The following is a 57,671-nucleotide window of genomic DNA, read 5'->3' on the forward strand; positions in this document are numbered from 1 at the left end:
AGCAGCCCGCCGTGCCCACGCCGCCCGCCGCGCTGGCCCCGCAGCCCGCCGCCCCCGCCAAGCCGGCGCCGGCCGTGGGCCCCGGCGCGGGCGCAGGAGCCGGTCCAGGCGCCGAACCGGCGCCCACGCCGCCGCAGGCGTTCGGGCCGCCGGAGGTCACCTCCTTCGACGCGACGCCCAACACGCCCAACACCCCCCACACACCCAACACCCCCGCCGCCCTGGGCTCCGTCGGCCTGGGCGGCCCCGGCGGGACCGGTGGCCCCGGCGGGCCGTTCGCGCCCGTGCCCTCCCCCACCCCCACGCCGCCGCCCGCGAAGCGGAGCAGGCGCAAGCCGGTCATCATCGCCTCCGCCATCGTCGCCACCCTGGTCATCGCGGGCGCGGCCGCCTTCGCCTACATGGCCTCCAACGACGACAAGGAGAAGCGCGACTACAGCAAGTTGACCAAAACGCCCCCCGCCGCCTCCACGGCCACCGACGGGCCGTCGCCGTCCACCGACGACACCGGCTCGCCCACTCCGTCCTCCACGTCGCTGGGCTCCAGCGGCGACGTGCCCGACGAGTACCTCGGCGCCTGGGAAGGCGAGATCATGGAGAGCGGTTCGGCCACCGGCAAGATCCGCCGCGTCGTCATCTCCCAGGGCCCGATCGGCTCCAAGACCATCGAGACCTTCACCGCGGCCTCCGACTCCTTCTGCCAGACCAAGGCCACCCTCAAGGACGTGAAGAGCCTTCTGGTCGTCGAGGACGAGGAGGTGGACACCAGCATCCCCACCGACAGTTGCAGCACCGTCGGAGAGCAGACCCTGAAGCTGGGCGACGACGGCTCCATCGCCTGGAACAACTCGGACGGCTCCGCCTCGGCCACGCTGCGCCCCTCGAAGTCCGGGAACAAGGCCATCCCCGACAAGTACCTGGGCACCTGGCTGGCCAAGGACGCGTTCGGGGAGTCCGGCGCCACCCTGAAGATCACCATCAAGCAGGGCGCGATCGGCACCGAGGTGACCGATGACCTCGGGGAGAGCCAGAGGTACGAGTGCAAGGGCAACCGGGTCCTGGTCTCGGTCGAGAAGGGCCTGGTCCTGAGCCCCGCCAACATCACCGAGGAGGCCCCCGAGGACTCCTGCCCGTCGAGCAGCATGCTCACCTTCACCGCCGCCGGGTCTGACAAACTCCGTGTCCAGTACGACGATCCGAACGACTACAGCGACGAGACCCAGACGCAGACGTTCACCCGGGTCGACTGATCGCACACGGACAGGAGCCGCACGGCAATGGAGAACCTCGGGGCCCAGGACCCGCGGTGGATAGGCGAGTACCGGCTGCTCGCCAGGCTGGGAGAGGGCGGAATGGGCCGGGTGTACCTGGCCCGCTCCGCCCGTGGCCGCACCGTCGCCGTAAAGCTCGTGAAGGCCGAACTCGCCCGCCAGCCGGACTTCCGCAGCCGCTTCCAGCGTGAGGTCGCGGCCGCGCGGCGGGTCGGCGGCCAGTGGACCGCGCCCGTCCTGGACGCCGACACCGAGGCCGAGGTGCCCTGGGTGGCCACCGGCTACATCGGCGGCCCCTCCCTGCACGACGTGGTCGCCGGGCAGTCCGGCGCGCTGCCCGAGCACTCCGTACGGACCCTCGCCCACGGACTCGCCCTCGCACTCCGCGACATCCACGGCGCCGGGCTGATCCACCGCGACCTGAAGCCCTCCAACATCCTCGTCACCATCGACGGCCCGCGCGTCATCGACTTCGGCATCGCGCGGGCGCTGGAGACCATCGCCGGCCTCGGCAGCGGTCTGACGGTGACGGGCGCGGTCGTCGGCTCACCCGGCTTCATGTCGCCCGAGCAGGTGCGCGGCGAGACCGTCACCACCGCGAGCGATGTCTTCTGCCTCGGGTCGGTGCTGGCCTTCGCCGCCACCGGCCGCCAGCCGTTCGGCAACGTGACCAGTGGGGTGCACGCCCTGCTGTACCGGATCGCCCAGGAGGAGCCCGACCTGGAAGGGCTGCCCGAAGGGCTGCGCGAACTGGTCACCGGCTGTCTGCACAAGGACCCGGCCGCCCGGCTGTCGGTGGAGGACGTGGTGGCCCGCACCGCGCCGCAGGCGGAACGGGCGGGCGCCGCGGCCGGCCCCTGGCTGCCGGGCGAGCTGCTGGCCAAGCTCGGGCGGGACGCGCTGCAACTGCTGGAGATGGAGGCGGACGCCGAGACCGACTCGGACACCGCCACCCTCCGGCGGACCCCCGTCCCGGCCGGCCCCGACGGCACCCCTGTCGGGGTCGCGGCGCCCGGCCACGCGACGCCGGGCGGGCCCGCGGTGCCCGGCGCGTACGCGCAGCCGACCGCGCCCGCCGCCTACCCGGCCGCCGCCCACCCCGGCTACCCGATGGCCGGCGGCGGGGCCGGACAGCCCTGGGCGGCCGCCCAGCACCACGTGCCGGGCCGCTTCCCCGCCCCGCCCGCCAGGACGCTGCGCCCCTCGCGCGGCCTGGGCAACACCATGATGTGGCTGTTCGGCGCCTTCGCGCTGCTGTCCGTCGCCCACCTGGGGCTGAACGGCACTCTGTACAGCGCCTACGTGGACAAACTCGGCGGCACCGGCGGCCAGAGCGCGATCGACGAAACCAGCGACGCCCTGGGCATCCTCGAGATCTTCACCGGGTTGCTGGGGCTCTCGCTCGTCGTGATGTACCCGGTGTGGTTCCGGCGCGCCTACCTCAACGCCACGTTCCTCGCGCCCGGCCGCCAGCGGTACGACAGCGGCCTCGCGGTCGGTTCGTGGTTCATCCCCGTCGCCCAGCTCTGGCTTCCCAAGCAGATGGCCAATGACATCTGGTCCTCCAGCGCGCCCCCGGGCACCCGGCCCGCCTCCCGCGCGCTGCTGCACTGGTGGTGGGCGCTGTACGTGACGATGTTCGTCGTCATAGCCGTCCAGGGACTGGTGGACGCCTTCGCCGACACGACCGATGAGAACCGGCAGGCCGTCGCCTGGGACATCCTCAACGACCTCGTCTCGATCCCCGCGGCCGTGCTCGCGCTGCTCGTGGTCTCCCGCGTCACCAGGATGCAGCAGCCCCAGCGCTGGCAGCCGGAAGCCGGGGCCTTCGGGCCTCCCGCCATGCGGTAGCGGGAGGCCCGGCCGCGGGTTTCCCCGTGCCTCGGAGGATCAGAGGAACGAGTTGATCTGGATCGTCTCGTCGCGGCCCGGCCCGACGCCGATCGCCGAGATGGGCGCGCCCGACATCTCCTCCAGCGCCTGCACGTACTTCTGCGCGTTCTTCGGCAGCTGGTCGAAGGACTTCGCCTGGGTGATGTCCTCCGACCACCCCGGCAGCGTCTCGTAGATCGGCTTCGCGTGGTGGAAGTCGGTCTGGCTGTAGGGCAGCTCGTCGACCCGCTTGCCGTCGATCTCGTACGCGACGCAGACCGGGATCCGCTCCCAGCCGGTCAGCACGTCCAGCTTGGTGAGGAAGAAGTCGGTCAGGCCGTTGACCCGGGTCGCGTAGCGCGCGATGACCGCGTCGAACCAGCCGCAGCGCCGGTCGCGGCCGGTGGTCACGCCCCGCTCGCCGCCGATCGTGCGCAGCTTGTCGCCGTCCTCGTCGAAGAGCTCGGTCGGGAACGGGCCCGCGCCGACCCGGGTGGTGTAGGCCTTGAGGATGCCGATCACCCGGTTGATCTTCGTCGGGCCGACGCCGGTGCCCGTGCAGGCACCGCCCGCGGTCGGGTTCGAGGAGGTCACGAAGGGGTACGTGCCGTGGTCGACGTCCAGCAGCGTGCCCTGGCCGCCCTCGAAGAGCACGACCTTGCCGTCGTCGATCGCGTCGTTGAGGATCAGGGTCGTGTCCGCGACGAAGCCCCGGAGCTGGTCCGCGTAGCCCAGCAGCTCCTCGACGACCTGCTCGACGGTGATCGCGCGCCGGTTGTAGAGCTTGGCGAGGACCTGGTTCTTGAAGTCGAGGGCCGCCTCGACCTTCTGCCGCAGGATCGACTCGTCGAAGATGTCCTGCACCCGGATCCCGACGCGGTTGATCTTGTCGGCGTAGGCCGGGCCGATGCCCCGGCCGGTGGTGCCGATCTTCCGCTTGCCGAGGAACCGTTCCGACACCTTGTCGAGGGTGGTGTGATACGGCGTGATCAGATGCGCGTTACCACTGATCAGCAGCTTGGACGTGTCGATGCCGCGCGCGTTCAGCCCGCTCAGCTCGGAGAGCAGGACCGCCGGGTCCACGACGACGCCGTTGCCGATGACCGGGGTGCATCCCGGGGAGAGGATTCCGGAAGGGAGGAGGTGCAGCGCGTACTTCTGGTCGCCGACGACGACCGTGTGGCCGGCGTTGTTGCCGCCCTGGTAGCGCACCACGTAGTCCACCGAGCCGCCGAGCAGGTCGGTGGCCTTTCCCTTGCCTTCATCACCCCACTGAGCACCGAGCAGCACAAGTGCGGGCACAGGCGTACACCCCTTCCGGGCGGGGCATGTCCAACGTGCGTGGTGGCTCGCGCAACCACAAGAGCCGTCGAACCGGTGCCCCGGATAGACGAAGCCCCTGGCGCAACAGCGACAGGGGCTCTTGCACCGAGAGATTACCTGAGGAAGGACCGAGGTGTCGGCTCCAGATCCCTGGCAGATTTCTCCGGACGCCGTCCGGGGGCGCCCCCTGCTCGTGCTCATCGACCCGGCGGCCCGCCGATCGGACGGGGAGTCGGTGCGGATCGCGAAAGATGTGCTGTGTGCGGGCGCGGCCGCGAAAATCTGCCTGCCGGAGGGGCCGGAGGAGGTCGAGCGGGCGCTGGCCCGGCGCGGCAGCCGCCGCCCGGTCGTGGTCGGCGACCACCGGGCCCTGCTGCGGACCGTGGAGCTGCTGCACCGCAAGCGGGAGCTGGCGGACGCGGCGCTGTCGGTGGTGCCGGTGGGCGGCGCGGCGACGGTGTCGCTGGCCCGCGCCCTCGGGCTGCCGACGGACGCGGTCAGCGCGGCCCGCACGGCGCTCGACGGCGCCGCCCACCGCCGTGACCTGCTGGTCGACGAGAGCGGCGGGGTGGTGCTCGGCGGCCTGCGGATCTCCGGCGGGGAGCAGATGGGGGCCGGGGCGGGTGCGTACGGCGCGGGGTACGGGGCCGAGGTCGGCGGGTGCGGCTTCACCCCGTACGAGGGCCCGCACGACGGCCCGTACGACAGCCCGCACGACGGCCCCTACGACGGCCCCTACGAGGAGGCTCAGGACGGCGGCCACGAGGCCCAGGACGGCCCGTACGAGGCTCGGGACCGCGCCCCGTACGAGACCCGCGACGGGGGCGCGGACGGCGCTCCGTACGGGGCTCCGGACGGCGCCGTGGGCAGCGCGGCGGGCGGTGGCGGGCGCGCCGGCGTCGGGCCCGCCCGGGGCCCCGGCGGCTTCTCCGCCACGGCCGGCCACCAGCCGTGGTGGACCCCGGCGGCCCGCACCGCGCGCAGCGCGCTGACGCTGCTGTCGCTGCCGGGCATCGGCCTGGGCGGCTCCCGGCGGCGGGTGCGGCCGCCCGCGCAGCGGCTGCGGGTGGAGGCGGACGGCGTGCTGCTGGCCGACCTGGACGAGCCGGTCGAGCGGGTCTCGGTGTCCACGGCGGCGGGCGGCGGCCTGGCCGAGGTCGTGGTGCACCCGCGCGCCGGGACCGGCCCGGTCCGGGTGCGCGCCGGTGCGATCACCGTCTCGGGGCCCGACTTCCACTACCGCGCGGACACCGTGACCCGGGGCCCGGTGCGCACCCGCACCTGGACGGTGCTGACCGGGGCCTGGCACCTGATGCTCCCGCGAGGGGGCTGAGCCGGGATGCCGACGGACTTACGGCGCTCCGGCGGGGTCGGCGCCCCGCTCCTCCGCGCGGGCGCTCTCCTCACGGGCCCGCCAGCGCGCCAGCATGTGGATCAGCTCCGCCTGCATGAACTCGTAGAACTCCGCGGTCTTGGCCACGCGTGCGCCCGCCGGGGTGTCGCTGCCGAGTATCTTCGCGCCTTCGCGCATCGTGTTCTGCCAGCGGGTGAGGAACTGGTCGCGGTGGGCCACGGCCTCGTACCAGACCTCGTTGTAGAGGCGGTACTGGTCGCGCCGGGAACCCGGCTCGCGCTCGCGGGTGATCAGGTTCAACTGGTTCAGGTAGCGGACCGCGCCCGAGACCGCGGCCGGGCTGATCCGCAGCCGCTCGGCGATCTCGGCGGCGGTGAGCCTGCCGGGGTCGGAGACGAGCAGGGCGGCGAACACCCGGGCGCCCATCCGCTGCATCCCGGCCTCGGTCATGTCCGCGGCGAACCGCTCGACGAACCGGGACACCTGCTCTTCGTCACGCGCCGCTTCCTGGCCCCCGCCGTCACGGGCGCTTCCCTTCTGCGTCACCTCCGTCACCGCCCTCACCATCTCCCCTCGTTGCTCGTTCAATATCAGTTTATACGCTTCCCTAACTTCACAAATTTGTGAAACTAGCGTAGCTTCAGAAGCATGACAACGGCAATCTCCACCTCCGGCCTCCACAAGTCATTCGGCCGTACCCACGCGTTGGACGGCCTCGACCTGGAGGTCGAGACGGGCGAAGTCCACGGCTTCCTCGGGCCGAACGGGGCCGGGAAGTCCACCACCATCCGCGTCCTGCTCGGTCTGCTGCGAGCCGACAGCGGAGCGGTCCAAGTGCTCGGCAAGGACCCCTGGCACGACGCGGTCGAGCTGCACCGCCGCATCGCGTACGTGCCCGGCGACGTGACCCTGTGGCGCAACCTCAGCGGCGGCGAGGTCATCGACCTCTACGGGCGGCTGCGCGGCGGCCTGGACAAGGACCGGCGCGCGGAGCTGCTCGAGCGGTTCGAGCTCGACCCCACCAAAAAGGGGCGCACCTACTCCAAGGGCAACCGGCAGAAGGTCGCGCTGGTCGCCGCCTTCGCCTCGGACGTCGACGTGCTGATCCTCGACGAGCCGACCTCCGGGCTCGACCCCCTCATGGAGGAGGTGTTCCGCGACTGCGTGATCGAGGAGCGGGACCGGGGCCGCACGGTGCTGCTGTCGAGCCACATCCTCAGCGAGGTCGAGGCGCTGTGCGACCGGGTCAGCATCATCCGCAAGGGCCGCACCGTCGAGACCGGCTCGCTCACCGAGCTCCGCCACCTCACCCGCACCTCCGTCACCGCCGAGCTGGCCGGCCCGCCCAACGGCCTGTCCGCCCTCCCCGGCATCCACGGCCTCGACATCCAGGGCAAGCGGGTCAAGCTCCAGGTCGACACCGACAAGCTGGACGCCGTGCTGCGGCAGCTCAGCGAGTCGGGCGTGCGCAGCCTGACCAGCACCCCGCCCACCCTGGAAGAGCTGTTCCTGCGCCACTACCAGGACGACATCCGCGACGAGGCAGAGGCGGTCGCCCGATGACCGCCGTGGCCGACACCCGCGCCGCCGCGCCCGAGCGCGCCGGCTCCCGCGACCTCGCCGGCACCGGCGTGCTGCTGCGGCTCGCGCTGCGCCGCGACCGGGTCATGCTCCCGGTGTGGGTGCTGGCCATCGCCGTGACCGGCAGCAGCACGCTCACCCGGATGAAGAGCATCTACGACACGGCCGCCGACCGTGCCCAGGTCGCCCGCGACATGAACAACAACGGGGCGATGCGGTCCATGCTCGGGGTGGCGTTCGGCGACTCGTACGGCGCCCTCACCGTCTGGCGCGTGGGTGTCTTCCTCGCCGCCTTCGCCGGGATCATGAGTGTGCTCCTGGTCATCCGGCACACCCGCGAGGAGGAGGAGTCGGGCCGCCAGGAAGCACTCTCCTCCGGCATGGTCGGCCGCCGCGCCGGCCTGACCTCCGCCCTGCTCACCGTGGTCATCGCCAACGCGGCCATCGCCGTGCTGATCACCGCCACCCTCGCGGGCGAGGGCGGCGGCGGCGCGCTCGCCCTGGGCCTGTCCGTCGGCCTCACCGGCCTGGTCTTCGGCGCCCTGGCCGCTGTCATCGCCCAGATCACCGACAACGCGCGGCTGGCGAGGGGCATCGCCGCCGGGGCCGTCGGCGTCGCGTACATGCTGCGCCTGCTGGGCGACGCGGCCAAGGACGCCTCCGAGGGCTCCAGCCATGTGCTGGTGTGGCTCTCGCCCATCGGCTGGGCGGAGAACACGCGGCCGTTCGCGAACGAGCGGTGGTGGGCACTGCTGCTGTCGGCCGCCTTCGCGGCCGGCTCGCTCGCCCTCGCCTACTCCCTCGCGGGCCGCCGTGACATCGGTGCCGGCTTCTTCTCCTCCCGCCCCGGTCCCGCCACCGCCGCTCCCTCCCTCCTGAGCCCGTACGGCCTGGCCTGGCGGCTCCAACGCGGCACCCTGCTCGGCTGGTTGATCGGCGTCACCCTCTCCGCCGCCGGCCTCGCCGGCGTCGCCAACGGGGCGGACGACATCGTCGGGGACAGTGAGAAGAACCGCGAAGTCATCGAGCGCATGGGAGGGTCGCACAACCTCACCGACGCCTTCCTCGCCGCCATGGTCGGCATCCTCGGCGTGATCATCACCGTCTACGCCGTCGGCGCGGCGCTGCGGCTGCGCAGCGAGGAGACCGACCAGCGCGCCGAACCGCTGCTGGCCAACGCCGTCAGCCGACTGCGCTGGGCCGCGAGCCATCTGGTGATCGCCTACCTCGGCCCGGCCGTGGTCCTCGTCGCCGGCGGCCTCGTGATGGGCCTCGTCCACGGATCCGCGACCGACGACCTGGGCGGTCAGGTGCCCCGCCTGCTGGGCGCCCTGCTCGCCCAGGTCCCGGCGGTGTGGGTCGTCGTCAGCGTGGTGGTCTTCCTCTTCGGCCTGCTGCCCGCGTACACATCGTCTCTCGGCTGGGGCGTGGTCGGGGTGGTCGTCGCGCTCGGGTGGCTCGGCCCGGCGCTCAACGTGTCCCAGTCCGTCCTGGACATCTCCCCCTTCGGCCACCTGCCGAAGCTCCCGGGCGAGAGCGTCTCGGCGACGCCCTTCGTCTGGCTCCTCCTGCTGTCGGCCGTGCTGACGGCCGCGGGGCTGTGGGGGCTGCGGCGCCGCGACATGGCCAACTGACGCGAACCGGCGCTCCGGGGCCGGAACCCCCGCCGTCGTCCACACCCTGTGGACGACGGCGGGGGTTCCGCCGTTCACGGATTCAGACCTCGACCAGCAGTTCCCGCAGCCCCCGGATCACGAACCCCGGGTTCCACCGCGGCTCCGCCACCAGCCGCAGCCCCGGCGCCCTCCGCAGCAGCGCACCGAAGGAGGCGGTCAGCTCCAGGCGGGCCAGCGGCGCGCCCAGGCAGTAGTGGATGCCCCCGCCGAAGCTGAAGTGCGGATTGTCCGCACGGGACAGGTCGAGCCGGTCGGGGTCGCGGAAGCGCTCCGGATCGCGGTTCGCTGAGCCGAAGAGCAGCGCCACCTCGCTGCCGCGCGGAATGACCGTCCCGCCGACCTCGATGTCGTCCAGCACCCACCGCTCGAACAGCTGCAACGGCGTGTCATAGCGCAGCAGCTCGTCCACGGCGGTGGGTAGCAGCCCGTCCGGATCGGACCGCAGCAGCGCCAGCTCGTCGGGGTTGCGGAAGAGAGCCAGCCAGCCGTTGCCGGTGGAGTTGACCGTGGCCTCGTGCCCGGCGTTCAGCAGCAGCACACAGGTGGAAATCATCTCCTGCTCGGTCAGCCGGTCCCCCTCGTCGTGCGCCGCCACGAGCCCACTGATCAGGTCCTCGCCCGGGGCCCGGCGGCGTGCGGCGATCAGCTCCCGAAGATACGCCGAGAACTCCACGGACGCCCGCACCGCGCGCCGCGCCGTCTCCTCCCCCGGGTTCAGCTCGTACATCCCGCAGATGTCCGCCGACCACGGCCGCAGCGCCGCCCGGTCCCCGGGCGGGATCCCCAGCATCTCCGCGATGACCGCGACCGGCAGCGGCTCGGCGACCGCCGCCACCAGATCGCCGCCGCCCTCGGCGACGAACGACTCGACCAGCTCGTTCGCCAGCCGCTCCACGGTCGGCGCGAGCCGCTCGACCATACGCGGTGTGAACGCCTTGGACACCAGGCGGCGCAGCCGGGTGTGGTCCGGCGGCTCCAGGTCCAGCATCCCGTGGTCGTTGAGCGTGTGGAACGGCTCGTGTTCGGGCGGCGGGGCGGTGCGGCCGAACTCCTCGTGGCTGAACCGGTGCAGATAGGTACGGCCCAGGCGGCGGTCCCGCAGCAGGGCGCGGACGTCCTCATAGCGCGGGATCAGCCACTGCCGGGAGGGCTCGAAATACTGCGCCCGGCCACGGTCGCGCAGCGCCGCGTACACCGGGTAGGGGTCGGCGACGAACGACGGCCGCCAGGGGTCGAAGGCCGCCGGGGCCTGCACTGCGCTGCTGCTCATGGCGGGACGCTACCTCACGCCTTTGGTCGGGCTGGGCGGGCTCGGTGCCCGGGGGGCTGGGCGGGCTGGGTGGACTGGGCGGGCTGGGTGGACTGGGCGGGCTGTGTGGGCTCGGTGGGCGATCTCGTCGGCGACCGTGCGGGCGGCGGGCGCCGTGGGGTCGATCAGCGGGAAGTGGCCGGCGCCGGCCACACGCACCATGCGGACCGGCTGTCCGGCGCGCCGCGCGGCCGCCGCGAACGCCTCCGCGACCGGCGGCGGGACGTCGATGTCGGTGGTGCCCTGCACGAGGGTGGTGGGGACGGCGGTGGGCAGCAGCGCGGCGGGATCGGCGAGCGGCAGCCGGTTCGGTGCCCGCTCCTCGCCGTCGAGGAGTTGGTCCACGGCGTCGGAGCAGACCCGCAGCTCCCGGGCCGTCGTGAAGTCCGCGATGGGAGCGAGGGCGACCACGCCGCACACCGGGGGAGGGGAGGCGAGGTGCCAGCGGCAGTCCGGCGGCAGGACATGGCGGGCCGCCGCCCACAGCGCGGCGTGCCCGCCCGCGGAGTGCCCGGCGAGCACGACGCGCGCAAGGTCTACGGGCAGCGCCAGCCCGCGCGCCAGCCCGGGCACGGTGTCCACGGCGGCCGCGATGTCGTCCAGCGTCTCCGGCCACCGCCCGGCCCGCGGTCCCGCCACGCTCCCGGCCCCGGCCGCGTCCGCCTCCCCCGCCTTTTCCGCCTGCTGCCCCTTCTCCGCCTCGTCACGGGCGCCCCGGCGGTACTCCACCGACGCCACCACGAAGCCGCGCCCCGCCAGATACGCGGCGAACGGCGAGAGGTGACGCCGGTCGTACGGGGCGCGCCAGGCGCCGCCGTGGAACAGCAGCACCAGCGGGACAAGCGCCGCCCGCTCCGCCTCGGGCAGATAGAAGTCGACCACCTGGTCGCGGTGGTCGCCGTACGCGGCGACCCGGTGGGGGGCCACGGGCGCCAGCCCGAAGAGCGACGCCGCCTGGGCCTCGACGGCCCGGCCCGCGTCCGCGCCTGTTTCCCGACCGGCGCCCACCGCTACGCCACCTCCCCCGGCGCCTCCGCGAGCACCGCGGCCAGGACCCGCGCCGCGCGCTCCACATCGGCGAAGCCCGTGTAGAGCGGGGTGAAGCCGAAACGCAGGATGTCTGGCCTGCGGAAGTCGCCCACGACCCCGCGCCGGATGAGCTCGGCCATCACCTCGCCCGCGTCGGCGCAGCGCAGCGCGACCTGGCTGCCGCGCTCCTGGTGGGCCGCGGGGGTGACGGACTCGACGCGCCCGGCCGGGACGTACGCCTCGACGCAGCGCAGGAAGAAGTCCGTCAGCGCCAGGCTCTTGGCCCGCACGGCATCCGGCGAGACCCCGTCCCAGACCTCCAGCGCGGCCTCCAGGGCCAGCATGGACAGGATGTCCGGGGTGCCGACCCGACCGCGGAGGGCGCCGTCGGCCGGGGCGTAAGCGGGCGCCATGCCGAAGGGGTCGGCGTGGGAGTTCCAGCCGGGCAGCGGGGAGTCGAAGCGGGGCTGGTGCTCGCGCGCCACGTACAGGTAGGCGGGCGAACCCGGCCCGCCGTTGAGGTACTTGTACGTGCAGCCGACCGCGAGATCGACCCCGTGCGCGTCGAGCCCCACCGGCAGCGCGCCCGCGCTGTGGCACAGGTCCCACACGACGAGGGCGCCCGCCGCGTGGACGGCGGCCGTGGTGCCGGGCAGGTCGTGGAGGCGGCCGGTGCGGTAGTCGACGTGGTTGACGAGCGCGACGGCGGTGCGCGGGCCGACGGCGGCGGCGATGTCGGGGGCCGGTACGGGGCGGAGCGTGCAGCCGGTCATCCGGGCGGCCGACTCGGCGATGTAGCCGTCGGTGGGGAAGGTGGACTCGTCGACGAGGATCTCGTCACGCGTCCCGCCCCGCGACTCCTCGGGCGAACCACCCCGCGTCCCGTCCCGCGGCTCCTCGCCCGCCGCCGCCCGCGCCTGGGCGATCCGTACCGCTCCGACGACCGCCTTGAAGACGTTGACGCTGGTCGAGTCGCCGACCACCACCTGGCCGGGCGCCGCGCCGACGAGCCGCCCGATGCGGTCGCCGATCCGCTCCGGCGCCGTCCACCAGCCGCTCTCCTCCCAGGAACGGATGCGCAGCCGCCCCCACTCCCGGCCGATCACGTCGGCCAGCCGGGCGGGGACGGCGGCCGGCAGGGCGCCGAGCGAGTTGCCGTCGAGGTAGACCGTGCCGTCGCTGTCGTCGCTGTCGCTGTCGTTGTCGCTGTCGTCGAGGACGAACTCGGCGCGCTTGGCGCGCAGCTCGTCGGCGGCGTCCAGCTTCGCCGCCTCTTCCGCCAGGGTCGCGTGGGGCTCAGACATGGCTGCGCGCCGTCCACAGCTCGGGGAAGACGTTCTTCGCCGCCCGCTTCTCCAGCCAGGCGACCCCCGCCGAACCCCCCGTGCCGGTCTTGGCCCCCATGGCCCGCCGGGTCGCGACGAGATGGTCGTTGCGCCAGCGCCACACCAGCTCGGCGACCTCCGTGAGCGCCTCGCCGAGCCGGGCCGGCCCGCTGTCCTCCGGGCCGGAGTAGATCTCCTGCCAGACCCGCTCGACCGCGGGGTCCGGCTCGTAACGCCGCGCGGGGTCGCGGTCCAGCACCGACTCGGGGATCGCGAAGCCGTGGCGGGCGAGATGGCGCAGCACCTCGTCGTAGAGGCTGGGCTCGGTCAGCGCCTTCTCCAGCTCCGCGTGGACGCGCGGCGCGCCCCGGTGCGGGACGAGCATGGACGCGGACTTCTCACCGAGCAGGAACTCCATCCGCCGGTACATGGCGGACTGGAAGCCGGAGCCCTCGCCGAGCGCGGAACGGTAGGCGTTGAACTGGGCGGGCGTGAGGTGGGCGAGCGGCTTCCACGACGCGTTGAGCGACTCCAGCTCGTACGTGGACCGCTTCAGGGCGGCCAGCGCGGTGGGCAGGTCGTCCTCGCGCAGCGCCTGCGCGGCGGTCTGCCACTCGTGGACGATGACGGTGAACCACAGCTCCATGACCTGGGTGGTGACCAGGAACGCCATCTCCCCGGGGTCGTCGGAGAGCGGGTGCTGGAGGTGGGTGAGCACGGACGCCTGGACGTAGTCCTCGTAAGGGGTCGTGCCTTGGAAGTCGAGATTCGGGGCGTCCGGCTCGGCTTCGTACGGGGCAGGCTGATGCGACATCGCCGTCTCCTGAGTCTGCTGCTACCGGGTAGCGGTCCGCCCCTTCCTCATCGGCATCGGAGCCCCGGTCCCCTCGGGGCCCGCCACGGGCGGGCCCCGAAGCGCATCATGCGTGCCGTGCGCACTTATCGCAAGTGCGCTGTGAGACCTAGGAGAGGGTGTCCGCCGCCGTGGGGGAGCTCTCCCGCAGGAACGTCGAGCAGCGCTCGTACTCCTCCTGCTCGCCGATGGCCTGCGCGGCCCGGCCCAGCGCGTGCAGCGCGCGCAGGAAGCCGCGGTTGGGCTCGTGCTCGAAGGGCACGGGGCCGTGCCCCTTCCAGCCGTTGCGCCGCAGCGCGTCCAGACCGCGGTGGTATCCGGTGCGCGCGTACGCGTACGACTCGACCACGCGCCCGGCCTCGAACGCCTCGTCGGCGAGCTGCGCCCAGGCGAGGGAGGAAGCCGGATACTTCGCCGCGACCTCGGCCGGAGCGGCGCCGGAGGCGAGCAGCTCACGCGGCTCGGGGTCGTCGGGCAGATGCGTCGGGGGCGGTCCCCCGAGGAGGTTCTCGTGAATGGCCATGAGATCCAGTCTGCCTGCTCCGGCGCCGGGTGGGTCACACTCCGCCCGCTGCCCGGCCCGTCAGAGGTGCGGGTGGCGTGGGCGGTGTGGATGGTCCCCGCCGTCCTGGCCGCACCGGCGGGCCGGGGCGCCCGGGGGGCGGTCGCCCGGGTCCAGGGGCGGGGCGCCCACGCCGCAGTGGTACGCGCACTCGGGCCGGCACGGCCGCCGCTCCCCGACCCGGGCCTCGGCCCCGCCCTCGCCCCCGGCCCCGCCTTCACCCTCGACTCCGACTCCGACCCCGGCCCCGGCCCCGGCCTCCCCCGGGGCGGCCGCCGCTTCCACCACACCGCCCCCTTCCGGGCTGGGCGCACCGCTGGGCACGGCAGGCGCGGCCTCCAGCACATCGGCCCGCACCGTGCACCAGGCCACGACGGCGCCCAGGACCAGCACCCCGGCACAGATCGGCATCGCCCGCCCGAACGTCGCGGCGAAGCGGTCCGCCGAGCGGTACGCCTCCGGCCCCATCCCCGCCAGCAGCGGCAGCGCCGCCACCGCGACCAGGCCCGCCGCCCGCGCGGCCGCGTTGTTGATGCCGCTGGCCAGGCCCGCGCGTTCGACCTCGACCGAGGCCAGCACGGTGGCGGTGAGCGGGGCGACCAGCGTCACCATGCCCAGCCCCAGCACCAGCAGCGCGGGCAGCACGTCCCGCCAATAGACCGCCCCCACCCCGGCCCGCGTCATCAGCAGCATCCCCGCCGCGCACAGCAGCGGGCCGACGGTCAGCGGGATGCGCGGCCCGATGCGCCGGCCCAGCTCGCCGGAGCGCGCCGACAGCAGCAGCATCAGCACGGTGGTCGGCAGCAGGGCGGTGCCCGCGGCGAGCGCGGAGTAGCCCAGGACCACCTGGAGCTGCAGCACGGACAGGAAGAAGAAGCCGCTGAAGGCCGCGTACACGCACAGGGTCACCGCGTTGACGGCGGTGAACTGGCGGGAGGCGAAGATGTCGGGCGGCAGCATCGGGTCCCGCCGGGCCCGCTCCACGTACACGAAGGCGATGCCCAGCAGAAGCCCCACGACGGCGGGGATGATCACGGCGGACGAAAGGCCCGCGCCGGGCGCGGCGATCAGCGCGTAGGTCACCGAGGCGAGCGCCAGGGCGCCCAGCGCGGCCCCCAGGACGTCGAACCGCCCGTGCGCGCGGGGGTCGCGGGACTCGGGGACATGGCGCAGGGCGACCGGCACGCAGACCGCCGCCAGCGGGACGTTGAGGAAGAACACCCAGCGCCAGCCCGGCCCGTCCACCAGCCAGCCGCCGACGAACGGCCCGATCGCCGCCCCGACCCCGCCGAACCCGGACCACAGGCCGACCGCCCGCCCCCGGTCGTCCGGGTGGAAGGTGGCCTGGATCAGCGCCAGGGACCCCGGCGTGAGCAGCGCCCCGCCGATCCCCTGGAGGGCGCGCGAGGCGATGAGCACCCCGGCGTTCGGCGCCAGTCCGCACAGCAGCGAGGCGACGGCGAACCACACCACGCCGATGACGAAGACCCGCCGCCGCCCGAAGCGGTCCCCGAGCGCACCGCCGAGCAGGATCAGCCCGGCGAGGGTGAGCATGTAGGCGTTGACGGTCCACTGGAGGACGGCGAGATCGGCGTTCAGGTCGAGGCCGATGTGGGGCAGCGCGACATTGACGACGGTGCTGTCGAGCAGCGCCATCGCCGACCCCAGCACGGTCGTGAGCAGGATCCAGCGCCCGGCCGCCGACGACACGCGAAACGACCCGGCCACGTCGCGCTCCACACCGCGCTCCGCGCCGCCGGATGGCGCCTGGGGCGCCGTCCCGTACTCACGACCTGGGCCGGCCCCCGACCCGGAATCACCCATACGTGGATCCTCCCCGCCCCCAGCCCCCACCGCCAGCCCAACCCCGGAACTCCCGCAACTCCCGCAACTCCCGCAACAGAAAGACGCCGGGCCCGGCACCCACTGGAGCTGGAGCTGGGGGCCGGGCCCGGCGGGGGCTGAGAGCGTTACTTCAGCTTGGTGCCCGTGGAGCGCAGGTCCGCGCACGCCTTCGTGACGCGCTCGGCCATGCTCTTCTCCGCGACCTTGCCCCAGCTGCGCGGGTCGTAGGTCTTCTTGTTGCCGACCTCGCCGTCGACCTTCAGCACACCGTCGTAGTTGCGGAACATGTGGTCCGCGATCGGCCGGGTGAAGGCGTACTGCGTGTCCGTGTCGAGGTTCATCTTCACCACGCCGTTCTCCAGCGCGGTGCGGATCTCCTGCTCCGTGGAGCCGGAGCCGCCGTGGAAGACGAAGTCGAACGGGTCGGACTTGCCGTGCTTCGCCGCGACGCCGTCCTGCAGCTCGCGCAGCAGCTCCGGGCGGAGCACGACGTTGCCCGGCTTGTAGACGCCGTGGACGTTGCCGAAGGACGCGGCCAGCAGGTAGCGGCCCTTCTCGCCCAGGCCGAGCGCCTCGGCGGTCCGCTCGGCGTCGGAGACGGTGGTGTACAGCTCGTCGTTGATCTCGTGCGAGACGCCGTCCTCCTCGCCGCCGGTCGGGGTGATCTCGACCTCAAGGATGATCTTGGCCTTGACGGTCTCGGCGAGCAGCTCCTGCGCGATACGGAGGTTCTCGTCGAGCTTCTCCGCGGAGCCGTCCCACATGTGGGACTGGAAGAGCGGGTTACGGCCGGCCGCGACACGCTCCTGGGAGATCGCGATCAGCGGACGGACGTATCCGTCGAGCTTGTCCTTGGGGCAGTGGTCGGTGTGCAGGGCGATGTTGACCGGGTACTTCTCGGCGACAACGTGCGCGAACTCGGCGAGGGCGACGGCACCGGACACCATGTCCTTGCTGTACTGACCGCCCAGGAACTCCGCACCACCGGTGGAGATCTGGACGATGCCGTCGCTCTCCGCCTCGGCGAAGCCGCGCAGCGCGGCGTGCAGAGTCTGCGTCGAGGTCACGTTGATCGCCGGGTAGGCGAACTTGCCTGCCTTCGCCCGGTCGAGCATCTCGTTGTAGATCTCGGGGGATGCGATGGGCATCTGTCCGCTCCTTGGGGTGTGCGGGATTGGTTCTTGGCCCTGACCTAGGGGAACTACGGGGGCGACGTCATCGTCGTGGCCATCTTCCCAGACTCCGCCCTTTGCTCCACACGGCGCACGGCGGGATGACTCGGACGGGGGGTGGTGGTTTCACGTGAAACCACCACCCCCCGTCACCACGTCTGCTCGCGTCAGCCCAGGCCGAGGTCGCTCAGTGAGTACGCCGTCACATACCGCAGCCCCGCCTGCTCGATCGCCGCCGCCGCCCCGCGATCGACGATCGTGGCGACCGCGACGACCTCCGCGCCCGCCTCGCGCGCCGCCTCGACGGCGGTCAGCGGCGAGCCGCCGGTGGTGGAGGTGTCCTCGACCACGAGCACCCGCCGGCCCTTGATGTCCGGGCCCTCGATGCGCCGCTGCATGCCATGGGTCTTCTGGGCCTTGCGCACCACGAACGCGTCGAGCCTGCGGCCGCGCGCTGCGGCGGCGTGCAGCATGGACGCGGCGACCGGGTCGGCTCCGAGCGTGAGCCCGCCCACCGCGTCGTAGTCGAGGTCGGCCGTGGCGTCGAGCATGACCTGACCGACGAGCGGCGCCGCCTCCGCGTCCAGGGTGATCCGGCGGAGGTCGATGTAGTAGTCGGCCTCCAGCCCGGAGGAGAGGGTCACCTTGCCGTGGACCACGGCCTTGTCCTTGATCTGCTGCAGCAGGGCGTCACGCGCATCGCTCATGGGCACGAGCTTAGGCGCTGTCTCCCCGGACCCCTCACGAGCGGTGTCACCCGAGGCGACGCCAGCTCCAGGTCATGGACAGCTCCAGCGGGTCGATGGGGGTGACCAGGCGGGACAGGGTGTTCAGGCCGTTGGGCGGGCCGGACTGCGGCTCGACGCAGACCGCCTCCGCCTGCTCGTCGTAGACGACGACCCACTCCGTACGGCTGGTGACCTTCAGCTCCAGCCGCCCCGGCCAGGTGAGCGTGACGTCCACGCCCCCCGGCATGCCGAAGCAGTCGTCCCAGGGGCCGGGGCGCGGCTCGATCCGGCGGCCGGTGGGCAGGTGGTTGTCGCCGCGCTCCTCCTGCCACTCGGCCTGGAAGGACAGCTCCACATCGGCGCCGCCGTCGCCGAGGTCCCGCAGGAACCACGGGTGCCAGCCCACCTGCGCCGGAAAGGAGTCGCCCTCGGTCTCCACGCTCATCGTGGTGGTCAGGGAGTCCGGGGACAGCTGGAAGGCCTGGGTGACCCGGCCGCTGTACGGCCAGGGCTCGGCGAGGTCGTAGGTGAAGGCCGCGGCGGCGGTGTCGATGTCGGCCGTGCGCCACGCGACGTCCCGGCCGGTGCCGTGGATCGCGTGCGGCGGGGCGTTCACGGGCAGTTGGTGGAGTCGGCCGCCGTTGCGGAACTGCCCGTGCTCCACCCGGCCGCACCAGGGCACCATCGGGAACGAGCCGAATCTCGGGCCCTGCCGCAGCAGCTCCGTACCGCCGATGCGCAGCGAGCCGACACGGCAGCCGTTGCCGGGCGCGACGGTCAGCTCCACATCCCCGGCGCTCAGCCGTACGCCGCGGGTATCCGTTGTCTCTTCGGTGGTCACGCCCCGACTTTATGCGCCCGCGCCCGCGCTCGCCTCGCTACGTTCCACAGCGCTCACTTTGCGCGGGCGCTCACTTCCGCGGGCGCTCACTTCCTGCGCCGCAGGACCCGGCTGACGACAACAGCGGACGCGAGCACCACCGCGGCGGCGGGCGCCGCCCAGCGCAGTGCCATGCCGGGGGACACGGTCTCGGGCGCGGGCACGGGGGCGTACCGGCCGCGCGGCGGGGCGTGGTCGACCTCCTCGGTACTGCGGCCGATCATCGTGCGGCGGGCGTGCGCGGCCTCGGCGGGGGGCTCTTCGCCGAGCTCCCCCAGCTCGTCGAGCTCGCTCAGCTCGCTGAGGTCCTCGACCTCGGCCACACCCTCCAGGTCCTCGATGTCCCCGATGTCCTCGATGCTCTCGACGCCCTCCAGGGCCTCTGCCCCGTCGATCCCGTCGATCTCTTCGATGTCGTCGAGGTCTCCGACCTCGTCGACGGCGACCTCGTCGAGGGCGTCCACCGCCTCCGCCTCGTCGAGCGAGACGACCGGGTCGCTCTCCAGTCCGCCGGCCAGCGCCGCGCCGAAGCGGTCCAGCAGCCGGCGGGCGACCGTGGCGGCCGTCTGCTCGTCGAACTCCGCCAGCCGCCCCTCGCTGCGCACGGTCCCGGAGCAGACCAGCGTGGTCCCCCCGGTCGCGGCCCGCACCCCCACGGTCAGCGCGAGCTTCACCGAGCCGCCGCCGCGCACCTCCGTGCCCTCGCCCTCCACCTCGAAGCCGTCGCCGCGCTCGGCGACCCGCAGCGCGCCGCGGTAGGTGATGGTCGAGCCGCCGATCCGCAGCCGCAGCCGCCCGGCGAGCGGACCCGCCGCCTCGTCGGCGTCCTGCTGGAGCCCGGGGACGCAACGGGCGACGCGGTCGGACTCCGTGAGCGCCAGCCGGACGGTGTCGACGGGGAACGGAACGAACACCTCATGCTCCATAGCTCAAGACACTACCCACCGCGCCTCCCGTGAGACCCGTTCCGGCGCGACTTTCGCCGCTTACGCCATGTTTTCCCGCGTGATGCGGGTGCCAGCGGATATCGGGGCACCAGGCAGGAGCCGGCGGGCCCGGCGGCTCACGGCACGTGCCCGGCGTACCCAGCGCCCGGCGGCTCAGGGCGCGTACCGGGGGTGGGTCAGCGTCGAGGCGGGCAGCCCGGGCTCCCGCCGCCGCGCCGCCTCGCGCGCGCCCGCGCGCAGCGCGCCCGTGGTGAGCGACTGCGGGCGCGGGCCGTGTCCGGGCAGACGCAGCCGGACCGGGGCGCGCCCGGCCAGGACGAACCCCCAGTCGTGCGAGGTCGCGCCCCCGCCGACCGCGTACGGCACGGTCCTCAGGCCGACGGAGCGCAGGGTCGACTCGACCGTCCAGTAGGCCTTCGGGTCCGCGCCCAGCGATCCCGCGTGCACCACGAGCCGCCCGCCGGGCGCCAGCGCGCGCTGCACCAGCCCGTAGAACTCCTGCGAGTAGAGCTTGGCGCCGGCCGTGACGCCGGGGTCGGGCAGATCGCACACCACGACGTCGTAGCCGCCGGGCGGGAAGCGCTCGACGGGCGGGCTCCGCGTGCCCGACAACCGGTGCGGGCCCGCCGAGCCGCCCGCCCGGTCGCCGCCCCCGCCCCCCGCCCGGCGCAGCCAGCCGAACGCGTCGGCGGTGACCACCCGCACCCTCGGGTCCCGGTAGGCGTCCGCGTTCAGGGCGGTCAGCCCGGGGTCCGTACGGGCCAACCGCACCACCCCCGGGTCGAGTTCGACCACGGTCACCGAGCGGACCCCGCCGTACCGCAGCACCTCGCGCGCCGCGAGCCCGTCGCCCCCGCCCAGCACCAGCACGCGCCGGTGCGGCCCGGTCATCGCGGGGTGGACCAGCGCCTCGTGGTAGCGCAGCTCGTCGCGCCCGCTGACCCGCAGCCGGCCGTCGAGGAAGAGGGACAGCGGCCGGCCGTCCGCCCCGCCGCCGGTCAGCACGATCTCCTGGACGCCGGTGCGTACGGCGACGCGGATGTCCGGCCCGTACACGGCGCGCCGGGCGGCCCGCTCGAAGGCGGGGGTCAGGACCGCGCCGGCGGCCAGCAGGGCGAGCACCACCACATTGGCCACCACCAGCGTCCACCGCGCGCGGCGGCTCAGGTCGCGGCGGAACAGCCACAGCACCAGCGCCCCGCCGGCGACCGCGTTGACCGTGCCGGTCAGCAGCGCGCCGGTCAGCTGCCCGAGCGCGGGCAGCAGCAGGAACGGGAACGCGAGCCCGCCGACCAGCGCGCCCACGTAGTCCGCCGCGAACACGTCGGCGACCGCGCCGCCCGCGTCCTGCCGCCGCACCCGCTGGATGAGGGTCATCAGCAGCGGCACCTCGGCGCCCATCAGCACCCCGATCGCCAGCGAGAACCCGACGAGCGCGGCGTGCGACTGCCCGGACCACACGAAGGACGCGTACAGCGCCATCGCCGAGCAGCCGCCGACCAGCGCGAGCACCGCCTCGACCACGCCGAAGCCGACGGCGGCCCGGCAGCGCAGCCACTTGGCCAGCAGCGAGCCGAGGCCCATGGCGAAGACCATGACCGACAGCACGACGGACGCCTGGGTGACCGAGTCGCCCGTCAAGTAGGAGGCGAGGGCGACCAGTTCCAGCTCGTAGACGAGCCCGCAGGCGGCGCAGACGAAGACGGTGCCGAGCACGAGGAAGCGGCCGAGCCCGGCCGGGACGGGCAGCCGCGCCGGGCTCTCCGCCTCGGGCCCGGACGGCTCACACGGAGACGCCTCGGGCCCGGACGGCTCACACGGAGACGCCTCGGGCCCGGACGGCTCGCGCGGGGACGGCTCGAGCGGGGGTGTCACACCAGGTGTGGTGGGCACCGGCACTCAGAGGGCCGCCGCGACCCGCGCCCCCACCCATGTGCGGGTCGTCACCAGCCGCCCCTCCTGCGGGTAGGCGTGCCAGGTCCGCCAGCTCACCAGGCTCCCGCGCCGCTGCGCGACCATCGCCGTGAACGCGTGCGGGCTGCCGGGGAAGGTGCCGGCCAGGCCGTGGGGGTGGTCCGCCACCAGCGCGAGCAACTCCTGCGCGCGCCCCGCGAACGCATCGCCCGACAACTCCTCGACGCGCGCCGCGAATTCGTACTCACGGCCGTCGACCAGGGTGGAGACGCCCATCGGCAGCGGGGTGCTGTGGCCCGACATGCAGGCCACGGTCTCGGAGCAGGAGCCCCCCGCACCCTCCAGGAGGACTTGGTGAGAGGCCCCGAGCAGCCTCAACTGTACGGAGAACTCACGCAGTCGCAGATCGAGGACGGCCAGGGCCGGAAGCGGCTCCCGGCCCAGGCACCAGGCGAGGTCGGCGGCGCGGGTGTCGGTGTAAGCAGTTTTGAGGGTGGTGAGCATGGGTCGGCTCCGCAAGCAGCGCAGGGGAAGAGATGGGCCGGCCCGCCCCGCCGTGAGCCGGGCGCGCTCGAATGCGCCGACGTGTGCCCAACGCGGGGTCCGTAGGGTCGGTGGTATACGGAATCATGAACTGAGCAGGCAGCACATCGTTTTTACCCACCTTCGCCAGGTTTCCACCCCTGCGAGGGTCTACCAGTTCACGTGTTCAATGAGCACTGACGCCCAACAGGCGTGCGCCCGGCGTGCCTTTGGCACACCGGGCGCACCCGGGACGGAAGAAGCCGACCACCCGTGAGTCAGCTCCCTCCTCCGCAGCCACCACCGCCTCCGCCACCGCCGCAGGACGAGCCGCCCCCACACGACGACCCGCCGCCACCGCACGAGTGGTGATGGCCCCCGCTGTGTCCCCCGTGTCCGTGTCCGTGCCCGTGTCCGCTGCTTCCGCCGCCGTCGGCCCCCGCGGCCCACCAGCTGCTGTCGGAGCCCCCGCCGTACGCCGAGGTGCCCCATGCCCTGGCCCGCCGGGTCCGCGCGGTGCCGAGCGCGGCCAGGACCGCGATCGCGAACGTGCCCAGGATCAGCACGACCATGAAGGTCATCGGACCTCACTCTCCCTTCGTTCCCCCGTGTCCCCCGTGCTCCCCCCGTGCCCCCGTAGCCCCCTCAGTCCCCCGTATCGTCTTTGTTCCCTCTGTCATGAACGATGCCCGGGCGGCGGGACGGTCAAAGCGGAGTTGAGGAACTCCAGAGGTTGGGCGCAGGATGGCCCCCATGGGACGACCGCTGCTCAACCGCCGCCTGGCCGCATTCGGCACCACGATCTTCGCCGAGATGTCCGCGCTCGCCGTGCGCACCGGCTCCATCAACCTCGGCCAGGGCTTCCCCGACAGCGACGGCCCCGAGGAGGTGCGCGAGGCGGCGGTCCGCGCCCTGCGCGACGGCCGCGGCAACCAGTACCCGCCGGGCCCCGGCATCCCCGAGCTGCGCACCGCCGTCGCCGAGCACCAGCAGCGCTGGTACGGGCTGTCGTACGACCCGGACCGCGAGGTGCTGGTCACCGCGGGCGCGACCGAGGCCATCGCCGCCTCGCTGCTCGCGCTGCTGGAGCCGGGCGACGAGGTGATCGCCCTGGAGCCGTACTACGACTCGTACGCCGCGTGCATCGCGATGGCCGGCGGCACCCGCGTCCCGGTCACCCTCCGGCCCGACACCACCGGGCCCCACCCCGCCTTCCGGCTGGACCTGGACGAGCTGCGGGCCGCGGTCACCGACCGCACCCGGCTGATCCTCCTCAACACCCCGCACAACCCCACCGGCACCGTCCTCACCCGCGAGGAGCTGGCCGCCGTCGCCGAGCTGGCGGCCGAGCGGGATCTGCTGGTGGTGACGGACGAGGTCTACGAGCACCTGGTCTTCGGCACCGCGCACACCCCGCTCGCCTCCTTCCCCGGCATGCGCGAGCGCACCGTCACCATCGGCTCGGCGGGCAAGACCTTCTCCTTCACCGGCTGGAAGGTCGGCTGGGTCACCGGCTCCCCGGCCCTGGTCTCGGCCGTCCGCTCCGCCAAGCAGTTCCTCACCTACGTCTCCTCCGGCCCCTTCCAGTACGCGGTCGCCGAGGCGCTGCGCCTGCCCGACAGCTACTTCCACTCGCTCCGCGAGGACCTGCTGGCCAAGCGCGAGCTGCTGGCCGCCGGGCTCGCCGAGGCGGGCTTCGCGGTCTTCCGCCCCTCGGGCACGTACTTCATCACCACCGACATCCGGCCGCTCGGCGAGACCGACGGGTTCGCCTTCTGCCGCGCCCTCCCGGAGCGCTGCGGCGTCGTGGCGATCCCCAACGCCGTCTTCTACGACCACCAGGACCAGGGCGCCCCCTTCGTACGCTTCGCCTTCTGCAAGCGCGAGAGCGTCCTGGAGGAGGCCGCGACGCGCCTCAAGGGCCTCAAGGTCTCATGACGGGCTGAGCCCCCGGCCCCCGGTAGCCGAGCCCCCCGCCCCCGGCCCCCGGCCCCCGTATGGGTCACCCCGGTCGCGGCCGGGCGCGCGGGGGCGCATGGTCGTTGTGTGCCGAGCCCCGCCGCATTCCCGGGGCTCGGCACGCGACCGCCGCGCCTACCCCTCCGGAGGTGGCCCGTGTCCGCCGATACCAGCGCACCCATACGGGCCCCGGAGCCGCCGGCACCGTCCCCGGCCCACCGCCGCGCCGCGCCCCGTCTGCGCGCGTCGCTGCGGCGGGCCGCGCCCGCGCTCGGGCTGTACGCCGCGAGCCGGCTGATCGGGCTGGTGTGCATGGCGGCCTGGGCCGGACGGATCGGCAAGCACCCGCGCACGCTGCTCGGCTACTGCTGGGACAGCGTCTGGTACGTGGGCGTGGCCCGCCACGGATACAACGGCAACACCCTCCTGCCGGACCCCGCCAAGCACGGGGTGACCTTCAGCGACATGGCGTTCTTCCCGCTGTTCCCGATGCTGATGCGGACCCTCACCACCCTCCTGCCGATCTCCGCGGTGACCGCCGGCCTGGTGGTCGCCTGGGCGGCGGCGGGGGTGGCGGCCTGGGGGATCCACGCCGTCGGGGAGCTGCTGTACGGGCGGCGGGTGGCCATGGTGCTGGTGGTGCTGTGGGGGCTGCTGCCGCACGCGATCGTGCAGTCCATGGCGTACACCGAGCCGCTGCTGACCGCGCTGGCCGCCTGGTCGCTGTACGCGGTGCTGACCCGGCGCTGGCTGTCGGCGGGGGCGCTGGCCCTGCTGGCCGGGGCCTCCCGGCCCAACGGGATCGCCGTCGCGGCGGCCGTCTGCTGCTGCGCGGCGGCCGAAGGGGCGCGCCGCTGTCGAAAGGGAGAGCGCGCGCAGGCCGCGAGGCGGCGGGCGTCCTGGCGGGTGTGGGCGGGGGCGGCGCTCTCGCCGCTGGGCTGGCTCGGCTATCTGGCCTGGGTCGGCTGCCGGCGGGGCAGCTGGCGCGGCTACTTCGCCGTCCAGGACGAGTGGGGCTCCCGCTTCGACTTCGGGGCGAGCGCCCTGCGGTTCGTCCGGTACCTGCTCATCCAGAAGGCGTCGTTCGCCTACTTCGTGGCGCTGGTGATCCTCGGCGTCGCGGTGGTGCTGCTCGCGCTGCTGGTGGCGGACCGGCCGCCGCTCGCGCTGCTCGTCTACACCCTCGTCCTGGTCGCCATCACGCTCGGCGGCTCCAACTACTTCGCCTCCAAGCCGCGCTTCCTGCTGCCCGCCTTCCCGCTGCTGCTGCCGGTGGCGCTGGCGATGACGAGAGCCCGGCCGCGCACCGCCGTACTGACCGGCGGCGCGTTGGCCGGGTTCTCCTTCGTCTACGGGACGTATCTGCTGACCGTGGCCCGCATCGCGATGTGATCCGGCGCGGGCCGGGCGGTCCGGCCGTCAGACCTCGCCGTCAGACCTCGCCGTCGTCCGGCTTCTCGTCGCCGTCGGACTCGATGTCGGCCTCAAGGCCCAGCTGCTCGACCAGCCACCGGTCGAATTCGATCGAGGCCCGCACCCAGCTGACCGTGCTGGACACGAAGTGCTCCAGGCTGACGCCGGTGCCGATCAGCATCTGCGCCTCACCGATCAGCCGGACGGTGCCGTCGTCGTTGGTGTGGCTGTAGACCTTCGGCCACAGCGTGCGACGGTTCCAGTCGTCGATCGCCTCGAGCAGTCGCGGCTTCTCGTCGATCTCGTGCGGCCGGTCGTAGAACGTCCGGACCGAGAAGACCTGCTGCTCCTCCTCACCACGGAACATGAAGTAGGTGCGGAACTGCTCCCACGGCGCCGCGAGGTCTCCCTCCTCGTCGACGACGTACTTCAGCTCCATCTGCTCCAGCAGCTGCTTGACCAGGTCCTGGTCGGGCAGCACGGGGCCCGTCGGACCCGTCGGTTGCGGCTCGGGCTGGCCCCCGAAATTCGGAATCGAGGACGGGTCGATGCTCACCGTGGATTTCCCTTCGTCTGGATACCGCCATCCTCCCTCACACCCGCCCCCACCGTGCAAGCCCGGGCCAACTGTTGCCGGATCGGCGGATCCGATCACGCACACCCGACGGCGAAAAGGCGGGTGGCCCGCGGCGCGCGCCGCGGGCCACCCGCCCGGTGCCGGGGCCGCCTGCCACGGCCGGGCCTCTTGCCGTGCTGCTTACTGCGCCGGGCCCACCAGCAGGTCGTCGCCGACCCGGTCCACCCGGACCGTGTCCCCGTCCCTGACCTCGCCCGCCAGGATCTCCTTGGCCAGCCGGTCGCCGATCGCCGTCTGGACGAGGCGGCGCAGCGGCCGGGCCCCGTACGCCGGGTCCATGCCCTCCTCCGCCAGCCAGGCCAGCGCGGCCGGGGTGACGTCGAGCTTCAGCTGCCGCTCGGCCAGGCGCTCGGCGAGCCGCTCGATCTGGAGCCCGGCGATGCGGGCCAGCTCGCTCTGGCTGAGCGCGGTGAAGACGACCAGGTCGTCCAGCCGGTTCAGGAACTCCGGCTTGAAGGAGGCCCGCACGGTCTCCAGCACGCTCTGCTTCTTCTCCTCCTCGCTGAGCAGCGGGTCCACCAGGTACTGGCTGCCGAGGTTGGAGGTGAGGACCAGGATGGTGTTGCGGAAGTCCACGGTCCGGCCCTGGCCGTCCGTGAGCCGTCCGTCGTCCAGCACCTGGAGCAGGATGTCGAAGACCTCGGGGTGGGCCTTCTCGACCTCGTCCAGCAGCACCACGCTGTACGGTCGGCGGCGGACCGCCTCGGTGAGCTGGCCGCCCTCCTCGTAGCCGACGTAGCCGGGGGGCGCGCCGACCAGGCGGGCGACGCTGTGCTTCTCGCTGTACTCGCTCATGTCGATGCGGACCATGGCCCGCTCGTCGTCGAAGAGGAAGTCCGCGAGCGCCTTGGCCAGCTCGGTCTTGCCGACGCCGGTCGGGCCGAGGAAGAGGAACGACCCGGTCGGCCGGTCGGGGTCGGCGATGCCGGCCCGGCTGCGGCGCACGGCGTCGGACACGGCCCGTACGGCCTCGGTCTGGCCGATCAGCCGCTTGCCGAGTTCGTCCTCCATGCGCAGCAGCTTCTGGGTCTCGCCCTCCAGCAGCCGCCCGGCGGGGATGCCGGTCCAGGAGGCGACCACATCGGCCACGTCGTCCGGGCCGACCTCCTCCTTGACCATCGTGCCGCGGCCCCCCTGGACCTCGGCCTCGGCCGCGGAGGCCTCCTTCAGCTCGCGCTCGACCGCCGGGATCTCCCCGTACAGCAGCTTGGACGCGGTGTCGAAGTCCCCGTCGCGCTGGGCCCGCTCGGCCTGCCCGCGCAGCTCGTCGAGTTTCTCCTTCAGCTCACCGACCCGGTTGAGGCCCTGCTTCTCCTTCTCCCAGCGCGCGGTCAGCCCGCGCAGCTCCTCCTCCTTGTCGGCGAGGTCGCGGCGCAGCTTCTCCAGCCGCTGCCGACTGGCGTCGTCGGTCTCCTTGGCGAGCGCCATCTCCTCCATCTTCATCCGGTCCACCGAGCGCTGGAGCTCGTCGATCTCGACGGGCGAGGAGTCGATCTCCATGCGCAGCCGGGAGGCGGCCTCGTCGACCAGGTCGATGGCCTTGTCGGGGAGGAAGCGGGAGGTGATGTAGCGGTCGGACAGGGTCGCGGCGGCGACCAGGGCGCCGTCCGCGATCTGCACCTTGTGGTGCGCCTCGTAGCGGCCCTTGAGGCCGCGCAGGATCGCCACCGTGTCCTCGACGGTCGGCTCGGCGACCAGCACCTGCTGGAAGCGGCGCTCCAGGGCGGCGTCCTTCTCGATCCGCTCGCGGTACTCGTCCAGCGTGGTGGCGCCCACCATGCGCAGCTCGCCGCGGGCCAGCATCGGCTTGAGCATGTTGCCCGCGTCCATCGCGGAGTCGCCGCCGGCGCCCGCGCCGACCACGGTGTGCAGCTCGTCGATGAAGGTGATGATCTGGCCGTCGCTGGACTTGATCTCGGCCAGGACGGTCTTCAGCCGCTCCTCGAACTCACCGCGGTACTTGGCGCCCGCGACCATCGCGCCCAGGTCGAGCGCCACCAGCCGCTTGTTCCGCAGGCTCTCGGGCACGTCGCCCTTGACGATGCGCTGCGCCAGGCCCTCGACGACGGCCGTCTTGCCGACGCCGGGCTCGCCGATCAGCACCGGGTTGTTCTTGGTGCGCCGCGAGAGCACCTGGACGACGCGGCGGATCTCCTGGTCCCGGCCGATGACCGGGTCGAGCTTGCCGTCGCGCGCGGCCGCGGTGAAGTCGGTGCCGAACTTCTCCAGCGCCTTGTACGTGCCCTCCGGGTCCGGGTTGGTCACCCGCTGCCCGCCCCGCGCCTTCTCGAAGGCGGCGAGCAGCTTCTTGGCGCTCGCGCCCTGCGCGGCCAGCAGCTCCCCGGCCCGGCCGCCCTTGGCGGCGATGCCGATCAGCAGGTGCTCGGTGGACACGTAGTCGTCCCCCAGCTCCTTGGCGCGCTGGGCGGCGTCCGCGAGCACCGCCAGCAGGTCGCGGTCGGGCTGCGGCGGGGCGACGGTCGAGCCGCGCACGCTGGCCAGCCCGGCCAGCAGCCGCTCCGTGCCGTCGCGCACCACGGCCACGTCCGCGTCCACGGCCGCCAGCAGATCCATCAGGTTCTCGTTGTCCTGCCCCTGCAGCAGGCCCAGGAGCAGATGCGCCGGTGTCAGGTCCGCGTGCCCCGCGGAGACCGCGCGGTCATTGGCGGCGCTCACCGCCGCCCGGCTCTTGTTGGTCAGCTCGGCGTCCACGTCCCCGTACTCCTCCTCGTCGCGCTCTTGGCGGCACTCAGTCCCTGCGACCCAGTTCCAGCCACTCAGTCCTGCCGTACCCAACATCCGTAAAGTTGAGTCTATTCCACTCAAGGGCGTGGGTCGATAGATTGTGGCCATGGCCTTGGACCCACGCGACCCCGGCCCCGACTACCTCGCCTTCTGGCGCGAGCGCCATGTGTGCACCCTGACCACCCCGCGCCCGGACGGCACCCCCCATGTGGTCCCCGTCGGTGTCACCTACGACCCGGCGGCCGGCCTCGCCCGCGTCATCAGCAACAAGCACAGCCGCAAGGTCGCCCACATCCGGTCCGCCGGCCCCTCCGGCGCGCCCGTCGCGGTCTGTCAGTTCGCCGGAAGGCGCTGGGCGACGCTCGAGGGCCGGGCGGTCATCCGCACCGAACCCGAGCTGATCGAGGACGCGGTGCGCCGCTACGCCGAGCGCTACGAGCGCACCCCGTCCCCCAACCCGGACCGGGTCCTGATCGAGATCACGCTGACGAGGGCGCTGGGCCGAGTGTGACGATCACTCCCGGTAAAGTCCGGGCCAACGCCGGCACAGCGCGGCGTCACGCACCGGCTCGGGAGGGCTTTCATGTTCCAGTCGCTGTCCACCAGCACGTGGATACTGATCGCCGCGGGCGCCACCCTCTTCAACCTCGCCGCCATGCAGTGGATCATCGAGATCCCGCAGTACCGCACGAAGCAGCTCTGGATGCCGGTCATCGGCATCATCGCGGTGGGAGGGAACAGCCTCGCCCAGGGCGACGGGCCGGCCGGCACCTGCTACCAGTACACGGTCCTCATGATCATGATGCCGGTCGCGCTCGCCCCGGTACGCCGCCAGATCACCCGCGACTACTACCGGTGGGTCCAGAACCCCGCGACGAAGCCGAGCAAGGGGGCGATGGTCTGGGTGACCACCTCCATCCTGGTCATGGTGATCGCGGCCGTGCTCCTCTGGCAGGCGGGGAACTGATGGAACGCGGGTGGAACGCGGGGAACTGACCACGACCGCCCGCCGCGGGCCCACCCCCGGCCCAGCTCACCGGATCACCGTCCCCCGTCCCCGCCGTGATCCCGGTACCGCTGCGCCGCCCACGGGTGGCGCAGCCTGATCCACACGTCCCGCGCCCGCCGCCCGGCCCGGGTGCGGCTCCTGGCCACCAGCCTGTGCGCCTCCTCGGCCGTCTCCACCATGGGCCCCGAGCCGCGCAGCGGCTTGCCCGCCGTCTCGTGCAGGAAGATCGTGGAGACCAGCCCGACGAGGCCCGCACCCATCAGGTAGTACGCCGGCACCAGCTTGTCGCCCGTCGTGGCGACCAGCCAGGAGGCGACCAGCGGGGTGGTGCCGCCGAACAGCGACACCGAGATGTTGAACGCGATCGACAGGGCCCCGTAGCGCAGCCGGGTCGGGAACAGGGCGGGCAGGGTGGCCGCGCTGGTCCCCGCGAAGATCACCAGCAGCAGCCCGAGGATCACACAGCCCACCGCGGGCATCAGGAACCCGCCCGCCTGGATCAGCAGCAGCGCCGGGATCGCGAGGGCGATCAGCGCCACGCTGCCGGCCATGAACATCGGCCGCCGCCCCCAGCGGTCGGAGGAGCGGCCCACCACGGTGATCGTCAGCGCGACGAGGATCATCGTGCCGAGCACCAGCACCTGGGCCGTGGTGGGGTCCTGGCCCAGGGTGGAGGTCATGTACGTGGGCAGGTAGGACGTCACCATGTAGTTGGTGACGTTGTACAGCAGCACCAGCCCCATGCAGATCAGCACGGCCTGCCAGTGCCGGGTGAAGATCTCCTTCAGCCGGCCCTTGCCGGACTGGCGCGCCTCCTCGACCGGATCCACGCCGTCCTGCCCGGCGCCCACCGCCTCCGCGGCCCGCTCCGCCTCCTGCTGGAACGCCGGGGTCTCCTCCAGCCGCAGCCGCATGTAGAGCCCGATCAGCCCGAGCGGCCCCGCGATCAGGAACGGCACCCGCCAGCCCCAGTCCACCATCCCCTGCTCGCCGAGCGCCGCGGTCAGCACCGTGACCACCCCGGACCCCAGCGAATAGCCGACGAACGTCCCGAAGTCCAGCCAGCTCCCCAGGAAGCCGCGGCGCCGGTCCGGGGCGAACTCGGCGATGTACGTGGTGGCCCCCGCGTACTCGCCGCCGGTCGAGAACCCCTGCACCACCCGGCACGCCAGCAACAGCAGCGGGGCCGCGATGCCGATGGAGTCGTAACCGGGCAGCAGCCCCACCGCGAAGGTGCCGATCGCCATCATGATCATGGTGGTCGAGAGCACCCGCCGCCGCCCGATGCGGTCCCCCAGCGGCCCGAAGACCAGCCCGCCCAGCGGCCGGACCAGGAACGCGACCGCGAAGGTGGCGAAGGTGGAGACCACCTGCGTCGCCGCCGAGTCCGAGGGGAAGAAGACCTTGCCGAGCGTGACCGCGACATAGGCGTAGACGCCGAAGTCGAACCACTCCATGGTGTTGCCGACCGCCGTCGCCGCGACCGCGCGGCGCAGCCCCGGCCGGTCGACGACCGTCACGTCCGAGATGGTCAGCGGCTCCTTGCGGCGGCGCAACAGCGTCCGCAGCATCCGGTCGGTGCGCTCGCTCCGGCCGCCGGGCGCCACCCTGCGGGGGCGGCGGCCGGGATGACGGGGTGGGGTGCGATCGGTACTCATCCTCTTCCCTGCCGACGGGTCACGGGCTGTTACGTCTCACCGTTGTCGGCGCCCGCTAACCCTCTCCCCATCGTGCGCCCCGGCCGCCCCGCCCGCACCAGGCGGAACTTATCGTCATATACACGGGCAGAGCGGGCGGAAAATTCTCCGAAGATTTTTTCCGGGAGCTGTCGATCCGGCCGTCTCCCGTTCGACGCAAGGGTGAGAGGCGGGGAGAGGCCCCGCCCTCCGTACCGAGGAGTCACCATGCCGCGCTTCATGACGTTGATCCGCATCGACGAGCAGAACGCCCCCGCCGAGGGCCCCAGCCCCGAGCTCCAGGAGCGCATGGGCGCGCTGCTGGAGGAGATCACGAAGGCCGGGGTGATGCTGGACACCGCCGGCCTCACCCCCACCTCCGAGGGCACCCGGGTCACCTGGTCCGGCGGCAAGCTCAGCTACACCGACGGGCCCTTCACCGAGAGCAAGGAGGTCATCGGCGGCTACTCCATCATCCAGGCCAAGGACAAGGCGGAGGCGCTGGAGTGGACCAAGCGGTTCCTGCAGACCCACGAGGACTACTGGACCGTCACCGCCGAGGTCCGGGAGATCGCCGAAGGCTGACCGACCGCGCTTGCCCGGCTCCCGCGCGGCTGCTCTGATGGGTGACCGTGACGGGAGCAGCAGGCCCTGAGGCGGTCCAGGCCACCGAAACGGTCTTCAGAATCGAATCCGCGCGGATCATCGCGGGGGTCACCCGCATCGTGCGGGACATAGGGCTGGCCGAGGAGCTGGCGCAGGACGCTCTGGTCGCCGCGCTGGAGCAGTGGCCGGAGTCGGGCGTCCCGGACAACCCGGGCGCCTGGCTCATGGCCACCGCCAGGCACCGCGCGATCGACCTCGTACGCCGCAAGGAGACGTACGCGCGCAAGCTCGCCGAGGTCGGCCGTACCCTCACGGACGCGGCCCCGCCCGACTACGCCGAGGACCCCGCCGAGGACATCGACGACGACCTGCTGCGGCTGATCTTCACCGCCTGCCACCCCGTGCTGTCCACCGAGGCCCGGGTCGCTCTCACCCTGCGCCTGCTGGGCGGGCTGACCACGCAGGAGATCGCCCGCGCCTTCCTGGCCCCGGAGCCCACCGTCGCCCAGCGCATCGTCCGCGCCAAACGGACCCTCGCCAAAGCCGACGTCCCCTTCGAGGTCCCCTACGGCGCCGACCGGGCCGCCCGCCTCGCCTCCGTCCTCGAAGTCATCTACCTCATCTTCAACGAGGGCTACTCCGCCACCGCCGGCGACGACCTGCTCCGCCCCGCCCTCTGCGAGGACGCCCTCCGCCTGGCCCGCGTCCTGGCCGCCCTCATGCCCCGCGAACCCGAAGCCCACGGCCTCGCCGCCCTCCTGGAATTCCAGGCCTCCCGCACCCCGGCCCGCACCGGCCCCGACGGCGAACCCGTCCTCCTCGCCGACCAGAACCGCGCCAGATGGAACCGCCTCCTCATCCACCGCGGCGTCGAAGCCCTCCACCGCGCCGGCCACGGCCCCTACTCCCTCCAGGCCGCCATCGCCGCCTGCCACGCCCAGGCGGCCCGCTACGAGGACACCGACTGGGCCACCATCGCCATCCTCTACGGCCGGCTCATGGCCCTGACCCCCTCCCCCGTCATCGAACTCAACCGCGCCGTCGCCGTCTCCATGTCCCAGGGCCCCGCCGCCGCCCTCCCCCTCGTCGACGCCCTCACCGACGAACCGGCCCTGAAGGACTACCACCTCCTCCCCAGCGTCCGCGCCGACCTGCTGAAGCGGCTGGGCCGCGAGGCGGAGGCCCGCACCGAATACGAACGCGCCGCCTCCCTGACCCGCAACACCCGCGAACGCCGGCTCCTCCTGGACCGCGCCGCCCACTGCGGCTCCTGAAGGACACGGCCGGACACCCGCTCAACCGTGGCGCCAGGGCGCCAACAGCCGCATTGTCAGAGGCAGATGACACAGTTCTGGCAACGCACACCGATGAGTTCTCACGCCCCCGGGCGTCTGCACATCAGACAGCTCCACCGGGCGAGACGAGGAGACGAGACATGACCACCGAGCAGACCACCGCGGCCAACGGCTTCGCCTACACCCTGACCCGCACGCTGAACGCCCCTGCGGTGGCGGTGTGGCAGGCGTGGACCACCCCCGAGCAGTACACCCAGTGGGCGGGCGCCGCCGCCGGCTCCGTCGAGATGGACGTACGGCCGGGCGGAGTGTGGAAGGCCACCATGGTCACCCCGGACGGCGGGCAGTTCCCCCTGACCGGCTCCTATCTCGAGGTCGCCGAGCATCGCCGCCTGGTCACCGGCATGGACGTGCCCGGCAAGCCCGAGCCCGCCGCCATGACCATGGAACTCGACGAGCAGGACGACCACCACACGCGGATCGTGCTCAGCCAGACCTGTGACACCGCCGAGGAACGCGACATGGCCGAACAGGGCAGCACCATGCTCCTCGACAGCCTGACCACCTTCCTGGCCGCCGGCTGACGCCTCGGTTTGCGGTGAGTATGGGACAGCGACACGCCGTGCCGACGGCGTGTCGCTGTCCCATACTCACCGCAAGTTGTCGGACCGCTCGCCCCGCTACGAAGCGGTCTGGACGCCTGACAGGTGTGCCAAAACGCCCCGGATGTCGCGGATCACCGCCCCGGGGCGCCGGTACACATCGCTCGCCGTGAACCTCATGATGCGGCGCACTTCCGCGCACGACATCAGGTCGTTGTAGCGGACCGTGTCCCGCTGGTGCTGGGCCCGGCTGCCGTGCCACAGGTAGCCCTCGATCTCCACCGCCAGCCCCTGCTTCCGGAACAGAAAGTCAGGAAAGGCCCGCCGCCCTGACGGGGTGATGAGCGGCACCTGTGACTCCGGGTAGAGCCCGGCGTCGTTCATCCGCAGCCGAGCGATCGTCTCCGCAGGCGACCCGGCCTTGGGGTCCGCCAGCGCCAGCCACTCGCGCGCCGCCCTCGTGCCCTGAAACCCGGCCCCCCTCTCCACCGCACGCGCGATCTCCCCGAGCGTGGTGCACGGCTCCCGCCGCCCCGCCTCAGGGCCCCGGCCGGGACGCCGACTCACGGCGGACTCCACCGCCACCAACGCCTCGTCCCGCTCCCAGGCCCGCAGCAGATCCGCCATCGTGCGCGCGGCCGTCGTGACCCTCAGCCCGGCCACGGTGGTGACCTCATCAGCGCTCAGCGGCAGCCGATGCAGCTCGCCACCGTGGATGGTGGGTCTACGCCCGCAGGGCCCGATGAACTCCACGCGCTGGGCTAGCGTCTCGACATCGTGCAGCACTGCGGCCGCCGTGTGGCTCACCACGAGCTGCGGGTGCGCGAGCTGGTTCGCCCACAGCAGCGTCACCCCATCCACCGCCCGCCCCGGCTCGACCCAGGCCCCCCGGCCGATCCGCGTCCATCCGCCGCCCACCAGGCATCGGTTCAGCCGACGCCGATCCCATCCGCCCGCCAGGGCCTGAGCCGTCAGCACCACGCCGCCCTGGGCGCCGGCCAGCCCGGTCAGCGAGACCGGGTCCCCCGTCCTCGTCACCCCCTCAGGGTGCCGTCTGTCTCCGGCTGCCGCTTGGGCCTGTGGACAACCCGGTTTGCGGTGAGTATGGGACAGCGACACGCCGACGGCACGGCGTGTCGCTGTCCCATACTCACCGCAAGTTGTCGAACACCCCTGCCTTGGCCGCCCGGATGAAGGCCGCGAGCGGGCGGGGGTTCGTGCGTATGACTGTGCCAGGGTCGTCGCTCTCGCGGAGGTGTATGGCGCCGTCGGTGGCGGCGAGTTCTACGCAGTTGTTGTCCGGGCCGGTCCCCGAGAAGGAGGACTTTCGCCAGTGGACCTGATGCATGTCCTGATTCCTTACAACTCTCGTGCGATGCGGTGGATGAAGTCCCGCGACTTCTCGGGGCTGATCGCTGACGCCTCGACCCTACTCAGGAGGGCGCGGTAGTAGCCGAGTTGCGCCTCGGCGTGCAGGAAGTCGATGCCGTGAACGTGGTCGATCTGCACGGTGTCAAGCGGGGGAACCGGGCCCGCCGCGTACGTCATCGCGTAGCCCATGCCCGCGAATCCCTCTGCGGAGAAGGGCACGACCCGTACGGTGACGTTCGGGAGTTCGGATGTCTCCAGAATGAAGTCCAGCTGCTCACGGGACGCCTTACGGTCGCCGACCTTCATCAGCAGCGCGGCCTCGTGGATGATCGCCGTAAAGGCGGGTGGGTCTTCACGTTCAAGCACCTCACGGCGCCGCAGACGGAAGTCGATGACCGCCTCAAGGTGTTCCGAGGCGTGGGTGGGGCGTGCGTACGTGAACAGGGCCCGCATATACGGCTCCACTTGGAGCAGACCAGGGATGTGCACCACTTGCAGGCTCCGCATGTGGGTGGAGTGCCATTCCAGAGCGGCGAGATCCAGCGAGGTCGAGGCGAGGGTGCCGCGATACTCCTCCCACCAGCCGCGCACCCGCTCTGTCGCCATCGCGACCAGCGCGTTCACCAACGCGGCGTCCCCACAGTGGTACTGGTCGGCGAGCGCGCGCAGCCGTTCCTCGCTGACGCCGAGGCGACCGACCTCCATGTGACTCATCTGCATGGGGCTCACCCCCAAGCGCTTGGCGGCCTCGCGGGCGGTCAGACCGGCGCGCTCCCGCATCTTCCGCAGCTCAGCGCCCAGCCGCTCCTGACGGGCGGTCGGATTACTCCTCGGCGGCATGTGCCCACTCCCTGCTACTCAGCGGCTGCGGCGCCACCCTGCCATGAGCCGCCTCCTTTGGGCGAACTTGGCGTACTACGTTGCGCCGGTGCTATGTAGCACCCTACGTTGAGTATCGCACCGCTCACCAAGCGAAACATCCGGCCAGCCGGAAGCGCACCGCCATGCCCGCATGGCGGCAATGACACCGGCCCGCCCTCGCAACCCCACCGCGCCACAGGAGGCCCCCATGCCCCTCATCACCCCTGCCGTCGCGCCGTTCGAGTACTCGCTGCACATCCCCCACGACCCCCGCGCCGTCCGTGTCGCCCGGGCCTCCCTCCGTACCGCCCTCACCGCGCACGAGCTGCCCGAACTCGTCGACCGGGCCGAGCTGCTGGCCAGCGAGATGCTCACCAACGCGATCGTGCACACCGGAGGCGAGGCCTACCTGCGGCTGAAGTGGTACGCCGAGCGGCTGCGCATGACGGTGTGGGACACCAGCCCCACGCCGCCCGGCCTGCGGAAGGTCGGCGCGGACAGCGAGGGTGGGCGGGGGCTTCATCTGCTGGAGCTGCTCGCCGACAGCTGGAATCACTTCCCACTGAACGGCGAGCTGTGGGGCCCCGCGTCCAAGGTGGTGTGGTGCGAGATCAGCCGGACGCCTCGTCCTGGCTGGTAGCGACGGCCACGCGGCGGAACTCGACGGACTCGATGGTGACGCCGGGCGCGGTCCAGTCGAGGGCGGGCGGGGTGGCCGCGCGGGCCTGGTCCTCGGTCTCGAAGACGGTCATCGAGAGGCCACGACCGTCCACGGGCTCCAGCCAGTATCCGGTGAGAAAGCCGGGCGCCGAGCGGATCCTCGGCAGGACGTCCTCCATCAGCGCGGCGGCGGCAGCGGGTGCCTGGGCCGGGTCGATGGTCAGGGTCACAAGGGCTGCGTGCACGGGGTCCTCCCCACTGCGGATGATCCGGTCAGCAGTTAGGACGTCGCGAGGACCCGGAAATCATCGGTCGTCATCGGTCGTCACGGAGTCTTCGAGTAGCCCAGCGCCTCGGTGATCCGGCCGGCCCTCACCCGCATGACATTCACGCCGAGCACCGACGTCGTATGCCCCTCGCCGAACGTGGCCTCGCTGTCGGTGAAGGTGGCCCGCCACTGGATGACCCCACGCTCACCCGCGACGAAGACGTCGTACGGGGTGAAGTCGGTGTGGGGGTCGGCGGCGAGCGCGGCCCAGAATTTCAGGCACTCCTCACGGCCTTCGTAGCGCGTGCCGTCCGGGGCGGGCTGGACGGACACCATCACGCAGTCGTCGGCCACCAGGTCCGTCAGTCCGCTGGGGTCATGGCTGGTGAACGCCTCGTTGAAGCGACGGATCACCTCGGCGGTGTCGAGCTCTGACATGGATGCGGTCCCTTTCTCGTGGTGAGGGGACCGATCCTGCGGACACCGCGCCCAGCCGGCAGTTCCCCGCAGGGAATGCGGCCTCGCCGACTACGCCCCGATAAGGGCTTCGTAGTCGCGCAGCTTGATGTTCTCGGCGGTCTTGCGGGCGATCTTGGCGGCCATGTTCTTTCCCGGCAGGTACGGGATGAGCTTGTAGTAGCCGTTGAGGAACGTGGCGAGGGCGCGGGTGCGGGGGACCATGAGCTTGGCGACGCCGTCGCCCATCTTCTGGCAGCCCGTCGCGTACTCGCGCATCTCCTCCTCGTAGCGGGCGAAGGCCACACCGTGGTCGCCGTGCGCGGCGGCCAGTTCGCCGGCGAGGACGTACGCGCCGACCAGGGCGAGGCCGGAGCCCATGCCCGAGAGGGAGGAGGGGCAGTAGGCGGCGTCGCCGATGAGGGCGACCCGGCCGCGGGTCCAGCTGTCCATGTGGACCTGGCCGACCGAGTCGAAGTAGAAGTCCGGGGCGTGGCGCATGTCGTCCAGCAGCCGCTCGCTCTGCCAGCCGTTGCCGGTGAAGCACTCGGTGAGGGCGGCCTGTTGCCGGGCCACGTCGCGGCGGTCGAGGTCCTGCTTCGGTGAGGCGAAGTAGAAGACCGCCTTGGCCTCGGTGTTGTGGCGGGCGCTGTACATCGCGACCAGCCTGCCCGCGGTGCGGTAGGCGTGTCCGGTGTGGTCGAGGCCGAGGTGGTTGGCGGTGGTGAAGATCGCGCAGTGCACGCCGAGGTGCTTGACGAACCGCTCCTCGGGTCCGAAGGCCAGGCGGCGGGTGTTGGAGTGCAGCCCGTCGGCCCCGATCACCAGGTCGAACCGGCGCGGCGCGGAGCGTTCGAAGGTGACGGTCACGCCGTCGGGGTCCTCGGTGAGCGAGGTGATGGAGTCACCGAAGACGTATTCGGTGTGCTCCTTGGTGGCGTCGTAGAGGATGCGGGCCAGGTCGCCGCGGAGGACTTCGAGGTCCCCGGCGAACAGGTCGGCGGGCATGTCGGCCACCGGCTTCCCCGCGCTGTTGACGTACGACATGGAGCCCATGCCGGTGCGGGCCCGCTCCAGGTCGTCCAGGATGCCCATGCGGCGGAGGATCGACAGATGGGCTTCACCGCGGAAGTCGACGGCGTAGCCGCCCTCGCGCAGGGCCGGGGCGCGCTCCACGATGGTGGGGTTGAAGCCGTGGCGGTGGAGCCAGTACGCGAGCGCGGGGCCGGCGATGGAGGCGCCCGAGATCAGTACGTTGCGGTTGGTGAGTGCGTCACGGTTGGTTTGTGCGTCGTGGTTCGTCATGGCGGAGAGACTGCCGGGGAGGGCTCACCGCACGCTCACCGCCGGCTCACCGCCTCCAGGACCGACTCGACGACCGACGCCGGGAGGCCCATCAGATGGAGCCTGTCCGGGCCTCCCGCCGCCTCGGCCGCCTCCCGGTAGCGCTTCCGGGCCGCCGGCCCGGCGCCCCGCGCCTCGGCGACGCGGCCGAGGCCGGCGAGGGTGCGCACCCGGTTGCCGAGGCTCTTGACCCAGTGCGGGTCGATCCGCTCCAGGGCCTCCCCGTAGAGCCGTTCCGCCTCGTCCAGGTCTCCCTCCAGCGCGGCGATGTCCCCGAGCCCGCGCAGGGCCGCTCCCAGGCAGGTCGAGCTGCCGGCCCGGCGGGCCAGGTCGGCCGCGCTCGCGTAGTCGGCGCGGGCCGCCGCCCGGTCGTCGGGTTGGTCGCCCCGGTCGTCGAGGTGGCCGCCCCGGTCGTCGAGGTGGCCGTCCCGGCCGGACAGCAGGTCGCCCCGGTTGACCAGCAGGTCGGCGCTGTCCTCCAGGGCGCCGAGCTCCCCGGTGAGGGCGAGGGCCTCGTCGGTCAGCGCGATGGCCCGCGCGCAGTCGCCGCGCCCGCCCGCGAGGCCGGCCAGCACGTCCAGGGCCAGCGCGGTGCCCCAGCGGTCACCGAGCGCGCGGAACCCCTCGGCGGCCGTGGCCAGTGCGCGCTCGCCCGCCTCGGCGTCCCCCTCGCCGAGCGACCCGAACCCGGACACGTACCAGGCGACCGCCCGTGCCCACGGCTCCGGGCAGTCGCGTTGGGAGGACACGAGGGCGAACGCGCCGCGCGGGTCGGACTCGCTCGCGCTGCGCATCAGCCACAGGAGCAGGGCGGCCGGATACCGGCCCGCGCGGTCGCCCGGCCAGGCGGCCGCGAGCGCCTGCTCGGCCGCCGCGCGGTGCCGCCGCCAGACCGGTCGCCCGGGGGCGCTGCCGGACGCCGCGAGCAGTACGCAGACCGCGTACTCCTCGCCGATGCCGTCCGGGGCCGTGTCACTGGCCGTGTCACCGGCCGTGTCACCGGCCGTGTCACCGGCCGTCTCGCCGGCCGTGTCGCCGAGGGCGTCGAGCAGCGTGATCGCGTACGGGGCGACGGAGGCGGCGGCACCGCGGATCCACAGGTAGGTGGAGGCCGCGGCAAGCAGTTCCAGGGCCGTGGCGGGGTCCGGCGCCTCGATCGCCCAGCGCAGGGCCGCCAGGAGGTTGTCGTGCTCGGCGGCGAGGACCCGCAGCCACTCCAGTTGTCCGGCCCCGCGCAGATGGGGGTCGGCGGTCCGCGCCAGCTCCAGGAAGTACCGGGCGTGGGCGCCGCGCGCCGAGTCGCGTTCGCCCGCCTCGTCCAACCGCTCGGCGCCGTACGCCCGGATCGTCTCCAGCATCCGGTAACGCCCGCCGCCCGCGGGCTCGAGCAGCGACTTGTCGGCCAGCGACTCCAGCGTCTCGCCGTCCGTGCCGCACACCCGCAGCGCGGCCTCGGCGCTCGCGCCGCCGGCGAAGACCGTGAAACGGCGCGCGGCCCGCTGCTCGGACTCCGAGAGCAGATCCCAGCTCCAGGCGACCACCGAACGCAGCGTGCGATGGCGCCCGTCGGCCGTACGGCTGCCGCGGGCCGCGACCCCGAGCCGGTCGTCCAGCCGGCCCACGAGGTCGTCGAGGTCCAGCGTGCGCAGCCGCGCCGCCACCAGCTCGATGGCCAGCGGCAGATCGTCCAGGGCGGCGCAGACGCGCCGTACGAGCCCGGGATCGGCGGTGAAGCCGCGCCGCGCCGCGGCGGCCCGGTCGGTGAACAGCCGTGCCGCCGCCTCGTCGTCGAGCGGCCGCACCTGCCGGACGTGCTCGCCGATGATGCCGAGCGGCTCCCGGCTGGTCGCCAGGACGCGCAGCCGCGGGCAGGTCGCCAGCAGCCGCGCCGCCAGCGCGGCGGCCTCCTCGACGACGTGCTCGCAGTTGTCGAGGACGAGCAGGAGCATCCGGCCCGACAGCGCGGCGATCAGACGGTCGACCGGCGTGGTGGGGCCGCCTTGCGGCTGGAGCCCGTTCCCGCGCAGGCCGAGCGCGCCCAGCAGCGCCTGGGGCAGGTCCGCGCCGTCGCGCAGCGGAGCCAGCTCCACGAAGCACACCTCGTCCCGCGCGGCCCCCGCCCCCGCGACCTCCACCGACAGCCGGGTCTTGCCGACGCCGCCCGGCCCGATCAGCGTGACCAGCCGGGCCACCCGCAACAGCTCGGCGACCTCGGCCACTTCCTCGTCGCGGCCCACGAACGACGTCAGCTGCGCGGGCGGCGCGGCGGGCGAGGGCGACGGGTCGACGCTCAGCAGCTCCCGGTGCAGCGCGGCGAGTTCGGCTGAGGGGTCGGCGCCCAGCTCCTCGGCCAGGTGGCTCCTGGTCTCCTCGAACACCACCAGCGCCTCGGCCTGCCCGCCCTCCGCGAACAGCGCGCGCATCAGCAGCCCCGCCAGCCGCTCCCTGAGCGGATGGCGGCCGACCAGCTCACGCAGCTCCGGTACGGCAGCGCGGTGCTCACCGAGCCGCAGCTCGGCCTCGATCCGGTCCTCCAGCGCCCCGAGCCGCAGTTCCTCCAGCCGCACGGCGGCGGCCCGGGCCGTCTCGCTCCCGTCCAGCCCGTCCCACGCGGGCCCCCGCCACAGGCCCAGCGCCTCGCGCAGCAGCGCGACCGCCCGCCCGGGGTCGCCGTCGCCCAGCGCGGCCCGGCCCTCCCGGGCCAGCCGCTCGAACCGGCAGGCGTCCACGTCCTCGGGCGCCACCACGATCCGGTAGCCCGCCCCGGCCCGTTCGATCGCCGCCGCCGGGCCGAGGGCGGTGCGCAGCCGGGAGACCTGGGACTGCAGGGCGTGCGCCGACACCGCCCCGCCCGGGTCCAGCTCCTCGGCCAGCCGGTCGGCGGACACCACCTCCCCGGGACGGACCAGCAGCAGCGCCAGCAGCGCCCGCCGGGCCGGCCCGCCCAGCGGGACCTCCGCCCCGTCGTCGTACCACGCCCGGGTCTCGCCGAGGATTCCGAACCGCATGCCGGCGATTATCCACCGGCGAAGATCACGCGGGGGCGATCGGACCGAGATAGGTCCCACCTGAGACATCGATGGTCTGGCCGGTCACCCACCGGCCCCGCGGCCCCGCCAGGAATCCCACGACATCGGCGACGTCCTCCGGCTCGCCCAGCCGCCCCAGCGCCGTGATCGCCTCCAGCCCCGCGACCACCTCCGGCACGCAGGTGTATCCCGCGGTCATGTCGGTCCGCACCGCGCCCGGCGCGACCGTGTTCACCGTGATGCCGCGCCGGCCCAGCTCGTTGGCCAGCGACGGGGCCATCGACTCCAGCGCCGCCTTGCTGATGGTGTAGCCGATCTGCGTGGACACGGCAAACCGGCTGGCCGTCGAGCCCATGTTGACGATGCGGCCGCCGTCGTTCAGCAGCGGCAGCGCCCGCTGGATCACGAAGAACGGCGTGGCGACGTTGATCGCCAGCAGCCTGCCGAACTCCTCCTCGGTGACCCGGGCGATCGGATTGCCGGAGCTGATACCCGCGTTGTTGACCAGGATGTCAAGACCGCGTCCCGCCAGACCGGTGGCCAGCTGCTCGAACAGCCGGTCCACCGCGCCGTCCTCGCCGAACCGCGCCCGCACGGCGAACGCCCGGCCGCCGCCCTCTTCGATGCGCGCCACGGTCTCCTTGGCCGCGTCCTCGTTGCCCCCGTAGTGAACGGCGACCACAGCGCCCTCGGCCGCCAGCCGCAGCGCCACAGCCTGCCCGATACCCCGCGATCCACCCGTCACCAGCGCCGTCTTGCCGGTCAGCATGCCCATCACTGTGCTCCGCGTTTCCATGGCCGGTCCTTGGTGGACCGGGCGATGGCCCCACAGTGGCGGCGGTGGCTCACCGCGCGCTCACCGCCGGCTCACCGGCCGCGGAGCGCACCGCGCCGCCATGACGGTCCTGCGTGTGGTCAGGTCAATCGCGGACCCGTGATGGCCTCGGTGAGAGCGAACCCCTTCACCGGGCCCTCCGGGATCTGCACCTCGGTGCCGTAGGGGACGCGGATGGCGGCGGCGTACGTCTCCTCGCCCGGGGACGGCGAGGTCAGCACGGTCACCGCGCCGTGGTTGTCGTAGTCGTCGATCAGGACGTAGACGGGGATGCCGGCACGCGCGTAGGCGCGGCGCTTGCGGGCCCGGTCGCGCTGCTGGTTCTCGTGGCCGGGGGGGGGGACGACTTCGACGACGAGCTTCACGGCGGAGGCGGTGAAGCCGAGGCCGTCTTCGGTGAGGAACTCCTCGTCGTCTTCGGGCGCTACGAACAGGTCGGGGACCCACGCCTTGCGCTCGTGGATGACATTCCAGTCGTGGTGCACCGCATACTCACTGCTCTCCAGGTGCCTTTCCAAGGCCCGCCGCAGACGGTTGATGACACGAGCGTGGCTGGCACGTCCGGTGGGCGACACCTCGATGAACCCCTCGACAATCTCCGCGTGAAAGCCCTCGGGGAGTTCCAGGGACTTCCACGCCTGCCACAGGGCCTCGTCCAGTCCAAGCGAGGGCATGTCTTCGGGCATGGCCTCAGGCACCTCCATTGTCGTAGGCGCCTCGTGGGCGAGAGCGGTCATGGCGCAGCACCTCCTCCTCAAGTGTGGGCCAGGAGCGTCCGTGCGGCACGGACAACGCCCTCACGCCGGCAGAAAAGAAGCCCGGTGACCGAAGGATCGGTCACCGGGCCACCCGATGGGGTGGGACCGGGGGCTCCCCGCCCCGCTACTCCGAGCGCTTGGACTTCGGCCGCCACACCACCAGCGCGCTGGCCTGCCGGACCTGGTCGTAGGGGACCAGGTCGCGGCGGTAGGAGGCGTGGACCGCGGCCTCGCGCTGCTGCATCGCCGCGGCCGCGCCCTCGACCGCGGCCTGGAGTTCGGCGACGCGCTCCTGGAGGGCGGCGACCTGGTTCTCCAGTTCGATGATGCGCTTGATACCGGCGAGGTTGATGCCCTCGTCCTGGGAGAGCTGCTGCACCTGGCGGAGCAGCTGGATGTCGCGGGCCGAGTAGCGGCGCCCGCGGCCGGCCGTGCGGTCGGGGGAGACCAGGCCCAGCCGGTCGTACTGGCGCAGGGTCTGCGGGTGCAGCCCGGAGAGCTGGGCGGCGACCGAGATGACGTACACCGGCGACTCGTCCGTCAGCTCGTACGGATTGCGGCTCCTGGGCGCGCCCGTACCGCTCCTGCCTCCGACCCCTCGGCCATCCATGTCATGCTCCCTTCGCGGACTGGAACAGCTCCGCCCGCGGGTCCTCCCCCGCGGTCGCCTCCCGATACGACTCCAGCGCCTCGCGCGCCTTGTCGCTGAGGTCCTTGGGGACGGTGACCTCAACGGTGACCAGCAGGTCGCCGCGGGTGCCGTCCTTGCGCACCGCGCCCTTGCCGCGGGCGCGCATCGTGCGGCCGTTGGGCGTGCCGGCCGGCAGCTTGAGGGTGACCGGGGGGCCGCCGAGGGTGGGGACCTTGATCTCGCCGCCGAGGGCCGCCTCCGGGAGGGTGACGGGCACGGTGACGGTGAGGTTGTCGCCCTTGCGGCCGAAGACCGGGTGGGGGTCGACGTGGACCACCACGTACAGATCGCCGGCGGGGCCGCCGGTCTCGCCCGGGGCGCCCTTGCCGCGCAGCCGGATCCGCTGGCCGTCGCTGACGCCGGCGGGGATGCGGACCTGCATGGTGCGGGCGCTGCGGGCGCGGCCGCTGCCCTTGCAGGCCTCGCACGGGTTCTGCGCGATCAGGCCGCGGCCGCGGCAGTCCACGCACGGGTCGGTGAGCGAGAAGCCGCCCCCGCCGCCCCGGCTGACCTGGCCGGTGCCGACGCAGGTCGGGCACACGCGGGGCGTGCCGTTCTTGTCGCCGGTGCCCGAGCACGCCTTGCACGGGGCCTGACTGGACATCCGCAGCGGGACCGTGGCCCCCTCCACCGCCTCGGTGAAGCTCAGCGTCACCTCGGACTCGATGTCCTGGCCGCGGCGCGGCTGGGCCCGGGTGGAGGTGCCACGGTTGAAGAGGCCGCCGAAGACGTCCCCGAGGCCGCCGCCGAAGCCGCCGCCCGCGCCGCCGCCCTGGGCGCCGCCGAAGAGGTCGCCCAGGTCGAAGTTGAAGGTGCCGCCGGGGCCGCCCGCGCCCGGCCCCGGGCGGAATCCGCCGTTGCCGAACAGGGCGCGGGCCTCGTCGTACTCCTTGCGCCGCTTGGGGTCGCCGAGGACGTCGTTCGCCTCGGAGATCTCCTTGAAGCGCTCCTCGGCCTTGGCGTCGCCCTTGTTGGCGTCCGGGTGGAACTCGCGGGCGAGCTTCCGGTACGCCTTCTTGATCTCCGCCTCGGTGGCGTCCTTGGGGACGCCGAGGACTTTGTAATAGTCCTTCTCGACGAAGTCCTTGGTGCTCATCCCCGACGTCCCTCCTCTCCTGCCATCGCTGTCACATCAGCCACGTCAGCCCTCTTCCGGGCCACCGCTCTCCTCATCCGGCGTCTCGTCCCCCTTGGGCTGTGCGCCCGGCTGGGGCTCGGCGACGGCGACCCGCGCCGGGCGGATCGTTCGCTCGCCGATTCGATACCCCGGCTGCAGAATCTGCACGCACGTGGTTTCGGTGACGTCCGGCGCGTACGAGTGCATGAGCGCCTCGTGCACCAGCGGGTCGAAGGGCTCGCCCTCCTTGCCGAACTGCTGCAGGCCCATCTTCGCCGCGACCGTCTCCAGCGACTCGGCGACGGACTTGAAGCCGCCGACGAGCTCGCCGTGCTCACGGGCGCGGCCGATGTCGTCGAGCACGGGCAGCAGCTCGGACAGGAGGTTCGCCACGGCGATCTCCTTGACCGTGACCCGGTCCCGCTCGACCCGGCGCCGGTAGTTCTGGTACTCCGCCTGGAGCCGCTGGAGGTCGGCCGTCCGCTCGTTGAGGGCGGTACGGACCTGGTCCAGCTGGGCCTGGACGGCCACCTGCTCGAGGTCCCCTGCCGGGGCCTCCGGGCCCGCCTTGTCGGCGGACCCGGCGGCACCCTTGGCCGCATCCTCAGGGGTCTGTGCGGCCTCGGAGGGGACGTCGGGCTGCTCCTCGAAGCCCGGGGTCTCCTCCGTCACGCGGCACCACCCTGTCCCTTGTCAGCCTTCTCGTCGTCCACGATCTCGGCGTCCACGACGTCGTCGTCGGCCTTGGCCTGGCCGTCACCGGCCGCGCCCGCCGCACCCGCCGCGCCCGCGCCGTCCTGGGCGTTGGCGTACAGCGCCTGGCCCAGCTTCTGGCTGACGGCCGCGACCTTCTCGGTGGCGGTGCGGATCTCGGCGGTGTCGTCGCCCTTGAGCTTCTCCTTCAGCTCGCCGACCGCGGTCTCGACCTCGGTCTTGACGTCGCCGGGGACCTTGTCCTCGTTGTCCTTGAGGAACTTCTCGGTCTGGTAGACCAGCTGCTCGGCCTGGTTGCGGGTCTCGGCGGCCTCGCGGCGCTTGTGGTCCTCCTCCGCGTACTGCTCGGCCTCGCGCATCATGCGGTCGATGTCGTCCTTCGGCAGCGCGGAGCCGCCGGTGACGGTCATCTTCTGCTCCTTGCCGGTGCCGAGGTCCTTGGCGCCGACGTGCATGATCCCGTTGGCGTCGATGTCGAAGGTGACCTCGATCTGCGGCACGCCGCGCGGGGCCGGCGGCAGGCCGGTCAGCTCGAACATGCCGAGCTTCTTGTTGTACGCCGCGATCTCGCGCTCGCCCTGGTAGACCTGGATCTGCACGGACGGCTGGTTGTCCTCGGCCGTGGTGAAGATCTCGGAGCGCTTGGTCGGGATGGTCGTGTTGCGCTCGATCAGCTTGGTCATGATGCCGCCCTTGGTCTCGATGCCGAGGGACAGCGGGGTGACGTCGAGCAGCAGGACGTCCTTGACCTCGCCCTTGAGGACACCGGCCTGGAGCGAGGCGCCGATGGCGACGACCTCGTCCGGGTTGACGCCCTTGTTGGCCTCCTTGCCGCCGGTCAGCTCCTTGACCAGCTCGGCGACGGCCGGCATACGGGTCGAGCCACCGACCAGGACCACGTGGTCGATCTCGGACAGCGCGATGCCCGCGTCCTTGATCACGTTGTGGAAGGGGACCTTGCAGCGCTCGAGCAGGTCGCTGGTGAGCTGCTGGAACTGGGCGCGGGTGAGCTTCTCGTCCAGGTGCAGCGGGCCCTCGGCGGAGGCCGTGATGTAGGGCAGGTTGATGGTGGTCTCGGTCGAGCTGGAGAGCTCGATCTTCGCCTTCTCGGCGGCCTCGCGGAGACGCTGGAGCGCCATCTTGTCCTTGGACAGGTCCACGCCGTGGCCGTTGTTGAACTGCTTGACCAGGTAGTCGACGACGCGCTGGTCCCAGTCGTCGCCACCGAGGTGGTTGTCACCGTTGGTGGCCTTGACCTCCACCACGCCGTCGCCGATCTCCAGCAGCGAGACGTCGAAGGTGCCGCCGCCGAGGTCGAAGACCAGGATGGTCTGGTCGTCCTTCTCGAGCCCGTAGGCGAGGGCGGCGGCAGTAGGCTCGTTGACGATACGCAGGACGTTGAGGCCCGCGATCTCACCGGCCTCCTTGGTGGCCTGGCGCTCGGCGTCGTTGAAGTACGCCGGGACGGTGATGACCGCGTCCGTGACCTTCTCGCCCAGGTACGCCTCGGCGTCCCGCTTGAGCTTCTGCAGGATGAAGGCGCTGATCTGCTGCGGGTTGAAGTCCTTGTTGTCGAGGTTGATCTTCCAGTCGGTGCCCATGTGGCGCTTGACCGACCGGATGGTCCGGTCCACGTTGGTCACGGCCTGGCGCTTGGCGACCTCACCGACCAGGACCTCGCCGTTCTTGGCGAAGGCGACGACGGACGGCGTGGTCCTGGCGCCCTCGGCGTTGGTGATGACGGTGGGCTCACCGCCTTCGAGCACACTGACGACGGAGTTCGTCGTACCCAGGTCGATGCCGACCGCACGAGCCATTTCGCAATCCTCCAACTACACAGCATTGAGTGGAACAGGCTCAAGAGTGCCTGACGGATCCCCTCGTGTCAACAGACCTGAGTCCGGCGGGCTCAACTTTTATACGGCCCTTATGGACAGGACACGGACAAGGGGGGAGGGGTGAGGTGACGAGAGGGCCGGCGATCCGGCCAAGCGACACAGATCACCGGCCGGTCGGCTACATGGGCTGCCGCTTCCCCGGGTAATCTCGGTCAAGACCAGATAAGTTACTGCTTAGTAATCGCCTGTTTCGACTGCTTCGACTGCTAGTAATCCGTTCCGCCCAGTAATCCGCACTGCTCAGTAATCCGCTCTCGCAGGTTCGAGGAGCCCCCAATGCAACTCGCCGCGATCATCGTGTCGCTGGTCCTCACGGCGGTCGGCGTTGCCCTGCTCGGCCGCGCCATCGCGCAGTTCGTGCGCTTCTTCAAGCTCGGCGCACCCGTGCCGGCGGGCACCCGGACCGACAACCCCTATCAGCGCAGCGTGACGCTGGTGAGGGAGTTCCTGGCGCACACCCGGATGAACAAGTGGGGGATCATCGGGATCGCCCACTGGTTCGTCGCGATCGGCTTCCTGACCCTGCCGCCGACCATCATCAACGCCTACGGCCAGCTCTTCCAGGCCGACTGGACGCTGCCGATCCTCGGCGGCTTCCTCCCCTATGAGCTGTACATCGAGTTCATCGGGACGATGACCACCCTCGGCATCGCCACCCTGATCGTGATCCGGCTGCTCAACCTGCCCAGCCGGGCCGGCCGCAAGTCCCGCTTCGCCGGCTCCACGGCCTGGCAGGCGTACTTCGTCGAGTACGTCATCCTGATCATCGGCCTGGCGATCATGGCGCTGCGCGGCACGGAGGGCGCGCTGCACCACGTCGACTCGTACCAGCCGGAGTACTTCGCCTCGTACCCGCTGGTGCTGCTCTTCAAGAGCCTCAGCGTCGGCACCGTGCAGAACCTGACCTATCTGTTCGCGATGATCAAGCTCGGCACGACCATGGTCTGGATGATCACGGTCTCGGTGAACATCGACATGAGCATCGCCTGGCACCGCTTCCTCGCCTTCCCCAACATCTGGTTCAAGCGCGAGTCGAGCGGAGACGTCGCGCTGGGCGCGCTCCAGCCGATGACCTCGGGCGGCAAGCCGATCGACTTCGAGGACCCGGGCGAGGACGACCAGTTCGGCGTCTCCCAGATCGAGCACTTCTCCTGGAAGGGCCTGCTCGACTTCTCCACCTGCACCGAGTGCGGCCGCTGCCAGTCCCAGTGCCCGGCCTGGAACACCGGCAAGCCGCTGTCGCCCAAGCTGCTGATCATGTCGCTGCGCGACCACTCGCACGCCAAGGCCCCGTACCTGCTCGCCGGCGGCGGCAAGACGGCGGAGGGGGAGGAGAAGGCGAGCGCCGAGCAGCTCGCCGAGGTGCCGCAGGCCGCCCTCGCCGAGGCCGAGCGGCCGCTGATCGGCACTCTGGCCGAGAACGGCGTCATCGACCCGGACGTGCTGTGGTCCTGCACCACCTGCGGCGCCTGCGTCGAGCAGTGCCCCGTCGACATCGAGCACGTCGACCACATCGTCGACATGCGCCGCTACCAGGTGATGATCGAGTCGTCCTTCCCGAGCGAGGCCGGGACGATGCTGAAGAACCTGGAGAAGAAGGGCAACCCCTGGGGGCTCGCCAAGAAGCAGCGCCTGGCGTGGACCAAGGAAGTCGACTTCGAGGTCCCGGTCGTCGGCAAGGACATCGAGGACCTGTCCGAGGTCGACTACCTGTACTGGGTCGGCTGCGCGGGCGCCCTGGAGGACCGGGCCAAGAAGACCACCAAGGCCTTCGCGGAGCTGCTGCACATCGCGGGCGTCAAGTTCGCGATCATGGGCGGCGACGAGTCGTGCACCGGCGACTCCGCCCGCCGCCTCGGCAATGAGTTCCTCTTCCAGCAGCTCGGCCAGCAGAACGTCGAGATGCTCAACATGGCCTTCGGGGAGGACGCGGAGGAAGGCGTCGTCGTCGAGAAGTCCAAGAAGAAGATCGTCGCAACCTGCCCGCACTGCTTTAACACGATCGCCAATGAGTACCCGCAGCTCGGCGGCCACTACGAGGTGATCCACCACACCCAGCTGCTGCAGCACCTCGTCGACGAGGGCAAGCTCGTCCCGGTCACCCCGGTCGAGGGGCTCATCACCTACCACGACCCCTGCTACCTGGGCCGCCACAACAAGGTCTACACCCCGCCGCGCGAGATCATCGCCAAGGTGCCGGGCCTGCGGAACGAGGAGATGCACCGCCACAAGGAGCGCGGCTTCTGCTGCGGCGCCGGCGGCGCCCGGATGTGGATGGAAGAGCGCATCGGCAAGCGCATCAACGACGAGCGCGTGGACGAGGCGCTGTCCCTCAACCCGGACATCGTCTCCACCGCCTGCCCGTTCTGCCTGGTCATGCTCACCGACTCGGTCAACGGCAAGAAGAATTCGGGTGCGGCGAAGGAGTCGCTGCAGGTCGTGGACGTCGCGCAGCTGCTGCTCGACTCCGTCAAGACGCCCGCCGAGCCGGAGGACGACGGGAAGACGGCGCGGGAGCCGGAGCCGGAGCCGGTGAAGTAGCGCCGCGCCTTCCGTTCCGTACGCGCCCGAGGGGCTCGATCCGACCGGATCGAGCCCCTCGGGCGTTTCGGCGCCGTCGATGTGTCAGCGCCACTGACGGTTCAGCACAACCGTTTCAGCACCGCAGCCGTGTCATCGCCGCCGCGCCGTCTCACCGCCGCCGCTTGCCGCGCTCCGGCAGGGTCTGCTCGGTCCAGATGACCTTGCCCTCGGCGGTGTAGCGGGTCCCCCACCGGTCGGCGAACCGCGAGACCAGGAACAGCCCGCGCCCGCCCTCGTCCTCCGTCGCCGCGTACCGCAGATGCGGCGAGGTGGAGCTGGTGTCCGAGACCTCGCAGATCAGGCTGCGGTCGCACAGCAGCCGCACCCGGATCGGCCCCGTCGCGTACCGGATCGCGTTGGTGATCAGCTCGCTGAGGATCAGCTCGGTGGTGAACGCCACCTCGCCCAGGTCCCACTCGGCCAGCCGCGCCGCCACCGCGGCGCGCACCGCGGACACCAGGGACGGTTCCGACGGCACCTCCCAGTCCGCGATCCGCTCCGGCTCCAGCACCCGCGTACGGGCGACGATCAGCGCGATGTCGTCGCTGGGGGTGTCGGGCAGCATCTCGGCGAGGACCGCCGTACAGGTCTCCTCCGGCGTCCGCCCGGCGTGGGAGAGGGAGGCGCGCAGCAGCTCCAGGCCCTCCTCGATGTCCCGGTCGCGCTTCTCGACCAGGCCGTCGGTGTAGAGGGCGAGGTGGCTGCCCTCGGGTAGCTGAAGCTCCACCGTCTCGAACGGCAGCCCGCCCAGGCCCAGCGGCGGCCCCGGCGGCACGTCGGGGAACTCCACCGAGCCGTCCGGGGCGACCACGGCGGGCGGCGGATGCCCGGCCCGGGCCATGGCGCAGCGCCGCGAGACCGGGTCGTAGATCGCGTACAGACAGGTGGCGCCGGTGATCACACCGCCGCCCTCCAGGCTGTCCGAGGTCTCGTCCTGGTCGATCCGGGCGATCAGGTCGTCGAGGTGGGAGAGGATTTCGTCCGGCGGCAGGTCGAGGGTGGAGAAGTTGTGCACCGCCGTCCGCAGCCGCCCCATCGTGGCCGCGGCGTGCAGCCCGTGCCCGACCACGTCACCCACCACCAGCGCCACCCGCGCCCCCGGCAGCGGGATCACATCGAACCAGTCACCACCCACCCCCGACTCCGCCGGCAGATACCGGTACGCCACGTCCAGCGCGCTCTGCTCGGGCAGCACCTGCGGCAGCAGGCTGCGCTGCAGCGTCACCGCCATCGTGTGCTCGCGCGTGTACCGGCGGGCGTTGTCGATGCTGACCGCGGCGCGGGTGACCAGCTCCTCGGCGAGGGAGACGTCGTCCTCCTCGAAGGGCTCGGGCTTCTCCGAGCGCATGAACGTGGCCATGCCGAGGATCACGCCCCGGGCGCGCAGCGGCACCGCGATCATGGAGTGGATGCCGTGGTGGACGATCTGCCGCGCCCGCTCCGGGTCGTGCTCGTGCCAGCCGGCGAAGTCGCGGAGCACCGCCTCCACCGTCGTCTCGCCGGTGGCGAACCCGATGGCCTGCGGCGTGGCCGGGCCGTAGCGGATCAGCCCGCCCAGCGGATACAGCGGCACGTCGTCGCGGATGCCGCTGAGCGCGGTACGGCGCAGCGAGGTGCGCGCCGTGGCGCCGCTGCCCGTCGCCGCGCCCGTCGGCTCCTCGCCGCGCAGCACCGGGTCCACCAGGTCCACGGCGACGAAGTCGGCGAACCGTTCCACCGCGTATTCGGTCAGCTCCTGGGCCGTGCGCACCACGTCCAGCGTGGTGCCGATCCGCAGCCCCGCGTCGTACAGCAGCTTCAGCCGCTTGCGCGCCACATCGACCTTGCCGGACAGGGCGCGCAGCTCGGTGGTGTCCCGCAGCGTCGCGACGCTGCCGGGCGGACCGCCGAAGCGGTCGGTCGGCCGGTGGCTGACCGTCAGCAGCCGGTCCCCCGCCTGGTGCACCTCGTCGGTGGCGGTACGGCCCGACACCAGCAGCTCCGCCGTGCTCGGGTCGAAGCCGAGGTCGGCGACGGGCCTCCCCTCGGCGTCCGGGGGCAGGTCGAACAGCCGGCGCGCCTCGTCGTTGGCCAGCAGCAGCCGCTTGTCCCCGCCGACGATGAGCACGCCCTCCCGTACGGAGTGCAGCACCGCGTCGTGGTGCTCGTACATCCGGGTCAGATCGGCCGGGTCCAGCCCGTGGGTCTGCCGCCGCAGCCGCCTGCTGACCAGCGCCGTACCGCCAGTGGCCAGGGCGAGGGCGGCGGCGACGGCGCCGAGGAGGAGCGGCAGCTGCCGGTCGACTGCGCCGCTCACCTTCTCGACGGTGATCCCGGCGGCGACCAGGCCGACGACCTTGCCCCGGCTGTCGGTGACGGGCACCACGGCCCGTACGGACGGGCCGAGGGTGCCCGTGGACGTCTCGGTGACGGTGCCGCCGTCTGCGGCGGCGCGGTAGTTCCCGAGGAAGTGCCGGCCGATCTGCTCCGAGTCGGGGTGGGTGTAGCGGATCCCGTCCGTCGTCAGGACGACGATGAAGTCGACGTCGGCCCGGGCGCGGGCACGCTCGGTGCGCGGCTGCAGGATCGCAGTCGGGTCGGGGGAGCGCAGCGCCTCGACCATGCCCGGGGCGTTCGCGAAGGCCTCGGCGACGGCGAGCGAGCGGCGGCGGGCCTCCTCGTCGGTGTCGTGTCTGGACTGCAGGACGAGGGTCACCCCGGCGGCGACGGCGAGCAGCAGCACGACCGCCACCTGGAGGAAGAACACCTGGCTCGCGACCGTACGCACCCGGCGCGCGGCGCGCCGCATGGACTGGCTGGTGGGGGTGGGGTGGGTGGGGCGGGGCGCCTGGGGAGCCGGGCCGCGGGGGGTGGGGGGCTCGGGGGGCTCGGGAGGCTCCGGGGCGCGGGTTTCGGGGCCGGGGGGTGCCGGGGCGCGGGTTTCGGGGCCTGGAGCCTCCGGGGCGGGGCCTTGAGGGCTGGAGGGTGGCGGGGCAGGACCTTCGCGCTCCGGGGCGGGCGCGGGCCCGCCGTCTAACGCCGGTGCGGGGGCCTGGGCCGTTGCCTGGGCCGCTGTTTGGGCCTGGACCTGCACATGGACCTGGACCTGGACCAGTGCCGGATCGGGCTGCGGCGAGGGGGCGTGCTCCGGACGCGGAGTGCCGCTCTCGGGACGCGGGGTGCCGCTCTCGGGGAGCCCGGCATCACCCTCAGGACGCCCGGCATCCTTCTCAGACCGCCCGGCATCGCCCTCAGACCGCCTGAGGTCCTTCTCAGACCGCCCGGCATCACCCTCAGACCGCCCGGCATCGCTCTCAGACCGCGGGCCGTCGTTTTTCGGACGCGGCCGTGCGCGTCGTCCGCCCGGCCGCCGGTCGGTCAGCGCCCGGGCCAACGGGACCCGGGACAGACCGAAGGATCCGGCCATGTCGCCGCTTCTGTCGCTCTCGTCGTCCGGCGGGCGAGCGGCATCCGCCGCGGCCGGCTGACCAGTTGTGTCCGACATCTGACTACGCTCCGCTCACCCCCTGCCCCCGCCGGTTTCTCACCGGATCAACAACCACCCGCATGCCGTGCAGTACGACCATGGCCGCCCCCCGCCTCAACCGCTCCGAACATGACTCGATCCTGACCGCGAAATGACCCTTCTCACAACAAGGTTGCGGATCCCAACAGGATCATGCCCCAAACCTCCGCGCAGAAATGTCCTGAACAGCCCTTCCGCACCAAAAGTCATCTCTACAGCCAACCAGATGTTCCGAACCTCATATGTCCCAGAAGCCCCCGATGGGTCCGTCTCGCCCCACGGACCGCGAGGGCGCTTCACCCCCATCCTCCCTCACCCGGAACACCCCAACTGACCTGCTTCCCTGGCCAGTTCACCTTCACAACACCCCCGCACCACCGCCGCGCAACCCTTCCCGCGCGTCGCGAGTCACACCGGCCGGGAGCCGTTCGCTCTACCTCTCGACCTGTCCCCACCCATGGGAGTCCTTTTGCCTCTCTTCCCCGCATCGCCCACTTCCCCGGCATCGCCCGCATCGCGCCCACGGACCCTCGCCATCGCCACCGCCGTCACGGCCATGGCCATCGGCGCCCTCGCCGCCCCGGCCGCCCACGCGGCGACCGCCGACGCCCAGCCCGCGGCGGCCGCCTCCGCTCAGGACGACTTCAATGGCGACGGCTACGACGACCTCGTCACCGCCACGCCCAAGGCGCCCGTGAACGGCCAGGCCGGTGCCGGCAGTGTCGTGGTGCTCTACGGCTCGGCGAGCGGCGTCTCCCCGTCCCGTTCCGTCACGGTCACCCAGGCCTCCTCCGGCGTCCCCGGCACCCCCGAGACAGGCGACGGCTTCGGCTCCGACATCGCGAGCGGCGACCTGGACGGAGACGGCTACGACGACCTGGTCGTCACCTCCAGCGGCGAGAAGGCCAACGACGGCAGCCCCGGGACCGGCTCGGTCACCGTCCTCTGGGGCGGCCCGAACGGCTTGAGGAACGGCGGCACCGCGGTCCCCCACGACAGGGAGGGCGTCCCGGTCGGCGACCCGTTCGGCGTCGACGTCGCCGTGGCCGACATCGACGGCGACCAGGGCCAGAACCTCATCGTGCTCACCGGCAGCAGCCTGGTCCCGTACGCCGACGGCTTCACCCGCACCAGGCCCTCCGCCGCCATGCCCGTCACCGACTCCTTCCGGGAGAACCCCCACGGCCTGGCCACCGGCGACTTCACCCACTCGGGCCACAGCGACATCGTCGTCTACGGCTCGCAGGACACGGACGAGCAGAGCGGCGCCTGGACCGCCGTCTACAGCGGCGGCCCCGCCGGCGTCGAGTTCCAGCGCGAACTGACCACCGGCACCTCGGCCGTCCCGGAGTCCGCCGCGGTCGGCGACTTCGACAAGGACGGCCGCGCGGACCTGGTCACCGGCTCGGGCACCAACTGCTGCCCCGACTCGGTCGAGGACCCGTCCGGCTCGGCCGGCCAGATCACCGTCTACTACGGCGCGCAGGACGGCCTGGGCACCGGCCGCGCCCCCGTACTCATCCACCAGGGCACGGCGGGGGTGCCCGGGGCGAACGAGTACGTGGACCACTTCGGCGCCTCCGTCGCGGCCGGCGACGTGACCGGCGACGGATACGCGGACCTGGCCGTCGGCCTGCCCGGCGAGGAGGTCGACGGCGTGGCCGCGACCGGATCCGTGGTCCTGCTCAAGGGCGGTGCGAACGGCCTGACCGGCACCGGCGCCCAGGCCGTCCACCAGGACACCACGGGCGTCCCCGGCGTCGGGGAGAAGGACGACCACTTCGGCTCGGCCCTCGCCGCGACGGACACCAACGGCGACGGCAGGGCGGACGTGGCCATCAGCGCCTGGGGCGAGGACGTCACCCCCGGAGCCACGGCGGACGGCGCGGTGTGGGTGCTGCGCGGCGCGGGCGGCGGGATCACGACGACAGGTGCGACGTCCTTCAGCGCGCCGAAGTTCGGCTTCACGTACACGGACAGCGAGTTCGGCTCGGTCCTGGGCGGCTGAAGGCGAGTTCCCGGGCCCGGCGGCGGGGGGCCGGTCCTGGGAAGCCCACGTAAGAGAACCTGTACGAGGGTCCGTACGAGGCCCCATACGCGGACCCGCACGAGGCCGCGTACGAGGCCCCGTACGAGAACGCGTACCAGAACGCGTACGAGGCCGCGTACGAAGACCCCGTACACCACCCACCCGCACACACACGCACGCCCGCCCGCCCGCGCATACGCACCCGCGCACGCCCCCACCTGCCACCTGCCTCCTACCTCCCCGTGTACACCCCGAGCCCCGAAAGCCCCGCCATGCAGTGTCGCCACCGCCCCACCCTCAGGGGCGACCGCCGTAACCCAGGTGACCGCCATGAAGGCTGACCAACACGACCAACACGACCAACACGACCGACGCGACCAACACGACCGACATGACCGACGCGACCGATCTGGCCGAGGGCCCCGGACCCCCGCGCCCAGCCGCACCGCCGCCGCGCTGGCCTGCGCCACGGCGCTGGCGCTGCTCGCCGCGTGCGGCTCCGGCGGCGACGGCCGAGGCAGCGGCGGCGGCCCGGACGGCCGGAAGGCCCCGGCCACGTCGGGTGACCACAGCACCTCCCCCACCCCCCGCGATGCACCCGGCAGCCGCCCCGCCACCGCGGTCACCACCCCCACCGCGACCGCACCCGTCCCCCGGGGCAAGGGCAGCGAGCTGCCGGACGACATCAACGGCGACGGCTATCCGGAGCTCGCGCTCCCGCTCTCCGCGAACGAGGAGGACGCCATGCCCTCCCTCCTCGCCTTCGTCCACGGCTCCTCGGGCGGCCTCAACCCCGCCACCCGCACCGTGCTCACCGGCGAGGACCTCGGCCTCCCCACCCGCGGCGACGCGGACGCGCCGACCCTCGCCCCGGCCACGGTGGCCACGGCCGACCTCGACGGCGACGGCTACGCCGACCTGGTGACCCCGGTCTCCGAACCGCTCGGCGAGGCTGACGCCGACCGCCTCCACACCACCGTACGGACCGTCCCGTACGTCACCTGGGGCCGCGCCGACGGCCCCCGGCGCGGCGCCAGGGCTACCCGGGTCCCGCTGAGCGGCCCGGACGACAGCATGGACGGGTCACGGCCGACGGTGGGCGACTTCAACGGGGACGGCCACCACGACCTGGCGACGATCCGCGACGACCGCGTGTCCTTCCTCGTGCTCTACGGTCCGTTCGGCCGGGACGGCAGGGCCGCCCGGGCGGTGCCCTACCGGACCCCGCTGGACAGCGACAACAGCAGCGGCCAGATCGATCGGTTGTTCGCGGACACCATCGACGGCGACCGGCCCACCGACCTGGTGGTGCACGCCATGGACGACAACGGGCAGTCCGCCTCCGTACTCCTCACCGCGGGCCCGGACGGCCTCGCCCGTACCGGCCCCACGCTGCGCGAGGGCAACGCGATCGCCTTCGGCGACTTCGACGGGGACGGCCTGCGGG

General features: G+C 72.4%; 47 protein-coding genes and 1 pseudogene (1 of these 48 running past the window's edge). 16 read left to right on the top strand and 32 right to left on the bottom strand.

Annotated elements, in window-relative coordinates:
* Both ABFY07_RS12395 and ABFY07_RS12400 read left to right on the top strand, forming a co-directional pair.
* Positions 1 to 1,250: pseudogene (locus ABFY07_RS12395) on the top strand (hypothetical protein); the annotation flags it as partial.
* 27 nt (positions 1,251 to 1,277) lie between these two features.
* The gene (locus ABFY07_RS12400; protein WP_346174541.1) at positions 1,278 to 3,122 is read left to right on the top strand and encodes a protein kinase domain-containing protein; all 1,845 of its coding nucleotides are present in this window, start codon (positions 1,278 to 1,280) and stop codon (positions 3,120 to 3,122) included.
* Positions 3,123 to 3,161: 39 nt separating this feature from the next.
* On the opposite strand, the gene ABFY07_RS12405 is transcribed toward ABFY07_RS12400, so the two are convergent.
* Positions 3,162 to 4,445, bottom strand: a complete 1,284-nt coding sequence (locus ABFY07_RS12405) for an adenylosuccinate synthase (protein ID WP_065962541.1) — start codon at positions 4,443 to 4,445, stop codon at positions 3,162 to 3,164.
* A gap of 154 nt (positions 4,446 to 4,599) precedes the next feature.
* Here ABFY07_RS12405 and ABFY07_RS12410 point away from each other — a divergent pair, with 154 nt between their 5' ends.
* Entirely contained in the window at positions 4,600 to 5,799 is a 1,200-nt protein-coding gene (locus ABFY07_RS12410; RefSeq protein WP_346174542.1) for a diacylglycerol kinase family protein, read from the top strand.
* A gap of 18 nt (positions 5,800 to 5,817) precedes the next feature.
* Here the strand turns inward: ABFY07_RS12410 and ABFY07_RS12415 are convergent, their stop codons facing one another.
* Positions 5,818 to 6,387 carry a GbsR/MarR family transcriptional regulator gene (locus ABFY07_RS12415; RefSeq protein ID WP_346174745.1) on the bottom strand — a complete coding sequence of 190 codons (570 nt, stop codon included), beginning with the start codon at positions 6,385 to 6,387 and terminating at the stop codon, positions 5,818 to 5,820.
* Positions 6,388 to 6,468: 81 nt separating this feature from the next.
* On the opposite strand from ABFY07_RS12415, the gene ABFY07_RS12420 reads away from it, so the two are divergent.
* On the top strand, positions 6,469 to 7,383 hold the full coding sequence (locus tag ABFY07_RS12420; RefSeq protein ID WP_346174543.1) for an ABC transporter ATP-binding protein: 915 nt from the start codon (positions 6,469 to 6,471) through the stop codon (positions 7,381 to 7,383).
* Positions 7,380 to 9,035, top strand: coding sequence for an ABC transporter permease (locus ABFY07_RS12425; protein WP_346174544.1), 1,656 nt, complete (start codon positions 7,380 to 7,382; stop codon positions 9,033 to 9,035). The genes ABFY07_RS12420 and ABFY07_RS12425 overlap by 4 nt, the downstream gene beginning before the upstream one ends.
* Before the next feature lie 82 nt (positions 9,036 to 9,117).
* On the opposite strand, the gene ABFY07_RS12430 is transcribed toward ABFY07_RS12425, so the two are convergent.
* The 13 genes from ABFY07_RS12430 to ABFY07_RS12490 form a co-directional block, all read right to left on the bottom strand.
* Positions 9,118 to 10,347 (bottom strand): cytochrome P450, encoded by a 1,230-nt coding sequence (locus tag ABFY07_RS12430; RefSeq protein ID WP_346174545.1) that lies wholly within the window; start codon positions 10,345 to 10,347, stop codon positions 9,118 to 9,120.
* A gap of 9 nt (positions 10,348 to 10,356) precedes the next feature.
* Positions 10,357 to 11,394, bottom strand: a complete 1,038-nt coding sequence (locus tag ABFY07_RS12435) for an alpha/beta hydrolase family protein (protein ID WP_346174546.1) — start codon at positions 11,392 to 11,394, stop codon at positions 10,357 to 10,359.
* A gap of 2 nt (positions 11,395 to 11,396) precedes the next feature.
* Positions 11,397 to 12,719: a kynureninase gene (locus ABFY07_RS12440; protein ID WP_346174547.1), complete on the bottom strand. Its 1,323-nt coding sequence runs from the start codon at positions 12,717 to 12,719 to the stop codon at positions 11,397 to 11,399.
* Positions 12,712 to 13,554, bottom strand: a complete 843-nt coding sequence (locus ABFY07_RS12445; protein WP_346174548.1) for a tryptophan 2,3-dioxygenase family protein — start codon at positions 13,552 to 13,554, stop codon at positions 12,712 to 12,714. Before ABFY07_RS12445 ends, ABFY07_RS12440 begins: the two co-directional genes overlap by 8 nt.
* 148 nt (positions 13,555 to 13,702) lie before the next feature.
* Entirely contained in the window at positions 13,703 to 14,116 is a 414-nt protein-coding gene (locus ABFY07_RS12450) for a DUF3151 domain-containing protein (RefSeq protein ID WP_346174549.1), read from the bottom strand.
* A 60-nt stretch (positions 14,117 to 14,176) separates the two neighbouring features.
* Complete coding sequence (locus ABFY07_RS12455; protein WP_428836919.1) at positions 14,177 to 15,811, bottom strand: MFS transporter; 1,635 nt, start codon at positions 15,809 to 15,811, stop codon at positions 14,177 to 14,179.
* Positions 15,812 to 16,125: 314 nt separating this feature from the next.
* Positions 16,126 to 17,148, bottom strand: coding sequence for a class II fructose-bisphosphate aldolase (fbaA, locus tag ABFY07_RS12460; RefSeq protein WP_346174551.1), 1,023 nt, complete (start codon positions 17,146 to 17,148; stop codon positions 16,126 to 16,128).
* A gap of 191 nt (positions 17,149 to 17,339) precedes the next feature.
* On the bottom strand, positions 17,340 to 17,879 hold the full coding sequence (gene pyrE / locus ABFY07_RS12465) for an orotate phosphoribosyltransferase (protein WP_065962526.1): 540 nt from the start codon (positions 17,877 to 17,879) through the stop codon (positions 17,340 to 17,342).
* Between the two features lie 46 nt (positions 17,880 to 17,925).
* The gene (locus ABFY07_RS12470; protein ID WP_346174552.1) at positions 17,926 to 18,741 is read right to left on the bottom strand and encodes an aldose epimerase family protein; all 816 of its coding nucleotides are present in this window, start codon (positions 18,739 to 18,741) and stop codon (positions 17,926 to 17,928) included.
* 86 nt (positions 18,742 to 18,827) lie between these two features.
* Positions 18,828 to 19,706, bottom strand: coding sequence for an SRPBCC domain-containing protein (locus tag ABFY07_RS12475; protein ID WP_346174553.1), 879 nt, complete (start codon positions 19,704 to 19,706; stop codon positions 18,828 to 18,830).
* Positions 19,707 to 19,880: 174 nt separating this feature from the next.
* Positions 19,881 to 21,602 (bottom strand): polyamine aminopropyltransferase, encoded by a 1,722-nt coding sequence (locus ABFY07_RS12480; protein ID WP_428836913.1) that lies wholly within the window; start codon positions 21,600 to 21,602, stop codon positions 19,881 to 19,883.
* A 24-nt stretch (positions 21,603 to 21,626) separates the two neighbouring features.
* Positions 21,627 to 22,145, bottom strand: a complete 519-nt coding sequence (locus tag ABFY07_RS12485) for a DUF2617 family protein (protein WP_065962521.1) — start codon at positions 22,143 to 22,145, stop codon at positions 21,627 to 21,629.
* A 296-nt stretch (positions 22,146 to 22,441) separates the two neighbouring features.
* Positions 22,442 to 22,744: a hypothetical protein gene (locus ABFY07_RS12490; protein ID WP_346174554.1), complete on the bottom strand. Its 303-nt coding sequence runs from the start codon at positions 22,742 to 22,744 to the stop codon at positions 22,442 to 22,444.
* Positions 22,745 to 22,907: 163 nt separating this feature from the next.
* Between ABFY07_RS12490 and ABFY07_RS12495 the strand changes: the two genes are divergently transcribed.
* Both ABFY07_RS12495 and ABFY07_RS12500 read left to right on the top strand, forming a co-directional pair.
* Complete coding sequence (locus ABFY07_RS12495; protein WP_065962517.1) at positions 22,908 to 24,101, top strand: pyridoxal phosphate-dependent aminotransferase; 1,194 nt, start codon at positions 22,908 to 22,910, stop codon at positions 24,099 to 24,101.
* Positions 24,102 to 24,278: 177 nt separating this feature from the next.
* Positions 24,279 to 25,514, top strand: a complete 1,236-nt coding sequence (locus tag ABFY07_RS12500) for a hypothetical protein (protein WP_346174555.1) — start codon at positions 24,279 to 24,281, stop codon at positions 25,512 to 25,514.
* A 40-nt stretch (positions 25,515 to 25,554) separates the two neighbouring features.
* On the opposite strand, the gene ABFY07_RS12505 is transcribed toward ABFY07_RS12500, so the two are convergent.
* Both ABFY07_RS12505 and clpB read right to left on the bottom strand, forming a co-directional pair.
* Positions 25,555 to 26,091: a YbjN domain-containing protein gene (locus ABFY07_RS12505; protein ID WP_065962515.1), complete on the bottom strand. Its 537-nt coding sequence runs from the start codon at positions 26,089 to 26,091 to the stop codon at positions 25,555 to 25,557.
* A gap of 201 nt (positions 26,092 to 26,292) precedes the next feature.
* The gene (clpB, locus tag ABFY07_RS12510; protein ID WP_346174556.1) at positions 26,293 to 28,884 is read right to left on the bottom strand and encodes an ATP-dependent chaperone ClpB; all 2,592 of its coding nucleotides are present in this window, start codon (positions 28,882 to 28,884) and stop codon (positions 26,293 to 26,295) included.
* 139 nt (positions 28,885 to 29,023) lie between these two features.
* On the opposite strand from clpB, the gene ABFY07_RS12515 reads away from it, so the two are divergent.
* Both ABFY07_RS12515 and ABFY07_RS12520 read left to right on the top strand, forming a co-directional pair.
* On the top strand, positions 29,024 to 29,428 hold the full coding sequence (locus tag ABFY07_RS12515) for a pyridoxamine 5'-phosphate oxidase family protein (RefSeq protein ID WP_346174557.1): 405 nt from the start codon (positions 29,024 to 29,026) through the stop codon (positions 29,426 to 29,428).
* A gap of 72 nt (positions 29,429 to 29,500) precedes the next feature.
* A complete protein-coding gene (locus ABFY07_RS12520; protein WP_346174558.1) occupies positions 29,501 to 29,884 on the top strand; it encodes a hypothetical protein in 384 nt (127 codons plus the stop codon).
* Positions 29,885 to 29,958: 74 nt separating this feature from the next.
* On the opposite strand, the gene proP is transcribed toward ABFY07_RS12520, so the two are convergent.
* A complete protein-coding gene (proP, locus tag ABFY07_RS12525) occupies positions 29,959 to 31,497 on the bottom strand; it encodes a glycine betaine/L-proline transporter ProP (protein ID WP_346174747.1) in 1,539 nt (512 codons plus the stop codon).
* 333 nt (positions 31,498 to 31,830) lie between these two features.
* Between proP and ABFY07_RS12530 the strand changes: the two genes are divergently transcribed.
* The 3 genes from ABFY07_RS12530 to ABFY07_RS12540 all read left to right on the top strand — a co-directional run bounded on the left by ABFY07_RS12530 (position 31,831) and on the right by ABFY07_RS12540 (position 34,087).
* Positions 31,831 to 32,187 (top strand): YciI family protein, encoded by a 357-nt coding sequence (locus ABFY07_RS12530; protein ID WP_065962508.1) that lies wholly within the window; start codon positions 31,831 to 31,833, stop codon positions 32,185 to 32,187.
* 41 nt (positions 32,188 to 32,228) lie between these two features.
* Positions 32,229 to 33,482, top strand: a complete 1,254-nt coding sequence (locus tag ABFY07_RS12535) for an RNA polymerase sigma factor (RefSeq protein ID WP_428836914.1) — start codon at positions 32,229 to 32,231, stop codon at positions 33,480 to 33,482.
* A gap of 161 nt (positions 33,483 to 33,643) precedes the next feature.
* Positions 33,644 to 34,087 (top strand): SRPBCC family protein, encoded by a 444-nt coding sequence (locus tag ABFY07_RS12540; RefSeq protein WP_346174560.1) that lies wholly within the window; start codon positions 33,644 to 33,646, stop codon positions 34,085 to 34,087.
* 96 nt (positions 34,088 to 34,183) lie between these two features.
* On the opposite strand, the gene ABFY07_RS12545 is transcribed toward ABFY07_RS12540, so the two are convergent.
* The 3 genes from ABFY07_RS12545 to ABFY07_RS12555 form a co-directional block, all read right to left on the bottom strand.
* The gene (locus ABFY07_RS12545) at positions 34,184 to 35,143 is read right to left on the bottom strand and encodes a hypothetical protein (protein WP_346174561.1); all 960 of its coding nucleotides are present in this window, start codon (positions 35,141 to 35,143) and stop codon (positions 34,184 to 34,186) included.
* 112 nt (positions 35,144 to 35,255) lie between these two features.
* Positions 35,256 to 35,453, bottom strand: coding sequence for a DUF397 domain-containing protein (locus ABFY07_RS12550; RefSeq protein WP_346174562.1), 198 nt, complete (start codon positions 35,451 to 35,453; stop codon positions 35,256 to 35,258).
* Between the two features lie 11 nt (positions 35,454 to 35,464).
* The gene (locus ABFY07_RS12555; protein WP_346174563.1) at positions 35,465 to 36,316 is read right to left on the bottom strand and encodes a helix-turn-helix domain-containing protein; all 852 of its coding nucleotides are present in this window, start codon (positions 36,314 to 36,316) and stop codon (positions 35,465 to 35,467) included.
* A gap of 229 nt (positions 36,317 to 36,545) precedes the next feature.
* On the opposite strand from ABFY07_RS12555, the gene ABFY07_RS12560 reads away from it, so the two are divergent.
* Entirely contained in the window at positions 36,546 to 36,977 is a 432-nt protein-coding gene (locus ABFY07_RS12560; protein ID WP_346174564.1) for an ATP-binding protein, read from the top strand.
* Here the strand turns inward: ABFY07_RS12560 and ABFY07_RS12565 are convergent.
* From ABFY07_RS12565 to dnaK, 10 genes are all read right to left on the bottom strand, one after another.
* A complete protein-coding gene (locus ABFY07_RS12565) occupies positions 36,949 to 37,242 on the bottom strand; it encodes a hypothetical protein (protein ID WP_346174565.1) in 294 nt (97 codons plus the stop codon). The genes ABFY07_RS12560 and ABFY07_RS12565 overlap by 29 nt on opposite strands.
* Positions 37,243 to 37,322: 80 nt before the next feature.
* Positions 37,323 to 37,703, bottom strand: a complete 381-nt coding sequence (locus ABFY07_RS12570) for a nuclear transport factor 2 family protein (protein ID WP_346174566.1) — start codon at positions 37,701 to 37,703, stop codon at positions 37,323 to 37,325.
* A gap of 90 nt (positions 37,704 to 37,793) precedes the next feature.
* Complete coding sequence (locus tag ABFY07_RS12575; RefSeq protein WP_346174567.1) at positions 37,794 to 39,026, bottom strand: FAD-dependent monooxygenase; 1,233 nt, start codon at positions 39,024 to 39,026, stop codon at positions 37,794 to 37,796.
* Between the two features lie 35 nt (positions 39,027 to 39,061).
* Positions 39,062 to 42,073, bottom strand: a complete 3,012-nt coding sequence (locus ABFY07_RS12580; RefSeq protein WP_346174568.1) for an ATP-binding protein — start codon at positions 42,071 to 42,073, stop codon at positions 39,062 to 39,064.
* A gap of 25 nt (positions 42,074 to 42,098) precedes the next feature.
* Positions 42,099 to 42,869, bottom strand: coding sequence for an SDR family NAD(P)-dependent oxidoreductase (locus tag ABFY07_RS12585; RefSeq protein WP_346174748.1), 771 nt, complete (start codon positions 42,867 to 42,869; stop codon positions 42,099 to 42,101).
* Positions 42,870 to 43,009: 140 nt separating this feature from the next.
* Positions 43,010 to 43,666: a Uma2 family endonuclease gene (locus tag ABFY07_RS12590; RefSeq protein WP_346174569.1), complete on the bottom strand. Its 657-nt coding sequence runs from the start codon at positions 43,664 to 43,666 to the stop codon at positions 43,010 to 43,012.
* A gap of 145 nt (positions 43,667 to 43,811) precedes the next feature.
* A complete protein-coding gene (locus tag ABFY07_RS12595) occupies positions 43,812 to 44,297 on the bottom strand; it encodes a heat shock protein transcriptional repressor HspR (RefSeq protein WP_346174570.1) in 486 nt (161 codons plus the stop codon).
* Position 44,298: 1 nt separating this feature from the next.
* Positions 44,299 to 45,474, bottom strand: a complete 1,176-nt coding sequence (dnaJ, locus tag ABFY07_RS12600; RefSeq protein WP_346174571.1) for a molecular chaperone DnaJ — start codon at positions 45,472 to 45,474, stop codon at positions 44,299 to 44,301.
* Positions 45,475 to 45,519: 45 nt separating this feature from the next.
* The gene (grpE, locus tag ABFY07_RS12605) at positions 45,520 to 46,167 is read right to left on the bottom strand and encodes a nucleotide exchange factor GrpE (RefSeq protein WP_346174572.1); all 648 of its coding nucleotides are present in this window, start codon (positions 46,165 to 46,167) and stop codon (positions 45,520 to 45,522) included.
* Positions 46,164 to 48,026, bottom strand: a complete 1,863-nt coding sequence (dnaK, locus tag ABFY07_RS12610) for a molecular chaperone DnaK (protein ID WP_346174573.1) — start codon at positions 48,024 to 48,026, stop codon at positions 46,164 to 46,166. Before dnaK ends, grpE begins: the two co-directional genes overlap by 4 nt.
* 357 nt (positions 48,027 to 48,383) lie before the next feature.
* On the opposite strand from dnaK, the gene ABFY07_RS12615 reads away from it, so the two are divergent.
* A complete protein-coding gene (locus ABFY07_RS12615) occupies positions 48,384 to 50,648 on the top strand; it encodes a (Fe-S)-binding protein (protein ID WP_346174574.1) in 2,265 nt (754 codons plus the stop codon).
* A 151-nt stretch (positions 50,649 to 50,799) separates the two neighbouring features.
* Here the strand turns inward: ABFY07_RS12615 and ABFY07_RS12620 are convergent, their stop codons facing one another.
* Positions 50,800 to 53,478 carry a SpoIIE family protein phosphatase gene (locus tag ABFY07_RS12620; protein WP_346174575.1) on the bottom strand — a complete coding sequence of 893 codons (2,679 nt, stop codon included), beginning with the start codon at positions 53,476 to 53,478 and terminating at the stop codon, positions 50,800 to 50,802.
* A 1,273-nt stretch (positions 53,479 to 54,751) separates the two neighbouring features.
* On the opposite strand from ABFY07_RS12620, the gene ABFY07_RS12625 reads away from it, so the two are divergent.
* Together ABFY07_RS12625 and ABFY07_RS12630 are read left to right on the top strand one after the other, a co-directional pair.
* Positions 54,752 to 56,203 carry an FG-GAP-like repeat-containing protein gene (locus ABFY07_RS12625; RefSeq protein WP_346174576.1) on the top strand — a complete coding sequence of 484 codons (1,452 nt, stop codon included), beginning with the start codon at positions 54,752 to 54,754 and terminating at the stop codon, positions 56,201 to 56,203.
* Positions 56,204 to 56,554: 351 nt separating this feature from the next.
* Positions 56,555 to 57,671: the 5' portion of an FG-GAP and VCBS repeat-containing protein gene (locus tag ABFY07_RS12630; RefSeq protein WP_346174577.1), read on the top strand. It continues 533 nt past the right edge of the window; 1,117 of the gene's 1,650 nt are visible here — the first part of the coding sequence; its start codon is at positions 56,555 to 56,557; the stop codon falls past the right edge of the window.

Origin of the sequence: Streptomyces sparsogenes subsp. cuspidosporus, assembly GCF_039532705.1 — a bacterium.
GTDB classification, from domain to species: domain Bacteria; phylum Actinomycetota; class Actinomycetes; order Streptomycetales; family Streptomycetaceae; genus Streptomyces; species Streptomyces sparsogenes.

Coding starts and splice junctions, on each gene's coding strand:
- ABFY07_RS12400 (WP_346174541.1), top strand. CDS start 1,278: ATGGAGAACCTCGGGGCCCAGGACCCGCGGTGGATAGGCGAGTACCGG.
- ABFY07_RS12415 (WP_346174745.1), bottom strand. CDS start 6,387: ATGGTGAGGGCGGTGACGGAGGTGACGCAGAAGGGAAGCGCCCGTGAC.
- ABFY07_RS12420 (WP_346174543.1), top strand. CDS start 6,469: ATGACAACGGCAATCTCCACCTCCGGCCTCCACAAGTCATTCGGCCGT.
- ABFY07_RS12425 (WP_346174544.1), top strand. CDS start 7,380: ATGACCGCCGTGGCCGACACCCGCGCCGCCGCGCCCGAGCGCGCCGGC.
- ABFY07_RS12430 (WP_346174545.1), bottom strand. CDS start 10,347: ATGAGCAGCAGCGCAGTGCAGGCCCCGGCGGCCTTCGACCCCTGGCGG.
- ABFY07_RS12440 (WP_346174547.1), bottom strand. CDS start 12,719: ATGTCTGAGCCCCACGCGACCCTGGCGGAAGAGGCGGCGAAGCTGGAC.
- ABFY07_RS12445 (WP_346174548.1), bottom strand. CDS start 13,554: ATGTCGCATCAGCCTGCCCCGTACGAAGCCGAGCCGGACGCCCCGAAT.
- ABFY07_RS12450 (WP_346174549.1), bottom strand. CDS start 14,116: ATGGCCATTCACGAGAACCTCCTCGGGGGACCGCCCCCGACGCATCTG.
- ABFY07_RS12455 (WP_428836919.1), bottom strand. CDS start 15,811: ATGGCGCTGCTCGACAGCACCGTCGTCAATGTCGCGCTGCCCCACATC.
- fbaA (WP_346174551.1), bottom strand. CDS start 17,148: ATGCCCATCGCATCCCCCGAGATCTACAACGAGATGCTCGACCGGGCG.
- pyrE (WP_065962526.1), bottom strand. CDS start 17,879: ATGAGCGATGCGCGTGACGCCCTGCTGCAGCAGATCAAGGACAAGGCC.
- ABFY07_RS12475 (WP_346174553.1), bottom strand. CDS start 19,706: ATGGAGCATGAGGTGTTCGTTCCGTTCCCCGTCGACACCGTCCGGCTG.
- ABFY07_RS12485 (WP_065962521.1), bottom strand. CDS start 22,145: ATGCTCACCACCCTCAAAACTGCTTACACCGACACCCGCGCCGCCGAC.
- ABFY07_RS12490 (WP_346174554.1), bottom strand. CDS start 22,744: ATGACCTTCATGGTCGTGCTGATCCTGGGCACGTTCGCGATCGCGGTC.
- ABFY07_RS12495 (WP_065962517.1), top strand. CDS start 22,908: ATGGCCCCCATGGGACGACCGCTGCTCAACCGCCGCCTGGCCGCATTC.
- ABFY07_RS12515 (WP_346174557.1), top strand. CDS start 29,024: ATGGCCTTGGACCCACGCGACCCCGGCCCCGACTACCTCGCCTTCTGG.
- ABFY07_RS12520 (WP_346174558.1), top strand. CDS start 29,501: ATGTTCCAGTCGCTGTCCACCAGCACGTGGATACTGATCGCCGCGGGC.
- proP (WP_346174747.1), bottom strand. CDS start 31,497: ATGCTGCGGACGCTGTTGCGCCGCCGCAAGGAGCCGCTGACCATCTCG.
- ABFY07_RS12530 (WP_065962508.1), top strand. CDS start 31,831: ATGCCGCGCTTCATGACGTTGATCCGCATCGACGAGCAGAACGCCCCC.
- ABFY07_RS12540 (WP_346174560.1), top strand. CDS start 33,644: ATGACCACCGAGCAGACCACCGCGGCCAACGGCTTCGCCTACACCCTG.
- ABFY07_RS12550 (WP_346174562.1), bottom strand. CDS start 35,453: ATGCATCAGGTCCACTGGCGAAAGTCCTCCTTCTCGGGGACCGGCCCG.
- ABFY07_RS12555 (WP_346174563.1), bottom strand. CDS start 36,316: ATGCCGCCGAGGAGTAATCCGACCGCCCGTCAGGAGCGGCTGGGCGCT.
- ABFY07_RS12560 (WP_346174564.1), top strand. CDS start 36,546: ATGCCCCTCATCACCCCTGCCGTCGCGCCGTTCGAGTACTCGCTGCAC.
- ABFY07_RS12570 (WP_346174566.1), bottom strand. CDS start 37,703: ATGTCAGAGCTCGACACCGCCGAGGTGATCCGTCGCTTCAACGAGGCG.
- ABFY07_RS12575 (WP_346174567.1), bottom strand. CDS start 39,026: ATGACGAACCACGACGCACAAACCAACCGTGACGCACTCACCAACCGC.
- ABFY07_RS12580 (WP_346174568.1), bottom strand. CDS start 42,073: ATGCGGTTCGGAATCCTCGGCGAGACCCGGGCGTGGTACGACGACGGG.
- ABFY07_RS12585 (WP_346174748.1), bottom strand. CDS start 42,869: ATGGGCATGCTGACCGGCAAGACGGCGCTGGTGACGGGTGGATCGCGG.
- ABFY07_RS12590 (WP_346174569.1), bottom strand. CDS start 43,666: ATGACCGCTCTCGCCCACGAGGCGCCTACGACAATGGAGGTGCCTGAG.
- ABFY07_RS12595 (WP_346174570.1), bottom strand. CDS start 44,297: ATGGATGGCCGAGGGGTCGGAGGCAGGAGCGGTACGGGCGCGCCCAGG.
- dnaJ (WP_346174571.1), bottom strand. CDS start 45,474: ATGAGCACCAAGGACTTCGTCGAGAAGGACTATTACAAAGTCCTCGGC.
- dnaK (WP_346174573.1), bottom strand. CDS start 48,026: ATGGCTCGTGCGGTCGGCATCGACCTGGGTACGACGAACTCCGTCGTC.
- ABFY07_RS12615 (WP_346174574.1), top strand. CDS start 48,384: ATGCAACTCGCCGCGATCATCGTGTCGCTGGTCCTCACGGCGGTCGGC.
- ABFY07_RS12620 (WP_346174575.1), bottom strand. CDS start 53,478: ATGCGGCGCGCCGCGCGCCGGGTGCGTACGGTCGCGAGCCAGGTGTTC.
- ABFY07_RS12625 (WP_346174576.1), top strand. CDS start 54,752: ATGGCCATCGGCGCCCTCGCCGCCCCGGCCGCCCACGCGGCGACCGCC.